This window comes from Streptacidiphilus fuscans (assembly GCF_015690355.1).
GTDB lineage: Bacteria > Actinomycetota > Actinomycetes > Streptomycetales > Streptomycetaceae > Streptacidiphilus > Streptacidiphilus fuscans.
Genome location: NZ_JADPRT010000010.1, coordinates 286,229 through 343,899 on the forward strand (window position 1 = coordinate 286,229; position 57,671 = coordinate 343,899).

A 57,671-nucleotide genomic window follows, 5' to 3' on the forward strand; every position below is an offset into this window, starting at 1 on the left:
AAGTCGGCGCCCATCTGCTCGGCGGCCGCCCGGGGGCCCTCGATCCAACTGCCTATGGCTTTACGGCTCTCTTCCACGCGACAACAGTAGCCCGGCCCGGAGCCGCGCCCTGCTCCGCCCCTCCCACAGCACCCGGCGCACCCGGCATGCCTCGTCACGGCAACCCAAGCCGGTCTAGACCACCCTCCTACGGGTGAACGCCTGGTCAACCGCGCGCCCGGAAAGACAGCAGGAACGGCACAGGTTGCCGACTCGTTCACCTCATGCGGTTAACAACCGCGAAACATACGGGTCACGGCCGAGAAATGGCCCGTTCCTATGGTTTCCAGCACGGTATCGCCGGACGGGAACGGCGGTCCGCACCCAGAATCCCGGCACACCCGCCGGGGCCAAGGAGGATGGATGTTCAACAACGCCGACGAGGTGTCGCGCTACATCTCGGACAACGACGTCAAGTTCGTCGATGTCAGGTTCTGCGACCTGCCGGGCGTCATGCAGCACTTCACCGTGCCTGCTTCGGCGTTTGATCCGTCCGAGATGCTGATGTTCGACGGTTCTTCGATCCGCGGCTTCCAGGCGATCCACGAGTCCGACATGGGCCTCGTCCCGGATCTGACCACGTCGCGCCTGGACCCGTTCCGCAAGGACGCGACCCTCAACATCAACTTCTTCATCCACGACCCGATCACCGGCGAGCAGTACAGCCGGGACCCGCGCAACGTCGCCAAGAAGGCCGAGGCCTACCTCGCCTCGTCCGGCATCGCCGACACCGCGTACTTCGGCCCCGAGGCGGAGTTCTACGTCTTCGACGACGTCCGCTTCGAGACCAAGCAGAACCGCTCGTTCTACGAGATCGACTCCGAGGCCGGCGCCTGGAACACCGGCCGGGTCGAGGAGGGCGGCAACCGCGGTTACAAGGTCCGCTACAAGGGCGGCTACTTCCCGGCCCCGCCCGTCGACCACTTCGCCGACCTGCGCGCCGAGATGTCCCTGGAGCTGGCCAACGCGGGCCTCCAGGTCGAGCGCCAGCACCACGAGGTCGGCACGGCCGGCCAGGCGGAGATCAACTACAAGTTCAACACGCTGCTCGCCGCGGCCGACGACCTGATGCTGTTCAAGTACATCATCAAGAACGTCGCCTGGCGGAACGGCAAGACCGCCACCTTCATGCCCAAGCCGATCTTCGGCGACAACGGCTCCGGCATGCACTGCCACCAGTCGCTGTGGACGGACGGCTCCCCGCTCTTCTACGACGAGCAGGGCTACGCCGGCCTGTCGGACACCGCCCGCTACTACATCGGCGGCCTGCTCAAGCACGCCCCGTCGCTGCTGGCGTTCACCAACCCGACGGTCAACTCCTACCACCGCCTGGTCCCGGGCTTCGAGGCCCCGGTCAACCTGGTCTACTCGCAGCGCAACCGCTCGGCCGCGATCCGCATCCCGATCACGGGCGCCAACGCCAAGGCCAAGCGCATCGAGTTCCGCGCGCCGGACCCGTCCTCCAACCCGTACCTGGCCTTCTCCGCCATGCTGCTGGCCGGCCTGGACGGCATCAAGAACAAGATCGAGCCGCTCGAGCCGGTCGACAAGGACCTGTACGAGCTCGCTCCCGAGGACCACGCCGCGGTCCCGCAGGTCCCGTCCACCCTCCCGGCCGTCCTCGAGGCGCTGGAGCAGGACCACGAGTACCTGCTCTCCGGCGGCGTCTTCAGCCAGGACCTGATCGAGACCTGGATCGACTACAAGCGCACGCACGAGGTCGCCCCGATCGCCCTGCGTCCGCACCCGCACGAGTTCGAGCTCTACTTCGACCTGTAAGAGCGGGACGCATCGCGTCGGGCCGTATCCGCGCGGGCGGGTCCGGCCCGACGCATGAAGCGGGCACACGCGTCTGCGCGGAGGCAGACTGGACGCATGCCCGAGCTGCCCGAGGTCGAGTCGTTGACGCAGTTCCTCGCCGAGCACCTGACCGGCCGCCAGGTCGAGCGCGTCCATCCGGTCTCGGTGGCCGCACTGAAGACCTACGACCCGCCGCTGACCGCCCTGGTGGGACGCACGTTCGCCGGTGCGACCCGGCACGGCAAGTTCCTGGATCTTGTCGTCGCGCCGACCGTCGCGCCCACCATCGCGCCGACCTCACGCGAGGACGCAGGGGACCCGGCGCTGCACCTCGTGGTGCATCTGGCCCGGGCCGGGTGGGTGCGCTGGAACGACGCACTGCCCACCGCGCCCCCACGCCCCGGCAAGGGGCCGCTGGCGCTACGGGTCGGGCTGGACGGAGGGTCCGGCTTCGACGTCACCGAGGCCGGCACCCAGAAGCACCTGGCCGTCTACCTGGTCCGCGACCCGCACGACGTGCCGGGCATCGCCCGCCTCGGCCCCGACCCGCTCTCCTCCGACATCACGGAGGAGCGTTTCGCGGAGCTGCTGCGCTCCGAACGGCGGCAGATCAAGGGCGTCCTGCGCGACCAGGCGGTGCTGGCCGGGATCGGCAACGCCTACTCCGACGAGATCCTGCACGCGGCGCAGATGTCCCCGTTCAAGCCCGCCGCGAACCTCTCCGACGAGGAGGTCACCCGGCTCTACCAGGCGATGGCGACAACCCTCGCGGACGCCGTCCAGCGGGCCCACGGGCTCGCCCTGCGCGATCTCAAGGCCGAGAAGAAGAGCGGCCTCCGCGTCCACGGCCGCACCGGCGAGCCCTGCCCGGTGTGCGGCGACACCATCCGCGAGGTGTCGTTCAGCGACTCGTCCCTGCAGTACTGCCCCACCTGCCAGACAGGCGGCAAGCCGCTGGCCGACCGCCGCCTGTCCCGGCTGCTGAAGTAGGCGAGGCGCGTCGGAGAGTCCTCTCGGAGCATCGCGCCGCCAGACTCAGCCGCACCACCAGAGGAACGGGCGGCAGGTCGTGGACGGCGAAGGTTTCGGGGTGGGCGACGGCTGGGTGCCCCCGGTTCCCGACCCGGTCGTGCCGCCCTGACCGCCGGTCGTGCCCGTGCCTGTCCCGGTCGAGCTGGGAGCGGCCGAGGTCGGCGCGGGTGCCGACGGGTGCGGTCGGGCCGACGCGGAGGCGTGCGGGGTCGCCGACGGCGCCGGGGGCCGGGGTGCCGGGGCATGGTGGACGCTGCTCGCGGTCGGGCTGGGACTGGCGCCAGGCGATCCGTCCGTCCCGGCTGTGGCGGAACTGCTGACGAGACCGGGCGTCGGCGCCGCCGCAACCGGCGACGCACCGGACGAGGCCACGCCACCGACGATCGCCGTCCCCACGGCGACGATGGCGAGCGCACCGATCCCCCCGATCACCAGGACGCCCCGCCCGTGCCGCCGCGCCTTCCGGCGACCCTTCGCCGAGCGTCCGCCGGCCCGTCGGGCACTGGCTCGCGAACCGGGCGCAGCGGGCGCGACGGTGGTCGGCTCGGCGGTCGGCTCGGTCGCGGGATCTGCCGGGTCGTGCTCCGCCTCGGGGCCCGGCTGCGTCTCCGGGCTGAGCTCCGGGTCCCGGCCCGGTTCCCCGGACGGGTCGACGCCGGCGTATTCGTTCGACGACCCGTCAGGCGTCGGCTCGTAGGGCGCTTCGTAGGACGCTCCGTACGGCCCTTCATGCGGACGCGCGTATCCCGGCTCATAGGGCGTCGCGGGCAGTGGGGTCGTCGGTGCGAGCGGGGGCGCAGCCATCGTGGGCGCTGCCATGACCGGAGCGGGCATGACCGGCGGCTGCATGGAGGGCGCTGCCATGACCGGCGGCTGCATGACCGGCGGGTGCATGGAAGGCGCGGGCATCACCGGCGGGTGCATCGAGGGCGCAGGCATGACCGGCGGACCGGAGCGCTGCGGGGGCACGGAAGAGCCGCGCACGTCGGCTGCGGAGATGCCGCAACCCGGGCAGCTAAGCGCACCGTTCAGATAACGGCGGCACGTTGGGCAGTAGTCCATGGATTCTTCCGTGCGGATATCGCCGTTTCTCGGTACCAGCCGAGCCTAGGAGCGCCGTGGCAGAGTCGAACAGGTGCTCCACGTGAGACTTCTGCGGAGAATTGGTGCAGTTGGTATCGGGCCGCCGCACTACTGAGTAAGGGACCACAGCCTTCCGTATCCCGCCTCCGTATCCGGGCGGCTCACTCCTCGCCGACGAGATGCGCGGTGAAGCTGAAGCGGTCGCCCCGGTAGAGGGCGCGGACGCACTCGACGGGCAGGCCTTCCCTGTCCCTGGTCACCCGGTTCATCAGCAACATGGGCAGGGCCGGGCTGGTTCCGATCAGCTGAACCTCGCGCGGCGAGGCGAGGACGGTCTCGATCCGCTCGTCGGCGTCGGCGAAGATCACTCCGGAGCCGCGCAGGAACGCGTAGAGCGAGGTGGTCGGGTCGAACTCGTCAGCGAGGGCCGGGAACCGGGCCACGGAGAGGTAGGTGCTCTCCAGGCCCACCCGCTCGTCGTCGGCAAGCAACAGACGTTCGAGGTGCAGCACCGGCGCGCCGACCGCGATCCGCAACCCCGCCGCCAGCGCCGCATCCGCGCCGACCTGCTCGAACACGATCAGCTGACGCCCCGGACGACGCCCCTGTCGGCGCACCCCCTCGGTGTAGCTGGCCAGGGTCAGCGGCTGCACCAGCTTGGGCCCGGCCGCCACGGTCGACCGGCCGCTGCGCTGAACCCGCCCCTCCAGGCGCAGTTCCCGGATCGCCTGACGCACGGTCATCCGGGACACCCCGAACCGCTCGGCGAACTCACGCTCGGTGGGGAGCGGCGTCCCCTGACCCAGCTCGTCGAGGACCGCGTCGATCTTCTGCTTGACCTGGAAGTACTTCGGCGGATCCCCACGCTCCGGCACGCCCGCGCGGACAGCCGCCAGCGGTGCCGGGGACGGAGCGGGAGAAGGGGCGGGGAAGGGAGAGGGCTCGAGCGGGGAACTGCTCACACGGGGAGCCTAGTGCCTCGCCCACCGACGCAGCACCGGGCCCGTTCGGACCGCCCGCCTGGTCAGGCGGGCGCGAGCGGTTGCGGAAGGAGCGGCGGTGGCGTGGCATGGAAGACCCGGCATGGCAGAGAAGATCTGCGGAGTCGGGTGAGAGAGGAGCGGCGCCATGCGGCAGCGCGGGGTGTCCGGCGCCTCGGGCGGACGGTCGAGCCGACTGCTCCTGCTGCTCCCGCTCGCGCTGATGGCGCTGATCGCCGCCTCCGACATCATCGCCCCCGCCGACATCCACCTGGGCCCGCTGCTCGTCGTGGCTCCGGCGATCACTGCCTCCTTCGCCGGCGCGCGGGCGACCGCCGCCATCGGGGCGCTCGCGGTGGCCGCGCTGGTGGCCATCGGGATCGCCCGCGACGCGATCACCACCGAGAACCTGCAGGTGCAGATCGCCTCGCTCTTCGCGATCTCAGTCTTCATCGTCATCTTCGTCCGGGTCCGCGAACGACGCGCCAGCGAACTCGAACGGGTGAGATCCGTCTCGGAGGCGGCGCAGCGGGTCCTCCTGCGCCCGCTGCCGACGCGCGCCGGACCGCTACGGATCGCGTCCGCGTACCACGCCGCCAGCGCCGACGCGCATGTCGGCGGTGACCTGTATGCCTCCGCCAGGACCCAGGAAGGCACCCGGTTGGTCATCGGCGACGTCCGCGGCAAGGGCCTGGAGACGTTGGGCGACGCCGCCGTCCTGCTCGGCGCCTTCCACGCCGCCGCACACCGCCAGGCCCCGCTCCCGGAGCTGGCTGCCTCGCTGGAGGACAGCGTCAGTTGGGGCCTGGCAGAACTCGCGCACAGCCAGGCCAGGGTCGACAGGCGGGCTTCTTCGGAGAGCGGGATTCGCAGCGACGAGAAGGAAGACACGGACCCCGGAGGGCGCGCGGGCGGGTTCGCGTACAGCGCGAACTACGGCAACGACTCCGACGGTTCCGGCGGCGACTCGGACTACGACGACGCGGATGAGGAGGAGGACGCGGAAGGCGACGTCGGCGAGCGTTTCGTGACCGCGGCGATCGTGGACATCCTCGACCAGCGCCCTCTGCTCCACCTGATCAACTGCGGCCACCCGCCGCCGCTCCTGCTCCACCGAGGCGGCGTCCGGCTGCTCGAAGTGGACGACAAGAACCCGCCGCTCGGTCTGGGGCTGAACCTGCCCGGACTGGGCGGCTTCGCCCAGTCCGAGTTCCCGTTCGAACCCGGCGACGTGCTGCTGCTCTACACCGACGGGTTGATCGAGGCCCGAGACAGCCATGGCCGGTTCTACCCGCTGCTCCCCCGGGCCCAGGCCCTGGCTGTCCACGCCGGCCAGAACCCGGACTCACTGCTGCGCCTGCTGAGCGACGACGTCCAACGCCACGTGGGCGGCCCGCTCCAGGACGACACCGCGATGATCGCGATCCTGCGGCGAGCCTGACACTGCCGGTTCTGCATCGCCTGGTCTGCTCGTGGTTCGGGAGCCACGCCGGCATTCACCGCTATCGCTCACATGTTCGAATGAAGGAGTAGTCTCGTTCCATGGCCCTCCAGCACTCCGGCGACACACCCACCTGCGCGGCCCTGCAGGCTTCGCTGTTCGACGAGACGGAGGAGACGCGCCTGCGTCCCCTGCGCACGTCCTCGCCGACCCGGACAGACCTGGGCGCGGGCGCGTGGATCGACCTGCTGCCCGGCTGGCTCTCGGGCGCCGACGAGCTGTTCGAACGCCTGGTGACCCGGGTGCCGTGGCATGCGGAACGCCGGAAGATGTACGAGCGGGTCGTCGACGTGCCGCGCCTGCTCGCCTTCTACGACGAGGGCGACCGGCTGCCCGACCCGCTCCTTTCGGACGCGCGGAACATGCTGAACGACCACTACGCGGCGGAGCTCGGCGAGCACTTCGCCACGCTCGGCCTCTGCTACTACCGCGACGGGCGCGACAGCGTCGCCTGGCACGGCGACACCATCGGTCGTGGCAAAACCGAGGACACCATGGTGGCGATCCTGTCCGTCGGCGAGCCCCGGGCACTGCTCCTCCGCCCCCGCCCCGAGTCCAACCTGAGCGGCACGACAGTGCGTCAGCTGCTCGGCCACGGCGACCTGATCGTGATGGGCGGCTCGTGCCAACGAACCTGGGAGCACGCCATCCCGAAGACCGCCCGCCCGGTGGGCCCACGCATCAGCATCCAGTTCCGCCCACGCGGGGTGCGCTGAGCACGCGCGTGGGGGTGTGGGCGTGCCGATGGGCCGCTTCCCGGGTGGGTGGCGGCTGGTCGGCGGGGTTGGGGTTGTTAGTTGCGTTGGGGGTAGCGGGTGTTGGGTGGGGGTGGGGTGTCCGGTGGTGGGACGGCGTGGGGTCGGCCGTTCCTGATTTCGAGTTCCCAGCCGGTCTGGTGGAGATCGGTGTGGTGCTCGTTGCAGAGCAGGGCGAGGTTGCCCAGGCTGGTTTCACCGCCGTCAGCCCAATGCACGACGTGGTGGGCTTCGCACCACGTCGGTGGCCGGTCGCAGCCGGGCCACACGCAGTGGCGGTCCCGGGCGATGACCGCATCCCGCAGATGCGCGGGGACGGTGCGTGTCGCGCGGCCGATCGAGACCGGCTTGTCCTGCCCGCGCGTAAGGATCACGCGGAGCTGGCAATCACACGACTCCTTCCGGGCCTGCCACCCGGGAAGCTGGTAGCCCCGGGTCGTGGTCGCCGCAGCCTTCGGCCGCAGCAGCCCGGAGAGCTCATCGCCCCCGTCGGTCAGTGCCGGGTGGGTCGGGCAGGTGGTGCGCAGGGCGTCGAGGTCGGCGATCAGGGTCAGGTGCGGACGCTGCCCACCCGTCGTCGGCAACTTGTCCGAACCCAACGCCAGATCCGTCACGGCTTCGAGGGCGTCGCCCATCCGCTCGGAGTGGGTCCGGGTCTCGCCCTCGGCCGGGGTGCCCATCGCAGCCTCCAAGGCCACGCGGAGCTTCTCCCCCGCGACCGGGGACAGTTCACCGGACAGGACCCAGAACGGCCGATCCGACGTCCCGGTCGCGGACAGCTTCACCCAGGACTGGAACACCGCCGGAACCACCGCCGCGTCCACATCCCGCTCGGGGACAAGGTGGGCGTGAATCTGCTTCGCCGCCTGACGCACATGCGCCAGATGCAGCTTCGGGGTCTGCTCCACCATCAACACCTCCGCCGCACAACGCGCGGCGGTGTCCTCGATCGGGGCAAGCTCCTTCGCCAGGATCTCCACCTGGTCCGTCGACAGAGCGCCCTCCGCCTGGGCCTGACGGACCGTCGGAAGCTTGTCCAAGTCACGGGCGAGGTTCACCAGCCGGTTCGCGTGACCCTGGCCCATCTGCGCGTGCGTCCGCAGGAAGCCCTTCGTCGAACGACACCGCACCGCAGTAGCGCCGCCCACGCGGTCGAACACCGCCAGACGACGCAACTTCTGCGCATCCAACATCTCCGACAACCGCTCAAGCGCCAGGAACTGCTCCGCGAGGTAACCCACACCCGCGTCCAACAACGCGCCATCACCCTCGTCGCCCAGGGCGGTCAACAACTCACGCGCGCACCCAGGAAGAGTCCGCAACGGATCCACGAACCGCGCCTGACGCGAAGACAACGGCGTCCCCGCCACGAACCGGGAACCCGCCGCATCCTGCGGCAAACCCAGCCAGTCATCACCAGCAGGCGAAGGAGAAGGAACAGAAGGGAGATTTGAAGGGAGCCGGGGATCCGAACCAGACGACGAACCCTGGGACTCCGGGGAAACACCCCACCCATGGACGCCATCACCGTCATCACACCCGCCCCCGAACATCGAGGCGTCCATAGAACAATTATCAAGCGACAACCCCACCCACGACCATGGCCCACAAGGACTATATTCCGAACACGAACGAGTTAGTCATTCTGTTCGATTACCTGGGATGTCGACGGCGGAACCTCGATGCCACCCTCGCGGGCCTCGCGAAGCGCTTCCTCCAGCTCATCCAGAGCCCGGGAGACACCCGTCGGGTCCTTGGTGGCCACCGCCGTCGCCAGTGCGGAGCGGGCATCGGCGACCTGTTGCAGGAGAACCTCGGCCGACTTGCCGCCCGGCTCACCCAGGTAGCCGGACTGGTCGACCTGATCGAATCCAGTGACGTCCTCGACCTGGTCGAGCTGCTCGTTCCGGTCCACCGCGGCCTCCTCACAATGCACCCTGGAAGCCCCTCCCACAGCCACCTTCGCAGGGATTGAAGAATTCTTCAATTCACAGTTCAGCCCGCATGTCAACGAACCCCGGACGCCGAGCCAGGCCGCAACGAACCACTATCGAGCGAGCCCCGATCCTTGACAGTCACCCGGGCCACGACGGACGATCGACCGAACATTCGGTTGGCAACCACATCCAGTGTCCACAACCGGTGACCGCATCCGGTCGGTGGAACCGTGGCGCACCCGACTGGTAGGCACCTGGCACCTGGTAGGCAGGAGTTCCGCGCATGCCCGTCCCCACCTCGACTCCCCCGGCCGACCTGCTCGACGCCGGCGAGCGGCTCAGCCCGGACGAGCTGCGCGCGCACCAACTGAAGCAGTTGCGCTGGACCCTCCGTCACGCCTACGACAACGTCGAGCTCTACCGGCGCAAGTTCGACGCGGCCGGGGTGACCCCGGACGACTGCCGCAGCCTGGCCGATCTGGCGCGGTTCCCGTTCACCACCAAGGCGGACCTGCGCGAGACGTACCCGTTCGGGATGTTCGCGGTGCCGATGGAGCGGGTGCGGCGGATCCACGCGTCCAGCGGGACCACGGGACGGCCGACCGTGGTGGGCTACACGGACGGCGACCTGGACCTGTGGGCCGACGTCGTCGCCCGTTCGATCCGCGCGGCGGGCGGGCGGCCTGGGCACAAGGTGCACGTGTCGTACGGGTACGGGCTGTTCACCGGGGGGCTCGGGGCGCACTACGGCGCGGAGCGGGCCGGGTGCACGGTGATTCCGGCGTCCGGCGGGATGACCGCGCGGCAGGTGCAGATCATCCAGGACTTCCAGCCCGAGATCATCATGGTGACGCCGTCCTACATGCTCACGCTGCTGGACGAGTTCGAGCGGCAGGGCGTGGACCCGCGCAGCACCTCGCTCCAGGTCGGCATCTTCGGGGCGGAGCCGTGGACCGAGGAGATGCGGCGCGAGATCGAGGAGCGGCTGGACATCCACGCCGTGGACATCTACGGGCTGTCGGAGGTGATCGGCCCGGGCGTGGCGAGCGAGTGCGTCGAGACCAAGGACGGGCTGCACATCTGGGAGGATCACTTCTTCCCCGAGGTGGTGGACCCGGTGACCGACGAGGTGCTCGACGCGGAGGAGATGGCCGCGGGCGGGAGCGGCGAGCTGGTCTTCACCTCGCTGACCAAGGAGGCGCTGCCGATCATCCGTTACCGCACGCGCGACCTGACCCGGCTGCTGCCCGGCACGGCGCGGCCCGCGTTCCGTCGGATGGAGAAGGTGACCGGACGGTCCGACGACATGATCATCCTGCGCGGGGTCAACGTCTTCCCGACCCAGATCGAGGAGGTCGTGCTGCGCACGCCTGCGGTCGCGCCCCACTTCCAGCTGCGACTGACCCGGAGCGGGCGGCTGGACCGGATGGAGGTCCGGGTCGAGGCGCGGCCGGACGCCACCTCGTCGGAGCGCGACGCGGCGGCTGCGGAGATCGCGCGCGGGGTGAAGGACGGCGTCGGGATCAGCGTCGCGGTGACGGTCGTGGATCCGGAGACGCTGGAGCGGTCGGTCGGAAAGATCAAGCGCGTCTTCGACCTGCGCAGCCAGAACCCGGAGGGCTGAGCGGCACGACTTCCGAGGTCCCGGCCCTGACACCTCTTGTTACTGACGAGTTAACTCCCTAGCATCGGCTCTAGGCAGTCATGTCGCTGCCGTCCTGTCGCCACTCCCCGTTCCGTGGAGGCCCGATGCCCGAGTCCACCGTCCCCATGCCGGGCCCTCACCCGCGGACGGCCCGACAGACGGCCCAGCAGACGGCCGCGCAGACGACCCCGCGGACGGGGCCGCTCGCCGGTGTCCGGGTGGTGGAGCTGGCGGGGCTGGGACCTGGGCCGTTCGCCGCGATGCTGCTGGCCGACCTGGGCGCGGACGTGGTGCGGGTGGACCGGCCGGGGGGCGCGCCGCTGGCCGGGGATCCGGCGCTGGACGTCACCAACCGGGGCAAGCGCAGCGTGGTCCTCGACCTCAAGTCGGCGGACGGCGTGGCGCAGGTGCTCGACCTGGTCGAGCGCGCGGACCTGCTGATCGAGGGGTACCGGCCGGGCGTGGCCGAGCGCCTGGGCGTGGGACCGGCCGACTGCCTCGCCCGGAACCCCCGGCTGGTGTACGGGCGGATGACCGGCTGGGGGCAGGAGGGTCCGCTGTCCCAGGCGGCGGGGCACGACATCGGGTACATCGCCACGGCGGGCGTCCTCGGACTGGTCGGTGCGGCGGACGGGCCGCCCGCGATCCCGGTCAACCTGGTCGGCGACTACGCGGGCGGCTCGCTCTACCTCGTCGTCGGGCTGCTGGCGGGGCTGCACCACGCCGGGGCGACCGGGCAGGGACAGGTGGTGGACGCCGCCATCGTGGACGGCGCGGCCCATCTGACCTCGGTGCTGTGGGGGTTCATGGCCGGCGGGCGCTGGCAGGACCGGCGCGGCGTCAACATCATCGACGGCGGCGCGCCCTTCTACGCCGTCTACGCGACCGCCGACGGCCGGCACATGGCCGTGGGCGCGCTGGAGCCGCAGTTCTACGCCGAGTTCGCCAAGCTGCTGGAGCTGCCCGCCGACGCGCCGGGGCAGCGCGACATCGGACGCTGGGACGAGCTGCGCGCGCTGATCACCGAACGCTTCGCCACCCGAACGCTGGCCGACTGGCAGCAGGTCTTCGAGGGGACGGACGCGTGCGTCGCGCCGGTGCTCAACCTGCACGAAGCCGCCGAGCACCCGCACCTGCGGGCCCGGGGCAGCTACGCCGTCCACGACGGCGTCCCCCAACCCGCGCCCGCGCCCCGCTTCTCGGGCACTCCGGCCTCCGTCCCGCGGCCTCCAGCGCTCCCGGACGCGGGACGCGCCTCGGTCGCCGCCGACTGGGACCTGCCCGGGCTGCTCACGCCCGACCCATCCCACGGCCCATCCCACGGCCCGTCCGACGACCCGTCCCACGACCCGTCGTGAACGCGAAGCCCTGATCACCCACCGAACACCCTTCCCTGACACTCCGCCAGAAAGCAGGCAGTCAGCGTGACCACCGGAACCCCCGAAGCATTCGTCTACGACGCGATCCGCACCCCGCGTGGCCGGGGGAAGGCGAGCGGATCGCTGCACGGAACCAAGCCGATCGACCTCGTGGTCGGGCTGATCCACGAGATCCGGCGACGGTTCCCCGACCTCGACCCGGCGGCGATCGACGACGTCGTGCTCGGCGTGGTCAGTCCGCTCGGCGACCAGGGGTCGGACATCGCCAAGGTGGCGGCGATCGCCGCCGGGCTGCCGGACACCGTGGCGGGCGTCCAGGAGAACCGCTTCTGTGCGTCGGGCCTGGAGGCGGTCAACCTGGCTGCCGCCAAGGTCCGTTCGGGCTGGGAGGACCTGGTCCTCGCGGGCGGCGTGGAGTCGATGTCCCGGGTGAAGATGGGCAGCGACGGCGGCGCCTGGGCGATGGACCCGATGACCAGCTACGAGACCGGCTTCGTGCCGCAGGGCGTGGGCGCGGACCTGATCGCCACCGTCGAGGGGTACTCCCGCTCGGACGTCGACGCGTTCGCCGCCGAGTCCCAGGCGCGCGCGGCGGAGGCGCAGAAGGAGGGTCGGTTCGACCGCTCCGTCGTGCCGGTGCGCGACCGCAACGGGATCGTGGTCCTGGACCGCGACGAGTTCATCCGTCCCGGCACCACCGTGGAGTCGCTGGCGGGCCTCAAGCCCTCCTTCGCGACCATCGGCGAGCTGGGCGGGTTCGACGCGGTGGCGCTGCAGAAGTACCACTGGGTCGAGAAGATCGACCACGTGCACCACGCGGGCAACTCGTCCGGCATCGTGGACGGCGCGGCGCTGGTGGCGATCGGCAACGCCGAGGTGGGCGAGCGGTACGGGCTGACGCCGCGGGCGCGGATCGTCTCCGCGGCCGTCTCCGGGTCGGACCCGACGATCATGCTGACCGGCCCGGCCCCGGCGACGCGTAAGGCGCTGGCCAAGGCGGGTCTGACGGCCAAGGACATCGATCTGGTGGAGATCAACGAGGCGTTCGCCGCGGTGGCGCTGCGCTTCATCCGCGAGCTGGGCTTCGACCACGCACAGGTCAACGTCAACGGCGGCGCGATCGCGCTGGGCCACCCGCTGGGCGCGACCGGGGCGATGCTGCTGGGCACCGTCCTGGACGAGCTGGAGCGGCGCGACCTGCGCCGCGGTCTGATCACCCTCTGCGTGGGCGGCGGCATGGGCATCGCGACCGTCATCGAGCGGCTCTGAGCCGCACGAGTACGCAGCCGACCGCCCGCCCCCCTTCGCCGCACGCCTGGAGACCTCAACCCATGAGCACCGAGAACATCACCACCATCCGCTGGGAGCAGGACGCCGACGGGGTCGTCACCCTCGTCCTGGACGACCCCAACCAGTCCGTCAACACCATGAACACGGCCTTCACGGCCGACTTCGTCGCCGTCGTCGCCCGGCTCACCGCGCTGCGCGACGCGGGTGAGTTGCGCGGCGTGATCGTCATGTCCGCCAAGAAGACCTTCTTCGCCGGTGGCGACCTGCGCATGCTGAGCGCCGTCCAGCCCGCCGACGCGCAGGAGTTCTTCGAGGGATCGCTCGTTCTCAAGCGCGCGCTGCGCGGGCTGGAGACGCTGGGTGTTCCCGTCGTCGCCGCGATCAACGGGGCCGCGCTCGGCGGGGGCCTGGAGATCGCGCTGGCCTGCCACCACCGGGTGGCCCTGGACGCGCCGCAGGTCAAGATCGGGCTGCCGGAGGTGACGCTGGGCCTGCTGCCGGGCGGTGGCGGCGTGGTGCGTACCGTGCGGCTGCTCGGGATCACCGACGCGCTGCTCAAGGTGCTGCTGCAGGGACAGCAGTACCGGCCGGCGCAGGCCCTGGAGCACGGGCTGGTGCACGAGTTGGCGGCGGACAGGGACGAACTGCTGGCCAAGGCACGGGCGTTCGTCGAGGCCAACGAGACCTCCCAGCAGCCGTGGGACGTCAAGGGCTACAAGATCCCCGGTGGCACGCCGAGTTCGCCCGCCTTCGCGGCCAACCTGCCGGCCTTCCCGGCCAACCTGAAGAAGCAGCTGAACGGCGCGCCCTACCCGGCGCCGCGCAACATCCTGGCCACCGCCGTCGAGTCGGCGCAGGTGGACATCGACACCGCGTTCACCATCGAGGCGCGCTACTTCACCGAGCTGGCCACCGGCCAGACCGCGAAGAACATGATCCAGGCGTTCTTCTTCGACCTGCAGGCCGTCAACTCGGGTGCCAACCGGCCCGCCGACGTCCCGGCCCGCAAGGTGACCAAGGTCGCGGTGCTGGGCGCGGGGATGATGGGCGCGGGGATCGCGTACTCGTGTGCCAAGGCGGGCATCCAGGTGGTGCTCAAGGACGTGAGCACGGAGGCGGCCGAGCGCGGCAAGGACTACTCGCGCACGCTGCTGGCCAAGGCGCTGTCCCGCGGGCGGACCACGGAGGCCAAGCGGGACGCGCTGCTGGCGCTGATCACGCCGACCGGCGACGTGGCCGACCTGGCCGGCTGCGACGCGGTGATCGAAGCGGTCTTCGAGAACGTGGCGCTGAAGCACCAGGTCTTCGCCGAGATCCAGGACGTGGTCGCGCCCGACGCGCTGCTCTGCTCCAACACGTCGACGCTGCCGATCACGATGCTGGCGGAAGGCGTCAAGCGGCGTGAGGACTTCATCGGGCTGCACTTCTTCTCGCCGGTCGACAAGATGCCGCTGGTCGAGATCATCAAGGGCGAGCAGACCGGGGACGAGGCGCTGGCCCGCGCGTTCGACCTGGTCCGGCAGATCAACAAGACGCCGATCGTGGTGAACGACTCGCGCGGGTTCTTCACCTCGCGGGTGATCGGGCAGTTCATCAACGAGGGCGTGGCGATGGTCGGCGAGGGCGTCGACCCGGCGTCGGTCGAGCAGGCGGCGGGCCAGGCCGGGTACCCGGCCAAGGTGCTGTCGCTGATGGACGAGCTGACGCTGACCCTGCCGCGCAAGATCCGCGAGGAGGCTCGGGTCGCGGCCGAGGCCGAGGGCCGGGCCTGGGCCCCGCACCCGGCGGACGCGGTGCTGGACCGGATGCTGGACGAGTTCGGCCGCACCGGGCGCAGCGGTGGCGCCGGCTTCTACGACTACGTGGACGGCAAGCGGGCCGGACTGTGGCCTGGGCTGCGCGAGCACTTCACCAAGCCTGGCGCCGACGGGTCGACCGGTGTGGACGTGCCGTTCCGCGACATGCAGGACCGGATGCTCTTCGCCGAGGCGCTGGACACCGTCCGCTGCCTGGAGGAGGGCGTGCTGACCTCGGTGGCGGACGCCAACATCGGCAGCATCCTGGGGATCGGCTTCCCGGGCTGGACCGGCGGCGTGCTGCAGTACATCAACGGCTATGAGGGCGGCCTGGCCGGGTTCGCGGCGCGGGCACGGGAGTTGGCGGCGGCGTACGGCGAGCGGTTCGAGCCCCCGGCGCTGCTGGTCGAGAAGGCGGAGCGCGGCGAGACGTTCACGGACTGAGCGTCCGGAGACTTTGCGTTCCCGTCGGCGCGCCCCCCCCCCCCCCCCCCCCCCCCGGGGGGGGGGGGCCCCGCCGCCGTAGTACACCAGCGACACCCCGTACACGGCGGACGCGACCGCTGCCGTCGCCAGGAAGGGCCAGGCTACGGCGCGGTGGTCGGCGAACCACTGGGCCAAGGGGTAGAGCAGCGTGAAGGCCGGGAGCAGGAAGCGCGCAAGCGGCGGGTAGGGCGAGGCGTTGACGAAGTCGACCAGGACCATGCCCGCCCCGAAGACCAACAACGGCAGCGGCTGCCTCCGGTGGCCGCTCTGGCACAGGGCGACCACGAGCAGCACCAGGTAGCCGATCCCGGTGAGCGCCTCCGGGAGCTTGCCGACGGCCCAGTGGCGGGCGCTCGGGTCGGAGCCGAAGAGGTCGGCGGTGAGTTGGGCGTACCAGTGCAGCGTGCTGCCGCCCCAGTCCAAGCCGGTGTTCCACGCGTCCTGGATGTGGAAGTAGGCGTCCAGCGAGTGCGCGGCGACGCTCACGTAGACGATGTAGCCGAGCCAGCCGAGCGGAGCGAGCACCACGGCCGCCGCCGGGCGCCACCGCCCGTCCCGCCACCACCCGTCCCGCCACCGCCCGTCGCGCAGGCCCGACCTCCGATCGCGCCACAGGCGTAGCAGCGCGGTCAGGGCGACCGCCGCTATCAGCGCGGAGGCGCTCGGCCGGGTCAGCCCGGCCAGGGCGCAGAGCACCCCCGCCGTGACCCAGCGTTCCGCCAGCACGGCGTAGAGGCTCCAGGCGCAGAGGGCGGTGAAGAGCGCCTCCGAGTACCCCATCGACTCCACCGCGGCCAGCGGCAGCACGCCCCAGAGGACGACGGCGACGACGCCGACCCGGCGGCTCCAGAGGCGGTCGGCGACGGCGAAGATCGCCCAGGCCGCCGCCAGCGAGGACACCCAGGCGACGGCGACCAGCGCACCGGCCGTGTCGAGCCCGGTGACCTCCCGGACCGCGCGGGCCAGGCCGGGGTAGAGCGGGAAGAAGGCGCGCGGCGAGTAGGGGATGCCGTGCGCGCCGATCGCGCCGTTGCCCCGGGAGTAGCCGTGGTCGACGATCAGGCCGTACCAGCCGGCGTCCCAGAGGGTGCCGAGCCGGGCGATCGGGTCCTTGCCGTGGGTGGCCGCCGAGCCGTGCGTCCAGCCGTAGCCGAGGACCATCGCGATCCCGAGCCCGCGGACCGCCGCGTAGGCGAGCAGCGCGGGCGCGGCGCGCCCCACGGTCCGGCGCAGCGCTGGGCCGCTGTCAGCGGGACGGAAGAGGGGTACGGGACGAGCCCGGACGGAGGTGATACGGCCAGCCTAGGCGCGCGCCGCGATCACCGCTCGCGGGCCTCCGCGCGGCGCAGGGCGGCTCGGAGGGTGGTGCGGACCTCTGCCCCAGGAGTCTCCGGCACTCCGAGTTCGGCGGCGATGCGACGGTGCGCGCCGGGGCAGGGCCGCGACCCCGGCCCGGCCGCTGCCTCCGATTCCGCCTCCGCCTCCGACTCCGGCGCGGGCCCCGCCGCCGCCTCCCGCTCCCGCCTGTCCGACGCGAGGGCGGCGCGCTCGATGCCGACCAGCAGGTCGATCAGGCCGTGGTCGGCGTATCCGGCCGCACCGGCCCGGAGCCGGGTGCTGACGCTGCGGTAGAAGGCGCGGCCCGCCTGACGCCGCAGTTGGGCACGCAGGCGTGGCGGCAACGGGGCGAGGGCGCGCTCCAGGGCGGGCTCGGTGGCCTGCCACAGGAGCCGCGCGGCACGGACCGACTCCTCGGCGGGGATGCCGTCGACGGCGCGGCGGGCGCCGAGCAGTTCGGCGCCGACGAGCTCGGCCTCGGCCACCTGGGGCTGTTCGCCGCGCAGTCCGGTGGCGCACTCGCGCAGCACGTTCTCGGCGTTGCGGCGGACCCGGGACCAGCGGCCGGTCGCGACCAGGGGGCTGTCGGCCTCGGCGAGCAGCGCGGCGTAGGCGTCGACGACGCCCGGCCGTTCCTCCTCGAACCGGCTGGCCGCCGCCTGATCCGCTGCCACCCACCGCCCCCTTCACCGGACCTCGACCCAACGACGGTCCGATCCTAAGCGGCAGCCGTCCGGGCCTATGCGCAGGCGTCGACCCCGATGGCCGGGGGCACCTCCGGAGGCACATGCGGGGACGCCTCCCGGGGCACCTCCGATCGCCCTCCCGAGGGCCCTCCCGAAGGCACTCCCTCGGATGTTTCCGGCGGCGGGCGGAAGATCAGGGCGGCCACCCCGCCGCCGAGCGCCGCTCCCAGCAGTTGCGCGGCGAGGAAGGCGGGAAGCGAGGCGGGCGCCAGGCCTGACGGGCCGCCGGTGAGTGAACGGGCCACGGTGACAGCAGGGTTGGCGAAGGCCCCGGACGAGGTGGACCAGATCCCGGCCGCGATGTAGGCGGCGACGGCCAGCGGGATCATCCGGTCCCGACCGGTGCGGTCGAGGCCCTGCACGACCAGGATCAGCCCGGCCGTGCCGACCACCTCGCCGAGCAGCGTCCCGGCTCCTCCCAGGTGCGCGCCGGTGGCGGCCAGCAGCGGCCTGCCGAACATCGCCTCGGCCAGCACCGCGCCGACGGTCGCCCCGAGCAGCTGCGCGAGAAGACGGACGGCACGGGAACGGGCGGAGAGACCGCGCACGGTGAGGGTGACCACCGGGTTGAGGTGACCGCCGGAGACCGGGGCGAAGAGCAGGATCAGCACCCCGAGCGCACTCGACGTCGCCAGCGAGGTCGCCAGCAGCACCGTGGCGGGATCGCGGCCGAGCGCCACGGCCTTGTCCGTCGATCCGACCACCACGCCAGCCAGCAGCGCGGTCCCCACCAGCTCGGCCCCGACCCGACGCCATTCCGCCCGATGCCGTCCGGCCCGACGCCATCCCGCATGATGCCGTCCCGCCTGACGCCGTCCCGACTGACGCAGACCCACCCCAACCGACCCTGTCCCCATAGGGGGCAGAGAAGCGCCATTTCAACATTTTGTCAATTTTTACCCAGCCCATGCCGCCCGCACACCTGACACGGATCCACCGCATATCTGACACGCGATCAACACAGCTGCGTCCAGGGGCGGGTCCAGTTCGTGCACAATTCCGCCACGCACACGCGAAGCCGCACGTCGGCCCGCTCTCACTCCGAACCGGATCTCACCTCAATTTTCCGATCCGTACACATTGACCTGACAGGATGGCCGTCATGCTCGGCTCAACTTGCCGACCGAACTTCGAGCCCTTCCCATCACCGAGGAAACCGTGAGCGTTCCGACCAGCGCGCCCGAGCAGCCCGAGCAGACGGCAGGCCAGGCGCAAGCGCCGACCTCCGGCTTCGCGATCCGCCTCCCGGCGCGGACCCCCACGGGGTGGCGCACCGGGCTGGCCCTGGCGCTCCGGGCTGCCGAACCGGCACTGCTGCTCTTCATGGTGGCGCGCGCCGTCGGTATGTCGCTGATCATCTTCCTCAGCCCGGGCTCGGCGACCTACGCGCTGCGCCGGCTGGCCCTGCACTGGGACGCCTCCTGGTACCTGGACATAGCCCAGCACGGCTATGACCACGCGATACGCCCGATGCTTCCGGGCGCGACGATACAGACGACCAACCTGGCCTTCTTCCCGGTCTATCCGGCGATGATCAAGGTCACCCACACCGTGCTGCCGTTCCTGAGCTGGGGCACGGTCGGGGTGCTCACCGCCTCGGCGTGCGCGGTCGGTGCGGCCTGGGGCATCTTCGCGGCGACGTCGTTCCGCTACGGCGAGAAGGTCGGCACGATCGCGGCGCTGCTGTGGGGCGTGGCCCCGGTCGCCGCCGTCGAGACGGCGGGGTACAGCGAGTCGGCGTTCACCATGTTCTCCGCCTGGACGCTCTACTGCGTGGTCTCCCGCCGCTGGATCGCGGCCGGGGTGCTGTCGATCCTGGCGGGCCTGACCCGGCCGACCGGTGTCGCCGTCGCGGCGGCGGTGATGTGCGCGGGCGCCATGGAGATCTGGCTGCGCTACCAGCGGCGCCGCGCCGAGCAGGGACAGGGTCGACTCCTCCCCTGGCTGGACCGACTGCCCTGGTTCGACGGCGCCGACCTCGACGCCGCACCGCTCGCCACCGAGCCGCCGCTGTGGAAGCCGCTGGTGGCGATCCTGATGGCGCCCGTGGGCTGGGTCGGCTTCGTCGGCTGGACCGCGCTGCGGCTGCACAACCTGAACGCCTACTTCCAGATCCAGGCGGGCTGGCATTCCAAGTTCAACTTCGGAATGTCGACCGCGCACGACATGCGCCTGCTCTTCACCTCGGCGAACCCGGTCGGGCTGTACTACCCGGTGGTGGCCGGGGTGCTGATCGCGGCGGCGGTGGTCTTCGTGACCTCGATCGCGCAGCGTCAGCCGCTGGCGTTCGTGATGTTCAGCTTCGTCATCATGGTGATCGCCTACGGCGACACTGCCTTCTTCTCCTCGCGAGCCCGGTTCCTGCTGCCCGCCTTCCCGCTGCTGATCCCGCTGGCGGCGGGTTTCGCCCGGGTCCGGACCAAGGCGACGCTCTACGCGGTCCTTGCGGCCTGCGCGATCTCCTCGGGGCTCTACGGCGCGTACATCCTGCTGTACTCGCCCAGCGCGCCCTGAGCGCCCGCCCACCACTTTCGACGCACCCTCTTGTCGGCGAAGCTACTCTCCGGTAATTCTTACTGACACCAGGTCTAGTAAGGCTGCCCAGCCGTCGGCACCAGGGAGCGTCGCCATGCCCGAGATCGCGTACCAGCACGAAACGCCGCACGGCCCGCGCACCGTCACCGTGCGGTACGAGCGCCGGGGCAGCGGGACCCCGCTGCTGCTGATGCACGGGATCGGCCACCACTGGCAGGCCTGGGAGCCGGTGCTCCCCGCGCTGGCCGAGCGGCACGACGTGATCGCGATCGACCTGCCCGGTTTCGGCGCATCCGCGCCGCTCCCGGCCGGGTCCGCCTACGACCTCGACTCGGTCGTGCCCGGCCTCGGCTCGCTCTGCGCCGCGCTGGAGGTCACCCGCCCGCACGTGGTCGGCAACTCGCTCGGCGGGCTGCTCGCGCTGGAGATGGGCCGACGCGGGCTGGCGCGCTCGGTGACCGCGCTCTCCCCCGCCGGGTTCTGGACCCGGCCGGAGCAGGCCTACGCGTTCGGCGTGCTGCTCGGCATGCGCTTCGGCGCGCGGACCCTGCCCGCCCCGCTGGCCCGACGGCTCGCCGAGAACCCGTCCACCCGCGGGCTGCTGGTCGGCTCCATCTACGCCCGCCCGAAGCTGCGCGCGCCCGAGGACGCGCTGGCCGAGACCCGGGCGCTGCGCGGGGCGAAAGGCTTCGCGGCGACGCTCAAGGCGGGGCTGAACGTCGACTACCGCGTCGACGTCACCGGCGTGCCGGTGACCATCGGCTGGGGCACCAAGGACCGGTTGCTGGTCCCCAAGCAGGCCGGCCGTGCGGAGACCCGGCTGCCCAAGGCGAAGGTCGTCCGGTTGGCGGGCTGCGGCCATGTGCCGATGAACGACGACCCGACGCTGGTCGCGGAGACGATCCTCTCGGCCGTCGCCGCCGCGGAGGCGTAGCACGCCCGTCGGACGCGCCCCCGTCCCGGATACCGGGCGAGCTCACCCGATGGAGTGATACCAGCCCCCTCACTCACCTGCCGAGAAAGCGCAGGTCAACGGCGTCAATCCGGCCGCGTCAGGAGCAGCCGGGCGCTGCCCGTGCCGCTGACGGCATGTCACGATGCGCTCGTGCCAGTGATGTCCCGAGATCCTGCGGCTCCCCTCGACGACGAGCCGGACGACAGCGCGGTACCCGGCTCCGGCGCAGGGCGGCCCGAACCGCGCGCCCAGCGCCTGCGCCGGGTCGGCCGCTGGGTGCTGGCCGGGCACAGCGCGCCGGAGCTGCTCCGGCTGCCGCCCGCCCAGGTCAACCGGATGCTGACGGTGCTCGCCTGCGCGTCCATGCTGATCGGCGCGCGCGACATCTGGAACCGCACCATCGTCAACCAGCAGGTGCACGCCTTCGCGGTGATCCTGTACTTCGGCGCGATCCTGGTGATCGCGGTGCTGGCGCTGAGCGTGCGGACCCGGCGGGTGATGACGCTCGTCGACGCGTTCATGCTGGCCGTCGCCGCGCTGCAGTGCGTCAACCGGTTCTACGTCGTAACCGCCGCGCAGCCGCCCGCGCCCGGGGTGGCGTCCAGCCACGTGTACTACGGCACCGACGAGGGCTCGCTGATCCACATGGCGGCCCGGACCCTGCTGCACCACGGCCGGATCTACGGGACCCAGTGGCCGCAGATCTTCTCGATGTTCCATGTCGGGACCACCCCGCTGATGAACGGCGGCGCGGCGACCGGGCTCGACTACCCGCCGCTGGGGCCGATCTTCACCGCGGTCCCGATGAAGCTGGGTCTCAGCCACCCGCCCGCCGGGCTGGCGGCGACGGCGATGCTGCTGCTGGCCTCGGTGGTGATGTTCCTGCTGCTGCCGGTCTCCTGGCGGCCGGTGGCGGTGATCGTCTGCTTCGGCTTCGGCTGGCTGCCCAACTACGCGCAGATGGGCTACCCCGGCTGCATGGAACTGCCGTTCCTGCTGGTCACCGTGGCCTACTGGCACCGGACCGGACGCGGCGGACGGCTCGGCCTGATCGGCGTCACGCAGGCCGTCTGCCTCGGCATCGCGGCCTGCCTGCACCAGCTGACCTGGTTCCTGACGCCGTTCCTGCTGATCGGGATGTTCATGATCCGGCGCGGCGAGATGCCCGCGCGGGACGCGGCCCGGGTGGTGCTGCGCTATGCGGCGATCACCGCCGGGGTCTTCCTGGCGATCAACCTGCCGTTCATCCTCCAGGGCGCGCACGCCTGGCTCCGCGGGGTGCTGACGCCGCTGACGCAGCAGGCGATCCCGGCCGGGCAGGGGCTGGTCGGCATCTCCTCCTTCTTCACCTCCGGCAGCGGCGACCTGCATCTCTACAGCGTGGCCGGGCAGTTGCTCTGCCTGGCGATGATGGTGCTGCTGGTGCTCTTCCCCCGGCGGCTGGGCCCGGCGGTGACGGTGATGCCGTGGCTGGTCTTCTACCTGTCGACCCGCTCGCAGCAGGACTACTTCGACCTGACCGTGCCGCTGTGGGTGATGGCCGCGGCGACGGTCTCCGCCGCCGACTTCGACCGCGCCTGGCATCCGCGCACGGGCTGGCTCGGCTCCCGGGCGGTACGCGCCGCACTGGTGCCGGTGCTGCTGGCGCCGACGGTGGTCACCATCGCGGCGGCGATCCTCACTCCCCCGCCGCTGACGATGGCGGTGACCGCGATGAACGGCAGCGACGGGGCGGGCGAGCTCGCACTGCTGGACCTGCTGCAGCGGGTGCAGGTGACGGTGACCAACACCAGCGACGAGGCGGTGACCCCGCACTTCGCCACCAGCACCGGGGCGACCATTTCGGACTACTGGAAGGTGCTCTCCGGCCCGGTCACGCTCCCGGCCCACTCCACCGCCGTCTACCGGCTCAAGGCCCCCTACAGCGGCGTGGACACCCCCGGCGTCAAGGGCAGGATCCTGCTGCGCGCGGTGACCCCGCAGCCGATGAGCATCTCCTCGCAGCTGATCGGCGTCGGACCGGACCCGTCGACGCTGTCGCCGAAGCTGAAGAAGATCCTCGACTCGGGCCTCGGCCTTACCCGGCACAGCTCGGACAGTGTCGGCAGCACGGACACCACGGGCGGCTCGCCCGTCGAGGGGATCAACGGGCGCTGAGCCCCCGCGCTAGGGCTTGTAGGGCAGCGAGGGCACCTGGAAGCAGGTGGTGTTCATGTCCGGGACCTGGGTGACCCAGCCGCCCTGACCGCCGTCGGCCGAGTCCTCCCAACGGGCCACGTTCAGGCAGGCCTTGGTGAGGCCGGTCGGCGGGTGCGGGCTCGGCACGAACGAGGCCGGGATCAGCAGGCCGTGGGCGTCGTAGGGCTGCGGGCGCTGCATGTAGGCGTCGACGCAGGAGCGGGTCACGTCCGCGCCGCAGGAGGTGGCGGCGTCGGTGAACCACTGCGCGCCCGCCCAGCCGAGCAGCTGCCATTCGGACAACTGCTGGTCCGGGTCGTACTTCTGCATCGCCGCACGGAACGCGGAGACCGCGGGATAGCGCGTGTCCTCGTAGTTGCGCGCGTACGACGTGGTCCACAGGACGTCGCGGCAGCCGGGGACGGAGGCGTAGTCGGAGCGGATCTCGTCGGACCAGTTCTGCTCGTTGGTCACCTTGGCCGTCACGCCGACCCCGGCCGAGGCCATCGCCTGGCAGAGACCGGTGTTGCCGCGCAGGTCCATGGCGTCGAGCAGCAGTTGGGCGTGGTCGGCCTTCATCCCGGCGGCGACGGCGGCGAAGTCCGGCAGGGCGAAGTCGACGGTCTCGTTGAGCACCGAGTAGCCCTCGGCCTTGAGGCCCTGGGTGAGTTGGGCGGCGTAGCGGAGGGAGTCGGACTGGTTGTAGGCGACGACCACCGCCCGGCTGAGGCCGAGCTTGGTCTTGAAGTACCGGTCGACCTCGGTGGACTGGTACAGCACGCCGTTCCAGCCGACCGTCTTCCCGTCGCGCGGTTCGTCGGTGCCGTAGATCTGGTAAAGGTGCGGGTACTGGTCGTAGGCCGTGCCGATGGTGATGCCGCCGATGTCGGGGACGCCCTGGGCGCTGACGTACGGCGCGCCCGCGTACTCCAGCTCGGTCCCGGCGACCAGGGCGACCACGTGGTCCTGGTCGATCAGCTGGTGCACGCAGCTCTGGTTGCCGATGCCGGAGCCGCCGTCGTCGCACGGATAGACCTTGACCTGGCGGCCGTTGATGCCGCCCGCGGCGTCGAGCGCCTGGAAGAAGGCCTGCGCGCCGGTCGTCGGGCCGGAGAAGGTGTCGCCGCCCAGCGGGCTGCTGATCGAGGCGATGATGCCGACCGGGATGGGGGGCTGCGCCGTCCCGCCCGGCGCGGCGGGCGCGGTGCTGCCGAAGTCGCGGAGCGGCAGTCGACTGCCGCAGGCGGTCGCGCACACCAGGAGCAGCGCGAGGACGGCCGCCCGGACCGTCCTCGCGCGCGCGGCGCGCCGGACGCTCACCCGCTCACCTGCTCACCGCCTCTGATCCCTCGGTCTCTCGGGTCTCACTGGTCTCTCAGGAGCAGCCGGGGATCGGCGTGGAGCCGGCCTTGAGCTGGAGCAGGCCGCACAGGGTCGTGTCGGCGACCTTCCAGATGCCGTTCTCGTTGACGGACTGGCCCGTGCTGTTGGGCAGCGCCTCGGCGCCGCTCAGGCAGACGTTGTAGGTGACCTTGGCGGTGGTGGCGCCGGTGAAGTCCACCTTGGTGACGCCGACAGTGGTCTGCGCCGCCTGCGGGTCCTTGCCGAAGGCCAGCAGCACCGGGGTGAACTTGACCCCGTTCTGCAGCAGCGCGACCTTGGCCACGTCGGAGGTCGCCGGGTCGAAGAACTTGTTGTAGTTCGCCGCCACCTGCTGGGCGGCCGTCTTCACGTCGGCGGGTCCGCTGCCGGAGACGGTGTACGGCACCGAGCTGCCGCACGCGGCCGCTGCGGCGCTGCCGCTGGGGTTCGCGGGCGCGCTGCTCGCCGGCGCACCGCTCGCCGCGCCCGAGGTGGCCGACGCCGAGGGAGAGCCCGAACTGCTGCCGCCGCTGCTGCTGCAGGCCGCCGCGAGCAGCAGGACCGCCGCCGCGGTCCCGGCCCGGAAGAGGACGGTCCTGGTTCGACCCATGCCTCGATCTGTGTCCACCAACCGCTCTGTGTCCATCAACCTTCACCGCCCTGTCCTGGGTTGCGAGAGAGTCGAGAGAGATGGGTGCGGAGATCTGACTTAGCATCAGCGCTGGATCCCCAAGCTAGCTCCCAGGGATCGCCAGGAGCCCTCCCGTGCGGGTATTGATGAGGGAACGTGACCATTCGGCCCAGAGCCGAGAGCCCGAGGGAGGAACCCCATGACGCGGAGGTTCACACTGCGCGGGTTCACGGTGCGCGGGTTCTCGGGGCGGGGCTTCACGATGGGGTGGACGCAGTTGGGGTGGGCGCTGGGCGCGGCGGGCGCCCTGCTGTGCGTGCTCGGCTGGTACGGCATCTCCGGCGAACGGTTCGCCGAGCGGCAGATCCCCTACCTTGCGTCGGCCACGGTTCCCGGCGCGGCGCTGATCGTCGCGGGCGCGGTCCTGCTGGCCCGGCCCGGGGCGGCCGAGGAGGAGGCGCGGCGTGATCGGATCGGTGAGGACGACCGGCTGCGCCGCCAGCTGGCCCTACTGTACGACCTGCTCGTCGAGGAGGCGACCCGGTCCCAGCAGGCTCCCGGCGGCGCTTCCGGGGTGGCCGCGAGGGACCCCGGAAGCGCCGCCGAGCGGCTGGCGTACCTGCCGAACGGCCGGACCTACCACCGGGTCGGCTGCCTCCTGGTCGAGGGTCGCGGCGACGCGGTCCCGGTGACCCCGGCCGGGGCCCGCGAGCGCGGGTTGCGCCCCTGCCCGCTGTGCATGCCGGACCAGGGCAGGCAGAACACGGCCTCGGGCACCGGGGACACCGCGCCCGACACGTCGTCGGAGGCCTGAGGTGCCCGCCGCGCAGCTGGTGCACGCACAGCTCGCGTCGCTGCCGCTGGACCTGGCGCAGGCCGGGCTCACCGTAGGCGCCGCGGCGGCGCTCTCCGGGATCGGGCTGGTGGTCTGCTACCGGGCGACCGGCGTGCTCAACCTGGCTCAGGGCGCGATCGCGATGATCACCGCCTACGCGGTACGGCAGACCGTGGTGGTCTGGCACTGGCCCAAGGCGCTGGCCGTCGCGGTCTGCCTGCTGGTCTTCGCTCCCGCGATCGGCTGGACCCTGGACGCCGTCGTCTTCCGGCCGCTGCAACGGCGTTCCGCCGGTCCGGTGGCGACGCTGGTGGCCTGCCTCGGTGTCTTCGTGCTGCTGGTCGGCGCGGCGTTCCTGCTGTGGGGGCCGACGCCCTTGGCCGACGCGCCGAGCCTGCTGCCGTCGACCCCGTGGGCGGTGCTGGCCGTGGTCGGCGTGCTGGCGGTCGGGGTGGCGGTGGTGGGCCGGTGGACGCCGTTCGGCACCCAGGTGCGGGCGGTCGTCGACAACCGGCGGCTGGCGGAGCTGGCCGGGGTGGACGCGGACCGGGTCTCCTCGGTGGGCTGGGCGTTCGGCGCGTTCACGGCCGGGCTGACCGGCGCGGTGCTCGCCCCCGGCCTGCGGCTGGACCCGTACGGGCTGCCGCTGCTGGTGATGGAGACGATGGCGGTCGCCGTGATCGCGCAGCTGCGCAGCCTGACTGTGGCGGTCGGGTCGGCGCTGGCGCTGGGTGTGCTGCAGAGCGAGTTGACCCAGTTCCATCCGGGCGGGTGGCAGCAGTCGCTGCTCCAGGCGGTGGGGGCGAACCTGTTCGCGCTGGCGCTGCTGGTGGCGGTGCTGGTGCTGCCGTTGGACTTCACCGGCCGTGGGCGCGGGGACGGCACGGACCCGGAACGCCGGGCCTACCACCCGGTGCTGACCGGACGTCCGATCGCGTCCGGCGGTGCCGCGGGCTCCGGGCGGAACTCGGCGGTGCGGCTCGGGTGCGCGGTGTTGTTGCTGCTGCCGTTCGCGTTCCGCGCGGACGACCTGCGGTCGGCGCTGCAGGTGCCCGCGCTGGCGCTGGTACTGCTGTCGATCACCGTGGTGACCGGCTACGGCGGCCAGGTGTCGCTCGGTCAGGCCGGGTACGCGGGGCTGGGCGCGCTCTTCACCGGGCTGCTGGCGGGCGGGCAGGTGGCGGGGTTGCCCGCGTTCCCGCCCGTGGTGGCGCTGCTGTGCGCGGTGGTGCTGGCCGCGCCGCTGGGGCTGCTGGTCGGTTGGCCCGCGATCCGACGACGCGGGCTGGCCCTGGCGCTGACCACCTTCGCGGTGGGGACGGCGATCAACCGGCTGGTCTTCCAGCAGCCCGCCGCGACCACCGGCGTCGTGCTGGACCGGACCGGGATGCTCGGCCAGGACCGGTTCTTCTACGGGGTGGAGCTGGCGCTGCTGGCTGCCGCGTTGCTGCTGGTCCGGGCGCTGCGCCGGGGACGGCTCGGCCGGGCGCTGGGCGCGATGCGGGACCACGAGGCGGGCGCGGCGGCGGCCGGGGTGGACGTGCCACGGCTGAAGCTGCTGGCCTTCGTGCTGGGCGCGGCGTTGGCCGCGCTGGGCGGCGGGCTGATGGGGCTGGGCGGGCAGGCGTTCGACCCGAACGCCTTCGACCCCGTGCTGGGCCTGATCTGGTTCGCCGCGGTGGTGGTCTTCGGCGCGGACAGCGCGGTCGGCGCGGTGCTGGCGGCGGCCACCCTGGTGGGCCTGGACGCGGGCACCGTCGCGGGCGTCTCGACGGCGGTCGTCGGCGCGCTGGCGCTGCTGCTCGGCCGGCTCCCGCCGGGCGGCCTGGCGGGGCTGACCCGCCTGCCGGGACGCGAAGCCCGGGCCAGGGACGCCGCCCACCGCGCGGCGGCGGAACAGGGCGCGGAGCCGGTCCGGCTGACTCCGCTCGGACGGCGGCTGGCGGCGCGGGTCCCGCTGCCCGCTCAGGCGGCGACTCCGCCTGCTCCCACACCTGCGGCCCCGCCGATGGTCGCCCGGCGGGAGGGCGAGCGGCTGACCGCGCACAACCTGACCAAGCGGTTCCAGGGGGTCACCGCCGTCGACGGGGTGACGCTGGCCGTGCCGCCGGGGCGGATCACCGCGCTGACCGGGCCCAACGGCGCGGGCAAGAGCACCCTCTTCGACTGCCTCAGCGGCGCGCAGCGCGCGGACTCCGGCCAGGTGCTGCTCGGCGGCAAGGACCTGACCCGGCTGCCCGAGCACGCCCGGGCCAGGCTCGGGCTGGCCCGGACCTTCCAGCAGATCGCCGTCTTCCCCGGGCTGACGGTGGCGGACAACCTGCGCGTCGGGGCTGAGCAGTCGGCCGGGCGTACCGCACGGGAGTCCGCGGCGGACGCCGACCGGCTGCTGGACCTGCTCGGCCTCTCCGACCTGCGCGACCAGGCCGCCGCCGAGCTGCCCACCGGGACCCTGCGGCTGGTCGAACTCGGCCGGGCGCTGGCGGCGCAACCCGCCGTACTGCTGCTGGACGAGCCGGGAGCCGGCCTGGACCGGCGGGAGACGGCGCTGCTGGTGGAGCTGCTCCGCTCACTGGCCGACGGCGGGCTGGCCCTGCTGCTGGTGGAACACGACCGCGAGCTGGTCGACGAGCTGGCCTCCGGCGTGCACGTGATGCGGACCGGCCGGACCGAGTTCCACGCCCGGCTGGAGCACCGGGGCGGAGCCGGGCATCAGGGCGGGCATCCAGACGGAGCCGGGCATCCGGGCCGTGAGGCGCCGCATGGCGCTTGAGGTGGAGCTGCGCGCGGCCCGCGTCCGGTACGGGCCGCTGGAGGCGCTGCACGGGGTGGACCTGCCGATCGCGGCCGGGGCGATGACGGTGCTGCTGGGCCGGAACGGGTCGGGCCGGACCAGCACCCTGCACGCGCTGGCGGGGGTCGCGCCGCTCGCCTCGGGCAGCGTGCGCTGGTACGGCGGGTCGGGGCGGGCCAGGGACATCACCGCGATGGACACCTTCCGCCGTTCCCGGCTCGGCATCGCGCTGCTCCCGGCGGAGCAGGGCGTCTTCCCCTCGCTCACCGTGGCGGAGAACCTGACGCTGCTCAGCGGTGCCGGGCTCCCGGCCGCGCTGGCGCTCTTCCCCGAGCTGGAGCCGCTGCTCTCCCGGACGGCGGGGACGCTGTCGGGCGGCGAGCAGCGGATGGTCGCGCTCTCCCGGGTGCTGACCGGGCCGGGACGGCTGCTGCTGCTCGACGAGCTCGGCCTGGGGCTGGCCGAGGAGGTCGTGGCGCGCGTCCATACGGCGCTGATGGCGCTGGTGGCGGCGGGCCGGACGGTGGTCCTTGCGGAGCAGTCCCTCCCGGCCGCGCCCGCCGCGCCGGACCTCGTCTTCGAGCTCCGGCGCGGCGCGGTGGCAGCGGCGTACGAGACCTGAGCCCGGCCCGACGACGGATTAACCGGTGGCGGGGAGCAACCGCAGCACCGTCCCCGCGTTCAGCGCGTTCGGGTCCGGGCCGATGACGGCGCGGTTGCGCGCGTACAGCGCGGGCCAGCCGCCGGGCAGATGGAAGTGCGAGGCGATGGACGCCAGCGAGTCACCGGCCCGAACCGTGTACGTGGCGGGCACCGTGCCGGTGGGCGGCGTGGTGACGGGAGGCGTGGTGACGGGCGGCGGCGTAGCGACGGGAGGCGTGGTCACCGGCGGCTTGCTGACCGGAGGAGGTGTCGTGACCGGAGGCCTGCCTCCGCCCGGCGGCCGGTGGCCGGTGAGGCCGAGGCTGCGGGCGCAGTTCGGCCAGGCGTCCCAGCCCTGCCAGGCGAGGATCCGCTCGGCGGTGGCTATCTGCTCGATCCGGCCGGCCAGGTCGGGGCGGGAGGCGTAGCGCCGTCCGCCGGACTCGCGCCAGGTCTCCAGGGAGATCTGGAGTCCGCCGTAGTAACCGTTGCCGCTGTTGACGTGCCATCGGCTGTTGCTCTCGCACACGGCGAGCCGGTCCCACACCGTCGCGGGGACGCGCGTCCCACCCGACGCCGACTGCGGCAGCGCGCACAGGACGGCAGCCGTGGTGGCGCTCAGACATCTTCCGACTATGCCCATGCTTACTGACGCTACGTCGGCTCCCGTTCCAGGCAGATGATCTGATGATCTGCCACGCCACGGACCACCCGATCAGCGCAGCCCCCGCCGCTGGACAACGTCGGCAACGCCGACAGCGCGGCCGCCGTCCACGGGGGACGGCGGCCGCGCCGGTGTCGTCAGACGCGGGGAGAGCCGGAGGCTCAGCCCAGGTTGAGGACCTGGCCCGGGAGGATCAGGTTCGGGTTGCCGCCGATGACGGTCTTGTTGGCGGCGAACAGGTTCTGCCAGGTGGTGCCGTGGGCGGACGCGATGGCGCTCAGGGTGTCACCGGACTTGACGGTGTAGCTGCCGGCCGAGGAGGAGCTGGTCTGCGCCGGGGCCGACTGCTGGACCGGGGCGGACTGCTGCGCCGGAGCCTGCTGCTGGGCCGGGGCCTGCTGCTGCGGGGCCGACTGCTGCTGGGCCGGGGCCTGCTGCTGCGAGGCGGTGCTCACCTGCGCCGGGGCGCCACCGGCGGTCAGACCCGCCTGCGGGCCGCAGACCGGCCAGGCACCCGGGCCCTGGGAGGCCAGGACCTGCTCGGCGACGGCGATCTGCTGACCCTCGCTGGCCTGGTTGGCCTGCGGGGCGTACTGGGTGCCGCCGTAGGCCGCCCAGGTGCTCGGGGTGAACTGCAGGCCGCCGTAGAAGCCGTTGCCCGTGTCGATGGACCAGTTGCCGCCGGACTCGCACTGCGCCACGGCGTCCCAGGTGGAGACCGAGGCAGCAGACGCCGAGGTGGCGGTCAGCAGACCCGCCACCGGAGCGGCGACGAGCGTGGCGGCGACAACGGCGGTGCGGACGCGGAAGTTCATCAAATGCCTTTCGACAGTCCCGGGCGGGGTCGGCGGGGGTCCGCACAGTCCGTCACGACGGCTCTGTGCTCGACCGGTCCCGCGCCCTCGCTCCGTCACTCGCCACCGACCTGTCTGTTGTTGCGGCGGCGGGCACCTCCCACGTCCCACGTCCGAGGACGCAGGGGGGAAGTGCGGAGGCGGGCGAACCCGGGCGGTGCTCGTTGCACCGACGCCACTGACCGTAGGAACTCCCCCGCCACGGACTCAAACCTCGAGGGAAAGTCCCTGTTCACGTGGACGTTACCGGCAGTAAGGATCTTGTAAATCTTTACCGGATGTCCGATTTGGGACTTTTGTCGAACCGTCAGTCGGACGGTTTCGTGACGCCCGCCACACGGACCGGGGCGAGAGACCGGGTGACCTCCCCCACACCGTCGACGGAACGTCACCCCACAGTGCGTCAGGGTGACCGAAATCGGTCGAGTTCTCGTCCGATTCGGGGCCTGGCCGTGACCCCGGGCACATCCGGTGCGTTTGTCATCACGGCCGTCATATCGGCTGGGGCCAGACGTCCCCGGCCCAGCGATTCGAGGAGTCATTCGTGCAGCGCATGATCGACGTCAGCGACGAGGTCCGTGCCGAGATCGGTGACGACGAGGCCGATCGTCTGCTTCAGGGGGTCACCGCCCCCGACCGCTACGACTGCACGTCCTGCCGGGCGCCGGGCGATGTCACCCAGGACCCGACCGCCACCGTGCTGTTCGTCGGCGAGGAGACGGCGGTCCTCGCCTTCGCCCACTCCCGGTGCATCCCGTCCCAGGTGGTCGAGGTGGCCGAGGAGCAGTTGCAGGGGGCCGTCCGCAGCATCGGTGCCACCGCCCCGCACGCCGCGTCCGTTCCCGCGCCCTCGGCGCCCGCCGCACCGGCGGCTGCGCCCGTCGCGCCGGCCGCGTCCGGTCAACCGGCGGTGCTGGGGGTGACCTGCGGTCTGGTGCTGTGCAAGGGCGGGGAGTTCCCCGGGGTGCCGCGTGCGGCGCTGGTGGTCGAGCCGACCGGGCCGATCGGGCGCCCCGGCACAGCGGTCGGCGAGGACGCCTTCGGCGAGCTGCTGATGGAGCACGGCTTCCAGCTCGTCGCGGACGTGGACCAGCCGCCCGGCCAGCTGCCCGGCTGGTCGGTGCTGATGGCGATGGGTCAGCTCCACGCTGTGCTGCAGCCCTCCCCCGGCGGCGGCACCAACGCGTGGTGGCAGGCGCACCAGCCGCTCCAGGTGACCGACGCGTGGCGCTCGGCGGCCTCGCAGCAGGCGCAGGTGATGATGCTCGCCGCCCCGGCGGGCAGCATCGGTCGTCAGCCGCGTGAGGACCTGCTGCGCAGCGCCCTGGACAACGCGGCACGGCGCGGCCTGCTGCTCGGCGCGGTGCTGCCGCTGGCCGGCACCTGAGGTCCGCAGGGTCGGGAGGCTCCAGAGAGTCCGCAGAATCCGTGAGCGGACGCGAAGCAGGGGCGCACGCAACCGTGCGCCCCTGCTTCGTGCTGTTCCCGGAGAGACTGCCGGTGCCGTCCCCGCATCCAGAGGACGGCTGGGTCGTTGGCCATTACGTGCACACCTTCGACACCTTCCCCCCGCCCCGCCGCAGCCCCGGCGTCTGGATGCCGTCGGCCGAGGCGTTCGCCGTTCCGATGCCGCCGAGCGTTCCGACGCCGATCCCGGCGATGCGGCCCGCCTTCGAGCGCGACGCCTCCAGGGAGACGCCGATCTACGACTCCCTCTACAGCGAGTTCCGCAGGCTCTTCCGCAGCCTGCCGGGCGACCGCAGCGGCGAGGAGAACTTCCGGCTGCCCTACTTCGCCGACTTCACCGCCCCGCAGAGCTTCCCCGCCCCGCAGGCCGCCCCGGTGCCGCCGGGCGCCGGGCGGCACCGGGGTTACCTCTCGCTGCCGCCCGGGTCCTCCTGATCCGGCCCCGCCTGCCTACTTCTTCTTGCCGCGCTTCTCGCGCACGCGCACCGAGATCGAGATCGGGGTGCCGACGAAGCCGAACTCCTCGCGCAGCCGACGCTCGATGAAGCGGCGGTATCCGGCCTCGATGAAGCCGGAGGCGAAGAGCACGAAGCGCGGCGGCTTGGTGCCGGCCTGGGTGCCGAAGAGGATCCGGGGCTGCTTGCCGCCGCGCACCGGGTGCGGGTGGGCGGCGACCAGCTCGCCGAGGAAAGCGTTCAGACGGGCCGTCGGGATACGCGTCTCCCAGCCGTCCAGCGCGGCCTCGATCGCCGGGACCAGCTTCTCCATGTGGCGGCCGGTGAGGGCGGAGACGTTGACCCGGGGCGCCCACTGGACCTGGACCAGGTCCTGCTCGATCTCGCGCTCCAGGTAGTAGCGGCGCTCGTCGTCCATCTGGTCCCACTTGTTGTAGGCGACGACGACGGCACGTCCGGCCTCGACGGCCATGGAGATGATCCGCGTGTCCTGCTCGGCCAGCGTCTCGCTGGCGTCGATCAGGACCACCGCGACCTCCGCCTTCTCCAGCGCGGCCGCGGTGCGCAGCGAGGCGTAGAAGTCGGCGCCCGCGGTCTGGTGGACGCGGCGGCGGATACCGGCGGTGTCGATGAACTTCCAGGTCTTGCCGCCGAGGGTGATCATCTCGTCGACCGGGTCACGGGTGGTGCCGGCCAGCTCGTTGACGACCACCCGGTCCTCGCCCGCGACCTTGTTGAGCAGGCTGGACTTGCCGACGTTCGGGCGGCCGATCAGCGCGACGCGGCGCGGGCCGCCGAGGATCTGGTCGGCGGCGAAGGTCTGCGGCGGCGCCTCCGGCAGCTTCTCCAGGACGGCGTCCAGCATGTCGCCGGAGCCGCGGCCGTGGAGGGCCGAGACGGGGTAGGGCTCGCCGAGGCCGAGGTTCCACAGCGCGGCGGCGTCGGCCTCGGCGGAGGGGCCGTCGACCTTGTTGGCGCAGAGCACCACCGGCTTGCCGGAGCGGCGGATCAGCTTGACCAGCGCCTCGTCGGTGTCGGTCGCGCCGACCTGGGCGTCGACGACGAAGAGCACGGCGTCGGAGTTCTCGATGCCCATCTCCGCCTGGGTCGCGACCAGGCCGTCCAGGCCCAGCGCGTCGATCTCCCAGCCGCCGGTGTCGACCAGCTTGAAGCGGCGGCCGTTCCAGGTGGCCTCGTACTGGACCCGGTCACGGGTGACGCCGGGACGGTCCTCGACGACCGCCTCACGACGGCCGATGATGCGGTTGACCAGCGTGGACTTGCCGACGTTGGGACGGCCGACGACGGCCAGCACCGGCAGCGGGACGTGCTCGTGGTCGTCGAGGTCGCCGAACTCGTCGAGATCGAACCCCTCCTCGGCGGCCAGCTGCATGAACTCGGCGTACTCGGCGTCGTTCAGGTCGCCGTGACCGGCGACATGGCCGGCTGCCTCGGCGTGACCGGCGTTCTCCATACTCATCGGGCGGTGCCCACTCTCGTCTTCGTCTGTTTCAGGCGGTTCTGGGGGCTGGCGCCCGCTGCGTGGGAGCTCAGCCCAGGCGGGCGGCGACGCGCTGGTGCACCAGCCCGATGATGTGCGCGACGACCTGATCCGGGGTCATCTCGCTGGTGTCGACCTCGACGGCGTCGTCCGCCTTGCGCAGCGGCGCCGTGGCGCGGCTGGAGTCGGCCGTGTCACGGCGGTTGATGTCGGCCAGGATCGCGGCTATCTCGGTCAGGTCGGTGACGCCGAGCTGGGCGGCGCGACGGGCCGCCCGGGTCTCGGCGGAAGCGGTGAGGAAGACCTTGACGTCGGCGCGCGGGAAGACCACGGTGCCCATGTCCCGGCCCTCGGCGACGATCCCGCGCTCGGCGTGCAGCGCGGAGGCGCGCTGCAGCTCGACCAGGCGGGTGCGCACCTCGGCGACGGCGCTGACGGCGCTGACGGCGGCGGTCACCGGCTGCTCCCGGATGGGACCTGAGACGTCGACGCCGTCGACGGTGATGGTGGGGCCTGCCGCGTCCGTCCCGGAGACGATGACCGGCTTGCCGGAGGCCACCGCGACGGCGTCCGCGTCGTCGACGTCCACACCGGCGTTGAGCAGCCAGAAGGTCATGGCCCGGTACATGGCGCCGGTGTCGAGGAAGCTGTAGCCCAGCTGCGCGGCGATCTCACGCGACACGGTCGACTTTCCGGTGCCGGCGGGGCCGTCGAGCACGACGACGACCGGGGCAGAGGAGTTGTCCACGGGGCGGCTTCCTTCGGAACGCAGGGCAGAGGTCTACGTAAAGGTTACCGTCGCCGGGCAGGCGTCAGCGCAGCCTCGGACCGGCCCCCGCTGCCGAGCTCTACCGCAGGCTCCAGCCGCGCTCGCGCAGCGCCGCCGTCAGGGTCGGGACCGCGCCCGGTGCCACGGCCAGCTTGACCAGGCCGGCCTGCTGGCCGGTGCTGTGCTCGATGGTGACGTCCTCGATGTTGACCCCGGCCCGGCCCGCCTCGGCGAAGAGACGCGCCAGCTCGCCCGGCTGGTCGCCGATCAGCACCGCGACGTCCTCGTAGCGGGTGGGCGGCGCGCCGTGCTTGCCGGGGATCCGGGCGCGGCCGACGTTGCCGCGGCGCAGCACGTCGGCAACTGCCGCCGCACCCTCGCCGCGCTTGGCCGCGTCGGCCGCCTCCATGGCGCGCAGGCCGGAGACCGCGCCGCCCAGGTCGGCGGCGACCTCTTCCAGGATGTCGGCGACCACACCGGCGTTGGCGCTGAGGATGTCGACCCAGAGCCGCGGGTCGGAGGCGGCGATCCGGGTGGTGTCGCGGATGCCGGGCCCGGCCAGCCGGACCGCGTTGTCCGGGGCGTGCTCCAGCCGGGCCGCGACCAGCGAGGCGAGCAACTGCGGGGTGTGCGAGACCAGCGCGACCGCGCGGTCGTGCGCGGCGGCGTCCATCACCACCGGGACCGCGCCGCAGAGCGCGACGAGTTCCAGCGCGGCGTTGAGCGTCTCGGTGTCGGTGTCCGGCATCGGCGTCAGCACCCAGGTGCGGCCGTCGAAGAGGTCGGCGCGGGCGGCCAGAGGGCCGTTGCGCTCGGCGCCCGCCATCGGGTGGCTGCCGATGTAGCTGCGGGTGTCGCAGCCGAGCTCCAGCACGTCCTGGCGCGGACCCGCCTTGACGCTGGCCACGTCGGTGTAGTGGCGGGCCAGTCCCTCCCGCTGGGCGTCGGCCAGCACCTGACCGACGCGGGCCGGGGGCACCGCGATGATCGCCAGGTCGACCATGCCCTCCGGCGGCTCGACCGTGCCCGCTCCGAGCGAGGCGGCGGTGCGGGCGGCGTCGTGGTCCGCGTCGCGCAGGTGGACCGTCGTGCCGCGTTCGGTGAGCGCGAGCGCGGCGGAGGTGCCGATCAGTCCGGTGCCGATCACGACGGCGGTGCGCATCGGGGGTACGTCCTCGGGAGAGAAGTAAGGCGGGCGAGAAGGAAGAAGGCGGGCGAGAAGAACGCGGGAACGAGAAGGCCGGGGCGGGGAGGTCCAGCGGCGGCCGATCGGGTCGGGGCGCAGTCCGACCCGATCGGCAAAGCCGCTGACGCCCACCGTAACCGCGCGGACACGTCAGGGACACGGGCGTCCGCCGGTCAAGACGGTTACTGAGACGCCACAACCCTATCCGGCGAGAATGCGCAGCTCGCGACTGGTGAGGTTGAGCCGCTCGCCGCCGTCAGCGGTGCAGACGGCGATGTCCTCGATGCGCGCGCCGAACTCGCCGGGGAGGTAGATGCCGGGCTCGATGGAGAAGGCCATACCGGGCTCCAGCGGGCGGGACGACCCGGCGACGATATAGGGCTCCTCGTGCGTCTCCAGGCCGATGCCGTGGCCGGTGCGGTGGACGAAGTAGTCGCCGTAGCCGGCCTCGGCGATCAGGTCGCGGCCGACGGCGTCCAGCGCCTCGGCGGTGACGCCCGGGCCGACCGCGTCGCACTGCTCCTTCTGCGCGGCCAGCAGCACCTCGTAGAGCGACTCGTAGCGCGCGGGAGGGCGGCCGACGCAGTAGTTGCGGGTGGAGTCGGAGCAGTAGCCGGAGGGCATGGTGCCGCCGATGTCGACGACGACCGGCTCGCCCTCGCGGATCACGCGGTCGGACACCTCGGCGTGCGGGCTGGCGCCGTTGGGGCCGGAGGCGACGATGACGAAGTCGACCGTGGCGTGACCGGCGGCGGTGATCGCGTCGGCGATGTCGCGGCCGACCTCGCGCTCGGTGCGGCCGGGGCGCAGCCACTCCTCCACCGCCGAGTGGACCTTGTCGATCGCCTCGGCGGCCTCCAGCAGCGCGGCGACCTCGGCCGCGCTCTTGCGGATCCGCAGCTCGCCGATGACCTGCCCGGCCAGCGCCTGCTCGGTGCCCGGCAGCGCGTCGCGGAAGGCGAGCACCTTCTCGGCGAACATGTGGTTGTCCAGGCCGACCCGGCCCAGCCCGCGCGGCAGCCGGGAGGCGACCAGGGCGTAGGGGTCCTCGGTCTCGCGCCAGGGGACGATCTCGATGTCGAGCGCGCCGACCGGCGAGGCCTCGGCGGCGGGCTGCTCAAGCAGCGGCACGACCAGGAACGGCGCCCCCTCGGCGGGCGCGACCAGGCAGGTGAGGCGCTCCAGCGGCAGCGCCTCGTAGCCGGTCAGGTAGCGCAGGTCCGGCCCCGGCGAGACGAGCAGGGCGTCCAGTCCGGCCGCCCGCGCGGCCTGCTGGGCACGGGCGACCCGGTCGGCGGGGTACAGCGCGGGGTCGCCGGCCGAGTGCTGTCCGGGGGCGTCGTGTGCAGCATCGTGTGCCATGGCCCAAGTCCATCACGCCCCGCTCGCCTCCGCAGTGTTCCTGAGTGTCCGGGCCCGTTCAGGACCGGTCCTGCGGCAGACCCTCTACTCGCCGTGCGGCTGTTGCGGTACAAAGTGGACATGCTCTTCCATCTGACGCCGCTCGACGCGTGGCTGGAACACCCGGACCGGCCCTACACGACGTCCTCGCTGGCGTTGGAGGGCTTCATCCACTGCTCCGCCGACGAGGAGCGGGCGCTGGCCGTCGCCAACGCCCGCTACGCCTCCGCGCGCGGCCCGCTGATGGTGCTGCTGATCGACGAGAACCGGCTGGACGCGCCGGTGCGCTGGGACGAGGCCGCCGACGGCGTGCTCTACCCGCACGTCTACGGTCCGGTCAACCGCTCCGCCGTGGCCGGGATGCTGGAGGCCGAGCGGGACTCCTCCGGCCGCTGGGCGCACCTCGCCGTGTGGAGCTGAGGACTCGGTGGAACTGAAAGCCCTGTGGAGTTGACGCGAAGCCGCACGCTCCACTGATTTGCCGTCAATTCACCTGCGGGCAACACAGAGACCCCGCAGGCCCTCTTTTGCGCTCGCTGCTCCCGTGCCAGTGTGATGCGTCACTTTCTACGCGCGTCATCGGGGAAACTCCGACCGATCACGAAGAGGGAGCAGGATGCGCAAGAGCAAGGTGCTGGCCCTGGCGTTGACCGCCGGGCTGGGATTCGGGGCCGCCGTCGCGGCCCCGGCGGTGGCGGCGCCGAGCGCGCCGCAGGCGGGGGCGAACCACGGGACGGCCTCCTGTCAGCTGAACTCGGCACAGCCGGGCGTCAAGCACGTGATCTACCTGCAGTTCGACAACGTCCACTTCACCCGGGACAACCCCAACGTCCCCTCGGACCTGGAGCAGATGCCGCATCTGCTGAACTTCCTGACGTCCAACGGGGTGCTGGACGACAACCACCACACGCCGTTGATCGCCCACACCGGCGACGACATCCTGACCTCGCTGACCGGCCTCTACGGCAGCGACCACGGTCAGCCGGTGGCCAACTCGTACCGGTACTACAACCCGGACGGCACCACCAACTCGGCGAGCACCTTCGCCTACTGGACCGACGGCGTGGCCGACAGCTCGGTCCCGACGCCGAGCGACTCCAGCTACACGATGGTGACCCAGAACGGCAAGAACACCCCCGCGCCGTGGGTCCCCTACACGCGTGCGGGCTGTGACGTGGGCGCCGTCTCCGCGGCGAACACCATCCTGGAGAACACCACCGTCGACATCAACAAGGTCTTCGGCGCCAACTCCCCCCAGGCCGCCGAGGCCAAGGCCAACCCGGCCAAGGCCCAGGCCGACTACGTCGGCATCGGCGTCCACTGCGCCAAGGACTCCAAGCTCTGCGCCGGTGCGGGCAGCGCGGCGAGTCCCGACCTGCTGCCGGACGAGCCGGGCGGCTACCACGGCTACCAGGCGCTGTTCGGCGCCAAGTCGGTGAATCCGGCGATCACCGGCGGCTCGGCCGTGGTGAACTCGACCTCCGGCCAGCCGATCACGGACCCCAAGGGCAACCCGGGCTTCCCCGGCTTCGACAGCATGAGCGCGGCCAACACGCTCGGCTACGTCGCGCAGATGCAGGAGTCCGGCGTCCCGGTCACCTTCGCGTACATCTCCGACGCGCACGACAACCACTCCGCCCCGTACAACGCCTTCGGGCCGGGCGAGGCGGGCTACGTCGCACAGCTCAAGACCTACGACCAGGCGTTCGCGTCGTTCTTCAGCCGGCTGTCCAAGGACGGGATCAACTCCCACAACACCGAGTTCGTGGTGACCTCCGACGAGAACGACCACTTCGTCGGCGGCGCGCCGAGCCCGGCGAACTGCGACGGCGTGCACGTCCCGTGCACCTACCAGCAGGTCGGCGAGATCAACGCCAACGCGAGCGGCCTGCTGGCCACCCAGCAGGGCGTGACCACGAAGTACGGGATCCACGCGGACTCCGCGCCCAACTTCTACCTGAACGGCGACCCGGCGCAGAACGCCCCGGTGACCCGCTCGTTCGAGCAGGCGTGGTCCAAGGTGACGGCGGTCAACCCGATCACCGGGAAGACCGACGTGATCAACAACTACGAGGCCGACCAGACGGAGATGAAGCTGCTCCACATGGTCACCGGTGACCCGAAGCGCACGCCGACGTTCACCTCGTTCGCCAACCCGAACTACTACGTCTACGCGGGCGCGGCCAACTGCAACTCCGCCTGCGTGGCGCTCGGTCCGGACTACGCCTGGAACCACGGCGACTTCTCGACCGACATCAACACCACCTGGCTGGGCCTGGTCGGCCCGGGTGTCAAGCACCTCGGGGTCACCCACAAGGTCTGGTCGGACCACACCGACATGCGGCCGACGATGCTGACGCTGACCGGCCTGCGGGACGACTACCGCAGCGACGGCGTGGTGCTGACGCCGTTCCTGACCGCCTCCGCGCTGCCGCGCTCGCTGCGCGGCGACCGCGGCGCGTACGCGGCGCTGGCTGCCGTCTACAAGCAGCTGGACGCGGGCGTGGGCCAGTTCGCGGCGGCGACGCTGGTCCTGTCCAACGAGGGCGTCTCCTCGACCTCGGCCGGTGACGCGGTCTACCAGGCCGACGAGGCGAAGCTGGCCGCCCTGGGCACCGCGCGCGACGCGCTCGCCGCGCAGATCGCCGGCGTGCTGGACGGCATGGCCTTCGGCCACGACCGGGCCGCCACGGCCGACAACAGGAAGGCCGGCCTGCTGGTCCAGCAGGCCGACCGGCTGATCGCGCAGGCCCAGAAGGCCGCCGCCTGATCAGCGACTGACGAGCGAGTCACGACCGCGCCCGTCCCGTCCGCATGAAGCACCGTCATATGTGGACGGCGACGGGCGCGTTCGCGTCCTGCTGGATCCTTCCGCGACGGTAGAGCACCAGGCTGAGCACCAGACCGACGGCGAAGAAGCCCGCCGACCACCAGTACGCGGTGGAGTAGCTGTGCAGCTGCGCCTTGGCCAGCAGCTCCGGCGTCGGCACGCCCTTGCCGACCAGGTAGCTCGTACCGGCGCTGGTGGCCAGGGTGTTGAGCAGCGCGGTGCCGATCGAACCGCCGATCTGCTGCATGGTGTTGACCGCGGCCGAGGCCACGCCCGCGTCCTGCTCGCCGATCCGGTCGGTGGCCAGGCTCATCGTGACCGGCATGATCAGGCCGAGACCGAAGCCCATCACCAGCAGCGGCGGCAGCACGGCGGTGGCGTAGGAGCTGTTCAGCCCGAGGGCGGTCAGCCAGACCATGGCGCCCGCCGCGAGCGCCATCCCGGTGGGGACGAGCGGCCTCGGCCCGATCCGCGGCAGCAGCCACAGGGTGGCCAGCTGCGCGGAGACCATCAGCGCGCCGATCATCGGCAGGAAGCCGAGGCCGGTCTGCACCGGGCTGTAGTGCAGCGTCTCCTGCAGGTAGTAGGTCAGGAAGAGGAAGACACCGAACATGCCCGCGCCGGTGATGGCGGTGGCCAGGAACGACGCGCCGCGGTTGCGGTCCAGCAGCACGCGCAGCGGCAGCAGCGGGTGCTCGGCGCGGGTCTGCCACCAGCCGAAGACCGCGATCAGCAGCACGCCCGCGACCAGGAACCCCCAGGTCTGCGGCGAACCCCAGCTGTGCGACTCGGCGTTGGAGAAGCCGTAGACCAGCCCGAAGAGACCGGCGGAGACCAGCAGCGTGCCGGGGATGTCCAGCTTGGGCCGATCGGCGGGAGCGCCCTTGCGCAGGAAGGCGAAGCCGCCGGCGAGCGCGAGGGCCGCGAAGAAGAGGTTGACGAAGAGGGTCCAGCGCCAGTTCAGATGCTCCGTCAGCAGCCCGCCGAGCAGCAGGCCGATGCCGCCGCCCGCGCCCGCGATGGCGCCGAAGATGCCGAACGCCTTGGCGCGTTCCTTGGCCTCGGTGAAGGTGGTGTTGAGCAGGGAGAGCGCGGCGGGCGCGAGAAGGGCCCCGAAGAAGCCCTGCAGCGCACGGCCGGTGACCAGGACGGTGAAGTCCCCGGCGGCACCGGCCAGCGCGGAGGCGGCGGCGAACCCGCCGACGCCGACCAGGAACACGACCTTGCGACCGAAGAGGTCGGCGAGTCGCCCGCCGAGCAGCAGCAGGCTGCCGAAGGCGAGCGCGTAGGCGGTGACGATCCACTGCCGGTCGGCGTTGGAGAAGCCCAGCGCGTGCTGGGCCGAGGGCAGCGCGATGTTCACGATCGTGCCGTCCAGCACGACCATCAGCTGCGCGATCCCGACGACCGCCAGCACCCACCACCGTCGGCCGCCGTTGCCGGCGGCCGTACTGCCCTCCGCCGCGCTGACGCGCGGGGCGGTTGTCTGAGACATGAGGACTCCGAACGAAACGGTTTCGTACTCTTCGCAGGCAACGATACGCCTATCGAAACGAAGTCGTTTCGATAGGCGATGTGAGCCGCGTCTCAGACCCCGGCGGCGCGGGGAACCTCTCAGCTGTTCAAAAGCGCGGGGAGCACCACGGAGTTGATGTAACTCTTCATGTACTCCGTGTCCGCGAAGCGGTCCTCGAGGATCTTCCGGGCCGGCAGCGCGCCGACCAGCATGTGCCCGAGGAACTCCCCCGCCGCCGCGCCCTCGCGGATCTCGCCGCGGGCGACGGCCCGCGCCAGCATCTCGCGCAGGACCACCAGGACCGGCTCGACCAGCATCTCCCGGAGCGCCGCCCCCAGATCGGGGTTCAGATGCACCGCGTGGCCGACCGCGCTCATGAAGACGGTGTCGTCCTCCAGCGCCATCCCCGCCTCCGCGAGCGCGTGCAGGTCGCCGGGGAGCGAGCCGGTGTCGACGTCGTCGAGCAGCAACGGGCGGGCGTGGCGCATCGCGGAGGCGACCAGCTGCGGCTTGCCCTTCCACTGCCGGTAGAGCGTGGCCTTGCTGACGTGGGCGCGGGAGGCCACGGCGTCCATGGTCAACGAGTCGTAGCCGAGCTCCCTGACCAGGTCGATGACGTGCCGGTACAGCTCCGCCTCGCGCTCGGCGCTGAGGCGCCCGCGCCCTGCCGCCGCAGTCGTCACCTGGGTCAGAGCCCCACAGCCTTCATCAGCTGGCCCACCTCGGGGTTGGTCAGCCGGCGCAGCCAGCCGGACTTCTGGTCGCCGAGCGCGATCGGCCCGAACTGGGTGCGGACCAGCTTCTCGACCGGGAAGCCCGCCTCGGCCAGCATGCGGCGCACGATGTGCTTGCGGCCCTCGTGGAGGGTGACCTCGACCAGGTAGTTCTTGCCGACGTTCTGCACCACCTTGAAGCCGTCGGCGCGGGCCCAGCCGTCTTCCAGCTCGATGCCCTTGGCCAGGATCTTGCCCAGGTCGCGCGGGATCGGGCCCTGGATCGCGGCCAGGTAGGTCTTCTGCACGCCGTACTTGGGGTGGGTCAGACGGTGGGCCAGCTCACCGTGGTTGGTGAGCAGGATGATGCCCTCGGTCTCGGTGTCCAGTCGGCCGACGTGGAAGAGACGCGTCTCGCGGTTGTTGACGTAGTCGCCCAGGCACTGACGGCCGTCCGGGTCCTCCATCGTCGCGACGACGCCGGCCGGCTTGTTGAGCGCGAAGAACAGGTAGTTCTGGGTGGCCACGGTCAGACCGTCGACCTCGATCTTGTCCTTGTCCGGGTCGACGCGCTTGCCCTGCTCGCGGACGACCTTGCCGTTGACCATGACGCGGCCCTGGTCGATCAGCTCCTCGCAGGCGCGACGGCTGCCCATGCCCGCGCGGGCCAGCACCTTCTGCAGGCGCTCGCCCTCGAGGTCGCCGGTCGCGCTCGGCTTGGACGGGCGGTCGTGGCGGGCCCGGACCGCGTCCTCGACGCGGGCCTGCAGCTCACGCGGACGCGAGGCACCGGCGCCGGGGCCCTTCTTCGGGCGGATCTGGCCGACGCCACCGCCACTGCCCGTGCCCTCACGGCGCGGACCGCGCGGCTTGGCGTTCTCGCCGCCGCCCCACTCCGGCCGGTCGTAGCGGCGCTGCTCGGGACGCGGCGTGCCCTTGCCGCCGCCCGAGCCCGTGCCCTGGCCGCGACGCTGGCCCTGTCCCTGGCCGCCCTGTCCCCGGGAGCCCGAGCCGCCGCCGCTGCTGTTCCTGCTGTTACCGCTACGCATCAAATGCCCGCTGCCTGGTCTGTCCGTCGTCGTCTGTCGTCCGTACTGCACTACTCACTACCGCACTACTCACTGCTCGGCACTCACCGGTCGGCGTCAGTCGCCGCTGGGCCCACTGTCCACTGCCAGCACCGCCTCGGCGATCGCGGAGCCCTCCTGCGAGTCCGCTTCCACGTCGTCGGCCTCGGGGAGGAAGGGCGCGAGCTCCGGCAGTTCGTCCAGGCCGCGCAGCCCCATCCGTTCCAGGAAGTAGTGAGTGGTCCGGTACAAATACGCTCCGGTCTCCGGCTCCGTACCGGACTCCTCGACCAGACCTCTCTGTACCAGGGTACGCATGACGCCGTCACAGTTCACACCACGGACGGCGGAGACCCGGGAACGGGAGACCGGCTGACGGTACGCGATGACCGCCAGCGTCTCCAACGCGGCCTGGGTCAACCGGGCCTGCTGACCGTCCAGGACGAACCGGTCCACGACCGGCGCGCAGACGGCGCGCGTGTAGAAACGCCAGCCCCCGGCGATGTGGCGGAGCTCGAAACCGCGCTGCTGCTCGGTGTACTCCTCGGCCAGCTCGGCGAGCGCCGCGGCGACCAGCTTCCTCGGCCGCTCCAGCACCTCGGCCAGCCGCACGGCGCTGATCGGCTCGTCGACGACCATGAGCACGGCTTCGAGCGCGGCCTTGAGGGGGATCTCGGGGGCGGGGTCCGGGACGGGGTCCACCGGGGAAGCGGGCACGGGCGCGGGCACCGGCTCGGGGGCAGGCGCGGGCCGCGGGACGGGTGCCGGTGCCAGGACCGGTTCCAGGGTGCGCTCCCCTGCTGGCTCCGGAAGATCGACCTGCGCGACATCGTCGATCGCGTCGAGCTCGTCGATCGCGTCGATCACGTCGACCTCGACGAGGCCCGCGCCGGCGACGTCCTCGCGGAAGACCGTCTCCAGCTGCTCGCCCGGGCGCAGCTGGCCGGGGAGGCCCAGACGGCGGCGTGGCGCGCCGGTCGCGTCGCTGCGGTCGTCCGGCATCTCAGGACTCCTTCGTGCGTGCGTGTGTGCCGTCCTCGGCGGTCCCCGCGGCGTCCGCCGGGGGTGCGTCGAACTCCTCGCCCAGGCCCTCCGCCACGGCGATCTCCCCGCCGTCGGCGACGTCGGCCGCCCAGCGGACCAGCAACTCCCCGAGTGCCTCGGGCTGGTCGAAGGCGAGCAGCTTCTCCCGGTACAGCTCCAGCAGCGCGAGGAACCGGGCCACCACCGTCAGCACGTCGGGCGCGTCCACCGTCAGCTCGCTGAACCGCGCCTCGCCGCGCTCGCGCAACAGGGCGAGGACCAGCTCGGCCTGCTCCCGGACGCTGACCTTGGGCGTGTGGATGTGGTCGACGTAGACGACCGGTTTGGGCTTGGGCTCCATCGCCTTGGCGGCGAGCTTGGCGAACGCGGTAAGGCCGATGGAGATGACCACGTCGGGCAGCAGCTCGGCGTGCTCCGGGTCCAGGCCGACCGTACGCGGGCGGCGGGCGCCCTCCGCCTCCCAGCGCTCGGCGAAGAGGGCCGCGACGCGCTTGTAGGCGCGGTACTGGAGCAGGCGGGCGAAGAGCAGGTCGCGCGCCTCCAGCAGGGCGAGGTCCTCCTCGTCCTCCAGCTCGGCGACCGGGAGCAGCCGGGCCGCCTTGAGGTCGAGCAGGGTGGCCGCCACCACCAGGAACTCGCTGGCCTGGTCGAGATCCCAGTCCGGACCCATGGCCCGGATATGGGCGATGAACTCGTCGGTCACCTTGGACAGCGAGACCTCGGTGACGTCCAGCTTGTGCTTGGCGATCAGGCTGAGCAGCAGGTCGAACGGGCCCTCGAAGTTGTCCAGGCGCACCAGGAAGCCGCCCGCCGGCTCCTCGCCGGGCGCGTCGGGACCGGGCGCGTCAGGGCGGGTCGCGTCAGGACCGCGCAGGTCAGGGCCTGGCGCGTCGGCGACCTCGGGTGGGACTTCGGGCAGGGTGTGCATGGTGGGCCTATGGTGCCCTGTCCCCGGCCCGGCGGGCGAGCGCCGCGCGGGTCAGCGACCGCGCAGCCGTCGTACCAGGATGCTGGCCTCGCCGCGCTGCTCCAGGTCCGCCAGGACCACGGCGACCGCCTCGCGGACGATCCGCCCCCGGTCCACCGCGAGTCCGTACTCGCCGCGCAGGGCCAGCCGGGCGTGTTCCAGGTCGAACAGCTCCTCGGCGGAGACGTAGACCGTGATCTTCTCCTCGTGGCGCTCGCGACCGGTCGGGCGGGGGCGCGGGCCGCGGGTCTTGCGGCGGGCGGTCGCCGGCTGGGTGATCGCGTCGGAGGCGGCCTGCGCGGCCTTGGTAGCCGCTCCGGCCTCGACCCGAGGGGGCGGGCCGGGGACGGCTCCGTGCTCGCCTGCCGGATCGGCGGGCTGCCCCTCCGGGGGCCGGGCCGCCGGGGGCGGCACCGCTGCCTGGGCCCCGGCCGAGGACCCCGCCGACGCGGGCGGGGCGGCGGGCGCGGAGGACGTCTCCTCGGAGGCGTCCGGTGCGCGCGGCGCGGGCGTGCTGAGTGCGGTCCCCCCAGTGGTCCGGAACAGTTCGTCCGCCCCCGGGAGACTCACTCGACGGGGCACCGGGCGAGCACCTCCCTGGCGAGCTGACGGTACGCGGCGGCCCCGACCGAGTTGGAGGCGTAGGTGGTGATCGGCTCACCGGCCACCGTGGTCTCCGGGAACCGCACCGTACGGCCGATGACGGTGTGGAAGACGTGCTCGCCGAACGCCTCGACCACGCGGGCCAGCACCTCGCGGCTGTGGACCGTGCGCGAGTCGTACATGGTGGCCAGGATGCCGTCCAGGCGCAGGTCGGGGTTGAGCCGCTCGCAGACCTTCTCGATGGTCTCGGTCAGCAGCGCGACCCCGCGCAGCGCGAAGAACTCGCATTCCAGCGGCACGATGACACTGTGAGCGGCCGTCAGCGCATTGACCGTCAGCAGGCCGAGCGACGGCTGGCAGTCGATGATGATGTAGTCGTAGTCGTTCAGCAGCGGCTTGAGCGCCCGCGCCAGCGCCGACTCCCGGGCCACCTCGCTGACCAGCTGCACCTCGGCGGCCGACAGGTCGATGTTGCTGGGGAGCAGGTCCATGCCGGGCACGGCCGTCTTGAGCAGCACCTCATCGGCCGTCAGACCCCGCTCCATCAGCAGGTTGTAGACGGTGAGGTCGAGCTCCATCGGGTTGACGCCGAGGCCGACCGACAGGGCGCCCTGCGGGTCGAAGTCGACGAGCAGCACCCGGCGGCCGTACTCGGCAAGCGCGGCGCCCAGGTTGATGGTCGAGGTCGTCTTGCCGACCCCGCCCTTCTGGTTGCACATCGCGACGATCCGGGCCGGACCGTGCTCGGTCAGCGGCGTGGGGATCGGGAAGTACGGCAGCGGCCTGCCCGTGGGGCCGACCCGCTCGCGGCGCTGGCGCGCGGCGTCGGGCGCCAGGGTCGCGGCGTACTCCGGATCCGGCTCGTACTCGGCATCGGGGTCGTAGAACTGACCGTCCGCCATGCCGGCGCGGTCCGTCTGGACCAGGCCGGGCTCGATGGGGACGTCCAGCGCGCTCGCGTGGCGCAGCGCGTCGTGATCGGAAATCGGGTACTCCAGGCTCGGGTAGCCGGGCTGCTGCTGACGTGCGTCGAAAGTACGCGGGGCGCCGCTCCCGGGAGCAATTGTCGACTCATTCACAAGTCGTCTTACCTCCTTGGCGACCGCCGTAGTGTCGGTGCGGACATCGAGAGCTTGGGGCTCTGCCCCCTCCACTGGGCGGCATTCACCGCACCGCAGCCTAGCAACGACACAGTAGCGTCAACCAGCACACCAGTGATGCACTAACCAACATGTCGATATGACAATTGCGGATCGCCGGTCCCAGGCACTGTACGAAACCGCTGTTCGGCACGGAGAGACACTGCTGCTCACCCCCGTTCACTCCTCTGCCGAGGGTGACATCAACTTGCGTGGGGTTGACAGAACGCCAGGAGGGCGCCGCACCGACGTGCGACGCCCTCCTGGGCGGGTGACAAGCCGTCAGGCCGTCATCGGGCCATGGTCAGGCCAGGACGTCCGCCAGCTCGACGTGCGGCAGGCCGAAGGCGTCGGCGACCGCGGCGTAGGTGATCTGACCCTCGTGCGTGTTGAGACCCTTGGCCAGCGCGGCGTCGCGGCGGCAGGCCTCCTGCCAGCCGCGGTTGGCCAGCTCGAGGATGTACGGGAGGGTCGCGTTGGTCAGCGCGTAGGTGGAGGTGTTGGGCACCGCACCCGGCATGTTGGCCACGCAGTAGAAGACCGAGTTGTGGACCGGGAAGGTCGGCTCGGCGTGCGTGGTCGGGTGCGAGTCCTCGAAGCAGCCGCCCTGGTCGATGGCGATGTCGACGAGCACGGAGCCCGGCTTCATGCGGGAGACCAGCTCGTTGGTGACCAGCTTCGGGGCCTTGGCGCCCGGGATCAGCACCGCGCCGATGACCAGGTCGGCCTCGAGGACGGCCTTCTCCAGCTCGAAGGAGTTGGAGGCGATGGCCTTGATCTTGTTGCCGAAGATCTTGTCGGCCTCGCGCAGCTTGTTGATGTCGCGGTCGAGCAGGGTCACGTCGTAGCCCATGCCGATGGCGATGGTGGCCGCGTGCCAGCCGGAGACGCCACCGCCGATGACGACGGCCTTGGCCGGGTGGGTGCCGGGCACGCCACCGGGAAGGACGCCACGGCCGCCGGTCGGACGCATCAGGTGGTAGGAGCCGACCTGCGGAGCCAGACGGCCCGCGACCTCGGACATCGGGGCGAGCAGCGGCAGCGCGCCGTTGGCGAGCTGGACCGTCTCGTACGCGATGGCGGTGGTGCCGGAGCTCAGCAGCGCGTCGGTGCACTCGCGGGAGGCGGCCAGGTGGAGGTAGGTGAAGAGCAGCTGGCCCTTGCGGAGGCGGTGGTACTCCTCGGCGATGGGCTCCTTGACCTTCAGCAGGAGGTCGGCCGTGGCCCAGACCTCGTCGGCGGTGTCAAGAATCGTGGCACCGGCGGCCACGTACTCCTCGTTGGGGATCGAGGAGCCGGCACCGGCGTTGTTCTCGACGAACACCTCGTGCCCGTTGCGGACCAGCTCGTGCACGCCAGACGGCGTGATGGCCACGCGGTACTCGTGGTTCTTGACCTCGCGGGGGATGCCGACCTTCACGGCTAACACGTCCCTTGCACATGGGGGTTCCTCCCGACGACGGGAACGCCGCCGGAAGCCACGCGCAGCGACATTGCCATGCGTGGCACTTCCGAGTGTATTTGAAGCCCCAGACATGCGTAAGCCTTCCAATCCGACCAAAAGTCTCGGATCTGTTGGCTGTTTCGTAGGCTTGCGCTCCGGCCGGGCCATCGAATCACAAGAAATGCGACAATCAGGACAATCAATCGAAACCGGATCGTTGTGCCGTCGGCGGCCGGTGTTCCCGCGTCGGGGCCTGCCGTGGACGGCCCACACCCAGGGCTGCGGCCTGGTCCCGCTGGACCCGTGCGCCCGCCTGGTCACCCGCGCGGTCCAGGGCCTCCGCCATGCGCAGCAGCACCAGCCCTTCAAGGCGTCCGCCGCCCGCGCGCCGGGCCGCCTCCAGCGCCTCGCGCTGGGTGCGCAGGGCTGCCTCGGTGCCGCCGGAGAGCTCCTGCACCCGGGCCGCGCCGAGGATCGCGGTGACCGCGGCCGACTCGTCGTCGAGCTTGCGGTGCAGGGCGACCGCGGCCCGGTACTCGCGCAGCGCGTCCGTGTAGCGGCCCTGGGCGCTGTGGGTGGCGGCGAGGCGGCCGAGCAGCCGGGCCTCGTCGGCGCGCTCGCCCCGGTTGCGGCGCAGGGTCAGCGCGCGGCCGTAGAAGTCGACGGCGCGGACCAGGTCACCGGAGGCACGGTAGGCGCCGGCGGTGGCCTCCAGGATCCGGCCCACCGCGACCTGGTCCTGGGCGGCGCGGGCCGGGCCGAGCGCGCTGCGGTAGCGCTCCATGGCCCGGGAGTGTTCACCCGCGGCGGCGTGCAGGTCGCCCAGGTTGACCAGGGCCGCGGCCTGCCGCTGCGGTTGGGCGCCGCGCCGGGCCAGCTCCTGGACGGCCGAGTGCAGGGCGTACAGGTCGGTGGCGACCGAACGGCCGCGCGCCTCGCCCCACACCGGCAGTGCCCGGACCAGCGCGGTGGCCAGCCGGGTCACCAGCCCGTCCAGGCCGCCCGCGGCCATGGCGTCCGGGACGGCCAGCAGCAGGGTGGGCAGCTCCAGGTCCAGCCAGGCCCAGGCCTCGGCGGCGCTGCGGAACCGGAGCGGGACCGGCAGCGGCTCGGGCTCCGGCATGCGGTCCGGCGCGAGCCGGTGGACGCACGCGCCCAGCAGCCGCACCTGCCGCTCCAGCCACCGGGCCCGGGACAGCTCCACGGCGGCGGGCTTGTCGTGCGCCTCGCGCAGCCCGGTCAGCACCGGCCGCAGACTCTCCGGCACCCGGAACCGGCCCGGCGCTGCCGCCTCCTCGTGCAGCAGTTGCTGCGCGGCGAGCGAGGCCAACTGCGTGGCGGCGGCGTCCACCGGGCAGCCGACCAGCGCCGCCGCGCCGCGGGCGTCCAGCACGCCGCCCGGGACGACCGTGGTCAGGCGCAGCAACTGCTGCGCGCCGCCGCCGAGCGCGCCGTAAACGAGCGCGAAGGTACGCCGCAGCGGGTCCTCGCTGCGCTGCGCGCCTCGCGGCGGGGGCGGCGCGGCGGCGGGGGCCCCGACGGTGGGCGCGTAGCTGGGCATCGGCGGCACGGCCTGCCCGGGCAGGCCCAGCACGGACGGGCGCTCCGACGGCGCGGGAGCCGACGGGGCCTGCGGGCGCGTGTACTGCGCGAAGGCCTCAGGGGCGACGTCGCGCAGCGCCTGGAGGGCGTCGGAGAGGGAGGCGCGCGGACGGGTCGCCAGCCAGCCGCCGAGCAGGCGCAGCGCTCCGGCGTGACAGGCCACCGTCTCCGCCATGGCCTGCGCCGCGACCGGGTCGTTGACCACCCGGACGTCGCCCGCCATGGCGGCCAGCAGCTCCCGGGCGGCGGTGTAGTCCAGCCCGCCCAGCACGCACGGCCGGGCGTCCGGCACGGAGCTCAGCGGCCCCGAGGTGACGGCCAGCACCAGGGAGCCCGGGGCGGTCGGCAGCAAGGGCTGGATCTGCCCGCTGCCGGTGACGTCGTCGAGGACCAGCAGCACCTGCTGCTCGGCCAGGTGCGCGCGGACGGCCTCGGCGGCGGCGCTCTCCGCCTCGTCCGGGGAAAGGGCGGCCGGACGCGGCAGGCCGAGCGCGTCGAGCAGCCGTCGCGCCGGGAAGGGGTCGCGCAGCGAGAGCCTGACGGCCACGGGGAAGCCGTCGACGAGCTCGGCGGCCAGCCGCAGGGCGAGCGCGGTCCGCCCGGACCCCGGGCGTCCGGCCACGACCAGCACCCGGGCCGGTGCGGCGGCCTCCTCCGCGCGGTCCGCACGGTCGGTACGGTCGGTGCGGTCCACGCGGTCGGTACGGTCCGTACGGGCGCTGGGGCGCAGTCCGGGACGGCCGATCTCCTCGCGCAGCAGCGCGAGTTCGGCGCGCCGTCCGACGAACGGCGCAGGCGCGTCGATCAGGCCCGAGGCGCGCAGCACCTCGCTGCCGGAGGCCGAAGCCGACTGTGCCACGGACACGAGCGCCGCTCCCGTCGGTCAGGTGACAGGGCAATCAGGTGACAGGGCCAGAAGGCTGGCCACTGACTTCTGACGCAGCGTAATTCACTCGGAGCACACGCAGGCACACGTTCACACCGGCGTGCGGAAGCACGGTCGAATATCGCTCAATCGGCTCACATGCCAGGTATTAGAACGGGCGTGCGGGCCAGGGGGCTTCGGCGGGGCGGAGGGCGTCGAGGCCGTTGGCGGCCAGGACCGCCGAGAGCGCCAGCGCGCCCGCGACGAGGGCGCCGTTGTGGAGGTCGCCCGCGAGGGCGCGGCTGACGACCTCGGTCAGCGGGAAGCGGGCGACCTGGAGGTCGAGCTCCTCGCCCTCGGCCTGGAACCGCTCGCCCTCGGACTCGGCCAGGTCGCGGGCCAGGTAGATCCGGATCGCCTCGTCGGAGCCGCCGGAGGTCGGGTAGAGGTCAACCAGCACCCGCCAGTCCCCCGCCTTGTGGTGCGCCTCCTCGTAGAGCTCCCGCTGCGCGGCGTGCAGCGGGTTCTCCCCGGGGATGTCGAGCAGGCCGGCCGGCAGCTCCCAGAGCCGGTGCCGGACCGGGTGGCGGTACTGACGTACCAGCAGCACCCGGTCCTGCTCGTCCAGGGCGATCACGGCGACCGCCCCGGGGTGCTTCATGTAGTCGCGCGTCGCGGCGCGGCCGTCCGGCATGACCACGTCGTCCGAGACGATGTCCCAGACCTTCCCCTCGAAGGCGGGCCGTTCGGCGACGACCTCCCACGAGTCGGGCGTGTCCACAAGGTCCTGCTGGACGGGCTGCTCCGCGGCGCTCACGACGTTCCCTCCCTGGCGGTTTCCGCCGACCTTACTGGGCTTTACTCCGCGACCGGGGCAGCGGCCGCCTCGGACGCGGCGGCCGGAGCGGCCGGAGCCGCAGCGGTGGTCTCGCCGTCCTGCACGCGGATCGCGGCGGCGACCAGCCCGGCGAAGAGCGGGTGCGGGCGGGTCGGACGGGACTTGAGCTCCGGGTGCGCCTGGGTGGCGACCAGGTAGGGGTGCACCTCGCGCGGGTACTCGACGTACTCGACCAGGTCGCCCTTGGGCGAAAGGCCCGAGAACTGCAGGCCCGTCTTCTCCAGCTCGGCGCGGTAGTTGTTGTTGACCTCGTAGCGGTGGCGGTGGCGCTCCTCGACGTACTGCTCGCCGCCGTAGACCTCGCGGACGATCGAGCCCTCGGCCAGCTTGGCCGGGTAGAGGCCCAGGCGCATGGTGCCGCCCAGGTCGCCCTTGCCGTCGACAATCTCCAGCTGCTCGGCCATGGTCGAGATGACCGGGTGGCGGGCGGCGGAGTCGAACTCGGTGGAGTTGGCGTCGGCCAGACCGGCCAGGTTCCGGGCCGCCTCGATGACCACGCACTGCAGGCCCAGGCAGAGACCCAGCAGCGGGGTGCCGTGCTGGCGGGCGTAGGTGATCGCGCCGACCTTGCCGTCCACGCCGCGCTCGCCGAAGCCGCCGGGGATGCAGATCGCGTCGACGTCACCGAGCTGCGCGGCGGCGCCCTCGGGGGTCTCGCAGTCGACCGAGGTGACCCACTTGATCTCGACCTTGGCGTTGTTGGCGAAACCGCCGTGGCGCAGCGCCTCGGTGACCGACAGGTAGGCGTCGGGCAGGTCGATGTACTTGCCGACCAGCGCGATCTTCACGGTCCGGCTGGGCTCGTGGACTCGGCGCAGCAGGTCGTCCCACTGGGTCCAGTCCACGTCGCGCCAGGGCAGGCCGAGGCGGCGCACCACGTAGGCGTCCAGGCCCTCGGTGTGCAGCACCTTCGGGATGTCGTAGATCGACGGGGCGTCGATCGCGGCGACCACGGCCTCCTCGTCGACGTCGCACATCAGCGAGATCTTGCGCTTGATCGCCTGCGGGACCTCGCGGTCGGCGCGCAGCACGATCGCGTCGGGCTGGATGCCGATGTTGCGCAGCGCCGCCACCGAGTGCTGGGTCGGCTTGGTCTTCAGCTCGCCGGACGGGCCGATGTAGGGCAGCAGGGAGACGTGCACGAAGAAGACGTTGTCGCGGCCGACCTCGTGGCGGACCTGGCGGACGGACTCCAGGAACGGCAGCGACTCGATGTCGCCGACGGTGCCGCCGACCTCGGTGATCACCACGTCGACGTCCTCGGTCGCCATGCGGCGGATCCGGGACTTGATCTCGTTGGTGATGTGCGGGATGACCTGGACCGTGTCGCCCAGGTACTCGCCGCGGCGCTCCTTGGCGATGACCGTCGAGTAGACCTGGCCGGTCGTCACGTTGGCCGAGCCGTGCAGGTTGGTGTCAAGGAAGCGCTCGTAGTGGCCGATGTCCAGGTCGGTCTCGGCGCCGTCGTCGGTGACGAAGACCTCGCCGTGCTGGAACGGGTTCATCGTGCCGGGGTCGACGTTCAGGTACGGGTCCAGCTTCTGCATGGTGACCCGCAGTCCCCGTGCCTTGAGCAGGGCCCCGAGGCTGGAGGCGGTCAGCCCCTTGCCGAGCGAGGAGGCAACGCCCCCGGTGACGAAGATGTGCTTGGTCGTCGTGCCGGCCTTACCGGAATGGGGCTGTGCCAAGAGGGGGCTCCCGTGGTCGCGTCATCACCTGCACCGCTCTGCCGAGAGAGGCCGAGGGGGGTGGTGGATCGTAAGGGGTACGGAGCCTGAACCGTCGTGGGACGAGCCCTGCGAAGCGGGCTCAGTACCAATCCACGGGATACCAGGGTATCAGTGCCGCGAGCCGCCCGCGTTCCGACCGGCCGGAACCGGCGCGCCGGTCCCCGCTATCGCGGCAGACCAGCAGGCGGCGCGGAACATCACCGGCAGGTGGCGCGGAAGATCGGGGCGCGGACCGGCACGCCGGTTCCGGATCGTGTCCACAGCGACCCAAGATCCGTCGTATTCTGCACGGACACCGTCCGCATCAGAAGCCCCCTCCGCACCCCGTCGCCGCACGGCGGGACCGGTGTTCCAACCTCGGTACCGCACACGGCTTCTGTGACGCAGCGACGTTCAGCACCACTCCCCTCGGCCCCACCCCCTCCGCTCCACCCCGGCTCGACCCCCACAGCCCCACACTCAGTCCCCGCACTCAGTCCTGCACCGTCTTGCACCCTGCACCCTGCACCGCGAACTGGAGAACCACGTGGCCGCCCGCATCGAGGACTATGCGCTCATCGGCGACATGCAGACCGCAGCCCTGGTCAGCCGGGACGGCGCGGTCGACTGGCTCTGCCTGCCCCGCTTCGACTCGCCCGCCGTCTTCGCGGGCCTGCTCGGCACGGACGAGCACGGCTTCTGGCGCATCGGCCCGGCCGAGCCGGTGCCGGTCGTGGAGGAGGAACAGCCGGTCGAGGCGGAGTCGTTCGCGACCGCACCCTTCGGGGCTGAGCCCTTCGAGACGGTGCCCTTCGAGGCTGCGCCCTTCGAGACGGTGCCCTTCGAAGACAGCGGCGAGTTCCGGGTGCTGCCGCCGACGGCCGCCGCTCCGGCTCCGCCCGCGGCGCGCCGCCGGTACCGGGGCGACTCGCTGGTGCTGGAGCAGGAGTGGGACCTGCCCGGCGGCACGGTGCGGGTGATCGACTTCATGCCGCCGCGTGGCCTGCCCGAGCGGGGCGCGGTGCCGCAGATGATCCGGATCGTGGAGGGCGTCTCCGGCCAGGCGCGGATGCGCTCGGCGCTGCGGATGCGGTTCTCCTACGGCCGGGTCGTCCCCTGGGTGCACCGGGTCGAGGACGGCGAGCAGTCGCGGACGGTCGCGGTGGCGGGGCCGGACTCGGTGTGGCTGGACGGCGAGGCCGAGACCTACGGCCGGAACCTGACCACCTACGCCGACTTCACCGTCTCCGAGGGCGACCGGATCGCGTTCGCGCTGACCTGGCAGCCCTCCCACCTCGGCGCCCCCGACCAGCCCGACCCCGAGGAGGCGCTGGCGACGACGGAGGAGTTCTGGCGCGACTGGGTCGCCCAGTGCACCTACCAGGGCCCCTACCGCGAGGCCGTGGTCCGCTCCCTGATCACGCTCAAGGCGCTGACCTACGCGCCCACCGGCGGCATCGTCGCCGCGCCCACCACCTCCCTGCCGGAGGACATCGGCGGGGTCCGGAACTGGGACTACCGCTTCACCTGGCTGCGGGACGCCACGATCACCCTCTCCTCGCTGCTGCGCACCGGCTACCGCGACGAGGCCCGCGCCTGGCGCGAGTGGCTGCTGCGCGCGGTGGCCGGGGACCCGGAGAACCTGCAGATCATGTACGGCATCGCCGGCGAGCGCGAGCTGTCCGAGACGACGCTGGACTGGCTGCCCGGCTACGAGAACTCCGTCCCGGTCCGGATCGGCAACGGCGCCGCCGACCAGCTCCAGCTGGACGTCTACGGCGAGGTCGTCGAGGCGCTGCACCTGGCCCACATGACCGGCCTGGCCCGCAACGACCACGCCCACATGCTGCAACTGCGCCTGATCTCCTGGCTGGAGCAGCATTGGAACGACCCGGACGAGGGCATCTGGGAGGTCCGCGGCCCGCGCCGCCACTTCGTCCACTCCAAGGTGATGGCCTGGGTCGCGGTCGACCGCACCATCCGCATGTTCGAGCAGACCCCGAACGAGGGCCCACTGGAGCGCTGGCGCGAGCTGCGCGACAGGATCCACGAGGATGTCTGCGAGCACGGCTACGACCCCGATCGCAACACCTTCACCCAGTCCTACGGCTCCAAGGAGCTGGACGCCTCCCTGCTGCTGATCCCACAGGTCGGCTTCCTGCCCCCGGACGACAAGCGCGTGATCGGCACCATCGAGGCCATCCAGCGCGAGCTGATGACGCCCGACGGCTTCGTGCTGCGCTACCCCACCTCGGGCGGCGAGGAGGGCGTGGACGGCCTCCCCGGCGACGAGGGCGCCTTCCTGGCCTGCTCCTTCTGGCTCGCCGACGACCTGGCGATGATCGGCCGGGTCGGCGAGGCGAGAGAGCTGTTCGACAAGCTGCTCGCCATCCGCAATGACGTGGGCCTGCTGGCCGAGGAGTGGGACCCGCGGCTGCAGCGCCAGGTCGGCAACTTCCCGCAGGCCTTCAGCCATGTCCCGCTGATCGACACCGCCCTGCGCCTGACCGCCTGCGGCGGACTGCCGGGGCTGTAGGCCGTTCGTCAGACGGGCCCGTGGCGCTGGCCCGTGCCGTAGGCCCCGGAGAACCGCCGGGGTGAGGCGGGTAGGGGCGAGCAGGGGCGGCGACCTCCTTTTGTACACTGGAGGAACAAAACCTGCCGCCCCACCTCACCAGGGAGCCTCCCGTGGACCTGACCGCCCGTGCACTGCTGCTGGACATGGACGGCACCCTGGTCGACTCCGGGGCCGTGGTGATGCGCGTCTGGGGACGCTGGGCCGCCGAGCACGGCATCCCGATGGAGCGGGTCGAGGCCGTCGTCCACGGGCGTCAGGGCCACCTGAGCATGGCCATCCTGCTGCCGGACCGGCCGACGGCGGAGAACCACGCCGACAACGCCTGGATGCTCGCCGCGGAGACCGCCGACGTCGACGGCATCGTCCCGATACCGGGCGCACCCGCATTCCTCGCCGCGCTGACGGCCGGAGCGGTCCCGCACGCCCTGGTCACCTCGGCGGACGTCGCCCTCTCCGACGCGCGGATGCACGCGGCGGGCCTTCCCATGCCGCGGACCCGCGTCACCGCCGAGGACGTCAGCGCCAGCAAGCCGGACCCGGAGGGCTTCCTCAAGGGCGCGGCGCAGCTCGGCTTCTCCCCCGAGGACTGCGTGGTCTTCGAGGACTCCGAGGCGGGCGTCGCGGCCGGACTGGCTGCGGGCATGCGCGTCGTCGGCATCG

The 57,671-nt window shown here is 72.0% G+C and carries 47 protein-coding genes (2 of these 47 running past the window's edge); 22 read left to right on the forward strand and 25 right to left on the reverse strand.

Features of this window, described 5'->3' with window-relative positions:
- Positions 1 to 14 carry the beginning of an RDD family protein gene (locus tag I2501_RS24140; RefSeq protein WP_196196345.1) on the reverse strand. The gene continues 394 nt to the left of window position 1, outside the view, so the window shows 14 of its 408 coding nt (coding positions 1–14); its start codon is at positions 12 to 14; its stop codon lies off the left edge, out of view.
- Positions 15 to 402: 388 nt separating this feature from the next.
- On the opposite strand from I2501_RS24140, the gene glnA reads away from it, so the two are divergent.
- From glnA to I2501_RS24155, 3 genes are all read left to right on the forward strand, one after another.
- Positions 403 to 1,818: a type I glutamate--ammonia ligase gene (gene glnA, locus I2501_RS24145; protein ID WP_196196262.1), complete on the forward strand. Its 1,416-nt coding sequence runs from the start codon at positions 403 to 405 to the stop codon at positions 1,816 to 1,818.
- Positions 1,819 to 1,914: 96 nt separating this feature from the next.
- On the forward strand, positions 1,915 to 2,829 hold the full coding sequence (locus I2501_RS24150; RefSeq protein WP_196196263.1) for an Fpg/Nei family DNA glycosylase: 915 nt from the start codon (positions 1,915 to 1,917) through the stop codon (positions 2,827 to 2,829).
- Positions 2,830 to 2,995: 166 nt separating this feature from the next.
- Positions 2,996 to 3,568 carry a hypothetical protein gene (locus tag I2501_RS24155; protein WP_196196264.1) on the forward strand — a complete coding sequence of 191 codons (573 nt, stop codon included), beginning with the start codon at positions 2,996 to 2,998 and terminating at the stop codon, positions 3,566 to 3,568.
- Between the two features lie 547 nt (positions 3,569 to 4,115).
- On the opposite strand, the gene I2501_RS24160 is transcribed toward I2501_RS24155, so the two are convergent.
- Positions 4,116 to 4,916: a GntR family transcriptional regulator gene (locus I2501_RS24160; protein ID WP_196196265.1), complete on the reverse strand. Its 801-nt coding sequence runs from the start codon at positions 4,914 to 4,916 to the stop codon at positions 4,116 to 4,118.
- 166 nt (positions 4,917 to 5,082) lie between these two features.
- Here I2501_RS24160 and I2501_RS24165 point away from each other — a divergent pair, with 166 nt between their 5' ends.
- Both I2501_RS24165 and I2501_RS24170 read left to right on the forward strand, forming a co-directional pair.
- Positions 5,083 to 6,375, forward strand: a complete 1,293-nt coding sequence (locus tag I2501_RS24165; protein ID WP_196196266.1) for a PP2C family protein-serine/threonine phosphatase — start codon at positions 5,083 to 5,085, stop codon at positions 6,373 to 6,375.
- Positions 6,376 to 6,476: 101 nt separating this feature from the next.
- The gene (locus I2501_RS24170; RefSeq protein ID WP_196196267.1) at positions 6,477 to 7,151 is read left to right on the forward strand and encodes an alpha-ketoglutarate-dependent dioxygenase AlkB; all 675 of its coding nucleotides are present in this window, start codon (positions 6,477 to 6,479) and stop codon (positions 7,149 to 7,151) included.
- A 77-nt stretch (positions 7,152 to 7,228) separates the two neighbouring features.
- Here the strand turns inward: I2501_RS24170 and I2501_RS24175 are convergent, their stop codons facing one another.
- Both I2501_RS24175 and I2501_RS24180 read right to left on the reverse strand, forming a co-directional pair.
- The gene (locus I2501_RS24175) at positions 7,229 to 8,755 is read right to left on the reverse strand and encodes an HNH endonuclease signature motif containing protein (RefSeq protein WP_196196268.1); all 1,527 of its coding nucleotides are present in this window, start codon (positions 8,753 to 8,755) and stop codon (positions 7,229 to 7,231) included.
- Positions 8,756 to 8,826: 71 nt separating this feature from the next.
- Positions 8,827 to 9,105, reverse strand: coding sequence for a hypothetical protein (locus I2501_RS24180; protein ID WP_196196269.1), 279 nt, complete (start codon positions 9,103 to 9,105; stop codon positions 8,827 to 8,829).
- Positions 9,106 to 9,410: 305 nt separating this feature from the next.
- Between I2501_RS24180 and paaK the strand changes: the two genes are divergently transcribed.
- From paaK to I2501_RS39635, 5 genes are all read left to right on the forward strand, one after another.
- Complete coding sequence (gene paaK / locus I2501_RS24185; protein ID WP_196196270.1) at positions 9,411 to 10,751, forward strand: phenylacetate--CoA ligase PaaK; 1,341 nt, start codon at positions 9,411 to 9,413, stop codon at positions 10,749 to 10,751.
- Positions 10,752 to 10,897: 146 nt separating this feature from the next.
- Positions 10,898 to 12,130, forward strand: a complete 1,233-nt coding sequence (locus tag I2501_RS24190; RefSeq protein ID WP_196196346.1) for a CaiB/BaiF CoA transferase family protein — start codon at positions 10,898 to 10,900, stop codon at positions 12,128 to 12,130.
- Positions 12,131 to 12,196: 66 nt separating this feature from the next.
- Entirely contained in the window at positions 12,197 to 13,420 is a 1,224-nt protein-coding gene (locus I2501_RS24195; RefSeq protein ID WP_196196271.1) for an acetyl-CoA C-acetyltransferase, read from the forward strand.
- A 62-nt stretch (positions 13,421 to 13,482) separates the two neighbouring features.
- The gene (locus I2501_RS24200) at positions 13,483 to 15,681 is read left to right on the forward strand and encodes a 3-hydroxyacyl-CoA dehydrogenase NAD-binding domain-containing protein (RefSeq protein ID WP_196196272.1); all 2,199 of its coding nucleotides are present in this window, start codon (positions 13,483 to 13,485) and stop codon (positions 15,679 to 15,681) included.
- A 796-nt stretch (positions 15,682 to 16,477) separates the two neighbouring features.
- Entirely contained in the window at positions 16,478 to 16,699 is a 222-nt protein-coding gene (locus I2501_RS39635; protein WP_236047058.1) for a hypothetical protein, read from the forward strand.
- 343 nt (positions 16,700 to 17,042) lie between these two features.
- Here the strand turns inward: I2501_RS39635 and I2501_RS24210 are convergent, their stop codons facing one another.
- Both I2501_RS24210 and I2501_RS24215 read right to left on the reverse strand, forming a co-directional pair.
- On the reverse strand, positions 17,043 to 17,735 hold the full coding sequence (locus I2501_RS24210; protein ID WP_196196273.1) for a hypothetical protein: 693 nt from the start codon (positions 17,733 to 17,735) through the stop codon (positions 17,043 to 17,045).
- A 65-nt stretch (positions 17,736 to 17,800) separates the two neighbouring features.
- Complete coding sequence (locus I2501_RS24215; RefSeq protein WP_196196274.1) at positions 17,801 to 18,664, reverse strand: aquaporin; 864 nt, start codon at positions 18,662 to 18,664, stop codon at positions 17,801 to 17,803.
- Positions 18,665 to 18,965: 301 nt separating this feature from the next.
- Here I2501_RS24215 and I2501_RS24220 point away from each other — a divergent pair, with 301 nt between their 5' ends.
- From I2501_RS24220 to I2501_RS24230, 3 genes are all read left to right on the forward strand, one after another.
- Positions 18,966 to 20,321 carry a mannosyltransferase family protein gene (locus I2501_RS24220; protein ID WP_196196275.1) on the forward strand — a complete coding sequence of 452 codons (1,356 nt, stop codon included), beginning with the start codon at positions 18,966 to 18,968 and terminating at the stop codon, positions 20,319 to 20,321.
- 115 nt (positions 20,322 to 20,436) lie between these two features.
- On the forward strand, positions 20,437 to 21,276 hold the full coding sequence (locus I2501_RS24225; RefSeq protein ID WP_196196276.1) for an alpha/beta fold hydrolase: 840 nt from the start codon (positions 20,437 to 20,439) through the stop codon (positions 21,274 to 21,276).
- A gap of 180 nt (positions 21,277 to 21,456) precedes the next feature.
- Positions 21,457 to 23,454, forward strand: a complete 1,998-nt coding sequence (locus tag I2501_RS24230) for a hypothetical protein (protein ID WP_196196277.1) — start codon at positions 21,457 to 21,459, stop codon at positions 23,452 to 23,454.
- 9 nt (positions 23,455 to 23,463) lie between these two features.
- Here I2501_RS24230 and I2501_RS24235 read toward each other — a convergent pair whose 3' ends face one another.
- Complete coding sequence (locus I2501_RS24235) at positions 23,464 to 24,795, reverse strand: ABC transporter substrate-binding protein (protein WP_196196278.1); 1,332 nt, start codon at positions 24,793 to 24,795, stop codon at positions 23,464 to 23,466.
- A 55-nt stretch (positions 24,796 to 24,850) separates the two neighbouring features.
- Positions 24,851 to 25,447 (reverse strand): hypothetical protein, encoded by a 597-nt coding sequence (locus tag I2501_RS24240; RefSeq protein WP_196196279.1) that lies wholly within the window; start codon positions 25,445 to 25,447, stop codon positions 24,851 to 24,853.
- A gap of 220 nt (positions 25,448 to 25,667) precedes the next feature.
- Here I2501_RS24240 and I2501_RS24245 point away from each other — a divergent pair, with 220 nt between their 5' ends.
- From I2501_RS24245 to I2501_RS24255, 3 genes are read left to right on the forward strand one after another with little or no spacing between them, the layout of a single operon-like run.
- Positions 25,668 to 26,282: a hypothetical protein gene (locus I2501_RS24245; protein ID WP_196196280.1), complete on the forward strand. Its 615-nt coding sequence runs from the start codon at positions 25,668 to 25,670 to the stop codon at positions 26,280 to 26,282.
- A gap of 1 nt (position 26,283) precedes the next feature.
- Positions 26,284 to 29,076, forward strand: a complete 2,793-nt coding sequence (locus I2501_RS24250) for an ABC transporter permease subunit (RefSeq protein WP_328806581.1) — start codon at positions 26,284 to 26,286, stop codon at positions 29,074 to 29,076.
- Positions 29,066 to 29,719, forward strand: coding sequence for an ATP-binding cassette domain-containing protein (locus I2501_RS24255; protein WP_196196281.1), 654 nt, complete (start codon positions 29,066 to 29,068; stop codon positions 29,717 to 29,719). The genes I2501_RS24250 and I2501_RS24255 overlap by 11 nt, the downstream gene beginning before the upstream one ends.
- A gap of 18 nt (positions 29,720 to 29,737) precedes the next feature.
- Here the strand turns inward: I2501_RS24255 and I2501_RS24260 are convergent, their stop codons facing one another.
- Together I2501_RS24260 and I2501_RS40700 are read right to left on the reverse strand one after the other, a co-directional pair.
- Complete coding sequence (locus tag I2501_RS24260) at positions 29,738 to 30,382, reverse strand: LysM peptidoglycan-binding domain-containing protein (RefSeq protein ID WP_196196282.1); 645 nt, start codon at positions 30,380 to 30,382, stop codon at positions 29,738 to 29,740.
- 182 nt (positions 30,383 to 30,564) lie between these two features.
- Positions 30,565 to 31,218, reverse strand: a complete 654-nt coding sequence (locus I2501_RS40700; RefSeq protein ID WP_196196283.1) for a transglycosylase family protein — start codon at positions 31,216 to 31,218, stop codon at positions 30,565 to 30,567.
- 583 nt (positions 31,219 to 31,801) lie between these two features.
- Here I2501_RS40700 and I2501_RS24270 point away from each other — a divergent pair.
- Complete coding sequence (locus tag I2501_RS24270; RefSeq protein WP_196196284.1) at positions 31,802 to 32,644, forward strand: hypothetical protein; 843 nt, start codon at positions 31,802 to 31,804, stop codon at positions 32,642 to 32,644.
- Between the two features lie 158 nt (positions 32,645 to 32,802).
- Positions 32,803 to 33,159, forward strand: coding sequence for a hypothetical protein (locus tag I2501_RS24275; RefSeq protein WP_196196357.1), 357 nt, complete (start codon positions 32,803 to 32,805; stop codon positions 33,157 to 33,159).
- 15 nt (positions 33,160 to 33,174) lie between these two features.
- Here the strand turns inward: I2501_RS24275 and der are convergent, their stop codons facing one another.
- From der to I2501_RS24295, 4 genes are all read right to left on the reverse strand, one after another.
- Entirely contained in the window at positions 33,175 to 34,653 is a 1,479-nt protein-coding gene (gene der / locus I2501_RS24280) for a ribosome biogenesis GTPase Der (protein ID WP_196196348.1), read from the reverse strand.
- A 76-nt stretch (positions 34,654 to 34,729) separates the two neighbouring features.
- On the reverse strand, positions 34,730 to 35,428 hold the full coding sequence (gene cmk / locus I2501_RS24285; RefSeq protein ID WP_328806582.1) for a (d)CMP kinase: 699 nt from the start codon (positions 35,426 to 35,428) through the stop codon (positions 34,730 to 34,732).
- Between the two features lie 100 nt (positions 35,429 to 35,528).
- Positions 35,529 to 36,611, reverse strand: a complete 1,083-nt coding sequence (locus I2501_RS24290) for a prephenate dehydrogenase (protein ID WP_196196285.1) — start codon at positions 36,609 to 36,611, stop codon at positions 35,529 to 35,531.
- Between the two features lie 225 nt (positions 36,612 to 36,836).
- Positions 36,837 to 37,997, reverse strand: a complete 1,161-nt coding sequence (locus I2501_RS24295) for a M24 family metallopeptidase (protein ID WP_196196286.1) — start codon at positions 37,995 to 37,997, stop codon at positions 36,837 to 36,839.
- A gap of 120 nt (positions 37,998 to 38,117) precedes the next feature.
- Here I2501_RS24295 and I2501_RS24300 point away from each other — a divergent pair, with 120 nt between their 5' ends.
- Both I2501_RS24300 and I2501_RS24305 read left to right on the forward strand, forming a co-directional pair.
- The gene (locus I2501_RS24300) at positions 38,118 to 38,456 is read left to right on the forward strand and encodes a DUF952 domain-containing protein (protein ID WP_196196287.1); all 339 of its coding nucleotides are present in this window, start codon (positions 38,118 to 38,120) and stop codon (positions 38,454 to 38,456) included.
- A gap of 196 nt (positions 38,457 to 38,652) precedes the next feature.
- On the forward strand, positions 38,653 to 40,806 hold the full coding sequence (locus tag I2501_RS24305; RefSeq protein WP_196196288.1) for a hypothetical protein: 2,154 nt from the start codon (positions 38,653 to 38,655) through the stop codon (positions 40,804 to 40,806).
- 55 nt (positions 40,807 to 40,861) lie between these two features.
- On the opposite strand, the gene I2501_RS24310 is transcribed toward I2501_RS24305, so the two are convergent.
- The 11 genes from I2501_RS24310 to I2501_RS24360 all read right to left on the reverse strand — a co-directional run bounded on the left by I2501_RS24310 (position 40,862) and on the right by I2501_RS24360 (position 54,412).
- On the reverse strand, positions 40,862 to 42,361 hold the full coding sequence (locus tag I2501_RS24310) for a DHA2 family efflux MFS transporter permease subunit (RefSeq protein WP_196196289.1): 1,500 nt from the start codon (positions 42,359 to 42,361) through the stop codon (positions 40,862 to 40,864).
- A gap of 119 nt (positions 42,362 to 42,480) precedes the next feature.
- The gene (locus I2501_RS24315; protein WP_196196350.1) at positions 42,481 to 43,074 is read right to left on the reverse strand and encodes a TetR/AcrR family transcriptional regulator; all 594 of its coding nucleotides are present in this window, start codon (positions 43,072 to 43,074) and stop codon (positions 42,481 to 42,483) included.
- Positions 43,071 to 44,144 (reverse strand): pseudouridine synthase, encoded by a 1,074-nt coding sequence (locus I2501_RS24320; RefSeq protein WP_196196290.1) that lies wholly within the window; start codon positions 44,142 to 44,144, stop codon positions 43,071 to 43,073. Before I2501_RS24320 ends, I2501_RS24315 begins: the two co-directional genes overlap by 4 nt.
- A gap of 96 nt (positions 44,145 to 44,240) precedes the next feature.
- Positions 44,241 to 44,879 (reverse strand): SMC-Scp complex subunit ScpB, encoded by a 639-nt coding sequence (gene scpB / locus I2501_RS24325; protein WP_328806589.1) that lies wholly within the window; start codon positions 44,877 to 44,879, stop codon positions 44,241 to 44,243.
- A gap of 286 nt (positions 44,880 to 45,165) precedes the next feature.
- Positions 45,166 to 46,134, reverse strand: coding sequence for a segregation and condensation protein A (locus tag I2501_RS24330; RefSeq protein WP_196196291.1), 969 nt, complete (start codon positions 46,132 to 46,134; stop codon positions 45,166 to 45,168).
- Between the two features lie 51 nt (positions 46,135 to 46,185).
- Positions 46,186 to 46,743, reverse strand: coding sequence for a hypothetical protein (locus I2501_RS24335; protein ID WP_328806583.1), 558 nt, complete (start codon positions 46,741 to 46,743; stop codon positions 46,186 to 46,188).
- On the reverse strand, positions 46,740 to 47,678 hold the full coding sequence (locus tag I2501_RS24340) for a ParA family protein (RefSeq protein WP_215909961.1): 939 nt from the start codon (positions 47,676 to 47,678) through the stop codon (positions 46,740 to 46,742). The genes I2501_RS24335 and I2501_RS24340 overlap by 4 nt, the downstream gene beginning before the upstream one ends.
- Before the next feature lie 541 nt (positions 47,679 to 48,219).
- Positions 48,220 to 49,335 carry an alanine dehydrogenase gene (gene ald, locus I2501_RS24345; protein WP_196196294.1) on the reverse strand — a complete coding sequence of 372 codons (1,116 nt, stop codon included), beginning with the start codon at positions 49,333 to 49,335 and terminating at the stop codon, positions 48,220 to 48,222.
- A gap of 223 nt (positions 49,336 to 49,558) precedes the next feature.
- On the reverse strand, positions 49,559 to 51,826 hold the full coding sequence (locus I2501_RS40705) for a tetratricopeptide repeat protein (RefSeq protein WP_196196295.1): 2,268 nt from the start codon (positions 51,824 to 51,826) through the stop codon (positions 49,559 to 49,561).
- Between the two features lie 169 nt (positions 51,827 to 51,995).
- Positions 51,996 to 52,643 (reverse strand): NUDIX hydrolase, encoded by a 648-nt coding sequence (locus I2501_RS24355; RefSeq protein WP_328806584.1) that lies wholly within the window; start codon positions 52,641 to 52,643, stop codon positions 51,996 to 51,998.
- Positions 52,644 to 52,684: 41 nt separating this feature from the next.
- The gene (locus tag I2501_RS24360; RefSeq protein WP_196196296.1) at positions 52,685 to 54,412 is read right to left on the reverse strand and encodes a CTP synthase; all 1,728 of its coding nucleotides are present in this window, start codon (positions 54,410 to 54,412) and stop codon (positions 52,685 to 52,687) included.
- 568 nt (positions 54,413 to 54,980) lie between these two features.
- On the opposite strand from I2501_RS24360, the gene I2501_RS24370 reads away from it, so the two are divergent.
- Together I2501_RS24370 and I2501_RS24375 are read left to right on the forward strand one after the other, a co-directional pair.
- Entirely contained in the window at positions 54,981 to 56,969 is a 1,989-nt protein-coding gene (locus I2501_RS24370; RefSeq protein ID WP_408022773.1) for a glycoside hydrolase family 15 protein, read from the forward strand.
- 185 nt (positions 56,970 to 57,154) lie between these two features.
- On the forward strand, positions 57,155 to 57,671 hold the 5' portion of the coding sequence (locus I2501_RS24375) for an HAD-IA family hydrolase (RefSeq protein ID WP_215909964.1). Its footprint extends 107 nt past the window's final position; the window shows 517 of its 624 coding nt (coding positions 1–517); it begins with the start codon at positions 57,155 to 57,157; the stop codon falls past the right edge of the window.

Bases quoted from the DNA above. Each gene is read 5' to 3' on its own strand.
- I2501_RS24215 (WP_196196274.1), bottom strand. From the start codon at position 18,664: ATGGGGACAGGGTCGGTTGGGGTGGGTCTGCGTCAGTCGGGACGGCGT.
- I2501_RS24230 (WP_196196277.1), top strand. From the start codon at position 21,457: ATGTCCCGAGATCCTGCGGCTCCCCTCGACGACGAGCCGGACGACAGC.
- I2501_RS24190 (WP_196196346.1), top strand. From the start codon at position 10,898: ATGCCGGGCCCTCACCCGCGGACGGCCCGACAGACGGCCCAGCAGACG.
- I2501_RS24290 (WP_196196285.1), bottom strand. From the start codon at position 36,611: ATGCGCACCGCCGTCGTGATCGGCACCGGACTGATCGGCACCTCCGCC.
- I2501_RS24165 (WP_196196266.1), top strand. From the start codon at position 5,083: ATGCGGCAGCGCGGGGTGTCCGGCGCCTCGGGCGGACGGTCGAGCCGA.
- I2501_RS24240 (WP_196196279.1), bottom strand. From the start codon at position 25,447: ATGGGTCGAACCAGGACCGTCCTCTTCCGGGCCGGGACCGCGGCGGCG.
- I2501_RS24255 (WP_196196281.1), top strand. From the start codon at position 29,066: ATGGCGCTTGAGGTGGAGCTGCGCGCGGCCCGCGTCCGGTACGGGCCG.
- I2501_RS40700 (WP_196196283.1), bottom strand. From the start codon at position 31,218: ATGAACTTCCGCGTCCGCACCGCCGTTGTCGCCGCCACGCTCGTCGCC.
- I2501_RS24310 (WP_196196289.1), bottom strand. From the start codon at position 42,361: ATGTCTCAGACAACCGCCCCGCGCGTCAGCGCGGCGGAGGGCAGTACG.
- I2501_RS24200 (WP_196196272.1), top strand. From the start codon at position 13,483: ATGAGCACCGAGAACATCACCACCATCCGCTGGGAGCAGGACGCCGAC.
- I2501_RS24305 (WP_196196288.1), top strand. From the start codon at position 38,653: ATGCGCAAGAGCAAGGTGCTGGCCCTGGCGTTGACCGCCGGGCTGGGA.
- I2501_RS24340 (WP_215909961.1), bottom strand. From the start codon at position 47,678: ATGGCGGACGGTCAGTTCTACGACCCCGATGCCGAGTACGAGCCGGAT.
- I2501_RS24245 (WP_196196280.1), top strand. From the start codon at position 25,668: ATGACGCGGAGGTTCACACTGCGCGGGTTCACGGTGCGCGGGTTCTCG.
- der (WP_196196348.1), bottom strand. From the start codon at position 34,653: ATGGAGAACGCCGGTCACGCCGAGGCAGCCGGCCATGTCGCCGGTCAC.
- I2501_RS24320 (WP_196196290.1), bottom strand. From the start codon at position 44,144: ATGCGTAGCGGTAACAGCAGGAACAGCAGCGGCGGCGGCTCGGGCTCC.
- glnA (WP_196196262.1), top strand. From the start codon at position 403: ATGTTCAACAACGCCGACGAGGTGTCGCGCTACATCTCGGACAACGAC.
- I2501_RS24260 (WP_196196282.1), bottom strand. From the start codon at position 30,382: ATGGGCATAGTCGGAAGATGTCTGAGCGCCACCACGGCTGCCGTCCTG.
- I2501_RS24225 (WP_196196276.1), top strand. From the start codon at position 20,437: ATGCCCGAGATCGCGTACCAGCACGAAACGCCGCACGGCCCGCGCACC.
- I2501_RS24330 (WP_196196291.1), bottom strand. From the start codon at position 46,134: ATGCACACCCTGCCCGAAGTCCCACCCGAGGTCGCCGACGCGCCAGGC.
- paaK (WP_196196270.1), top strand. From the start codon at position 9,411: ATGCCCGTCCCCACCTCGACTCCCCCGGCCGACCTGCTCGACGCCGGC.
- I2501_RS24300 (WP_196196287.1), top strand. From the start codon at position 38,118: ATGCTCTTCCATCTGACGCCGCTCGACGCGTGGCTGGAACACCCGGAC.
- I2501_RS24170 (WP_196196267.1), top strand. From the start codon at position 6,477: ATGGCCCTCCAGCACTCCGGCGACACACCCACCTGCGCGGCCCTGCAG.
- I2501_RS24150 (WP_196196263.1), top strand. From the start codon at position 1,915: ATGCCCGAGCTGCCCGAGGTCGAGTCGTTGACGCAGTTCCTCGCCGAG.
- I2501_RS24175 (WP_196196268.1), bottom strand. From the start codon at position 8,755: ATGGACGCCTCGATGTTCGGGGGCGGGTGTGATGACGGTGATGGCGTC.
- I2501_RS24295 (WP_196196286.1), bottom strand. From the start codon at position 37,997: ATGGCACACGATGCTGCACACGACGCCCCCGGACAGCACTCGGCCGGC.